Origin of the sequence: Streptomyces sp. NPDC046465 (assembly GCF_040646035.1) — a bacterium.
In the GTDB taxonomy this organism is placed as follows: domain Bacteria; phylum Actinomycetota; class Actinomycetes; order Streptomycetales; family Streptomycetaceae; genus Streptomyces.
On record NZ_JBEYZK010000006.1, the window covers coordinates 141202 to 197915 of the forward strand.

General features: G+C 70.7%; 53 protein-coding genes and 5 tRNA genes (1 of these 58 running past the window's edge). 43 read left to right on the forward strand and 15 right to left on the reverse strand.

The annotated features are described in order from the left end of the window. Window positions 1-164 precede the first annotated feature (164 nt). The 6 genes from ABZ953_RS11545 (at window position 165) to ABZ953_RS11570 (ending at window position 1520) form a co-directional block, all read left to right on the forward strand. Entirely contained in the window at window positions 165-893 is a 729-nt protein-coding gene (locus ABZ953_RS11545; RefSeq protein WP_361720552.1) for an HAD family hydrolase, read from the forward strand. Between the two features lie 87 nt (window positions 894-980). Beyond that, window positions 981-1052 (forward strand) — tRNA-Gln (locus tag ABZ953_RS11550). A gap of 56 nt (window positions 1053-1108) precedes the next feature. Continuing rightward, window positions 1109-1181: transfer RNA gene (locus ABZ953_RS11555), tRNA-Glu, on the forward strand. A gap of 62 nt (window positions 1182-1243) precedes the next feature. Continuing rightward, window positions 1244-1316: transfer RNA gene (locus tag ABZ953_RS11560), tRNA-Glu, on the forward strand. A 31-nt stretch (window positions 1317-1347) separates the two neighbouring features. Further along, window positions 1348-1419 (forward strand) — tRNA-Gln (locus ABZ953_RS11565). A gap of 28 nt (window positions 1420-1447) precedes the next feature. Continuing rightward, window positions 1448-1520: transfer RNA gene (locus ABZ953_RS11570), tRNA-Glu, on the forward strand. Window positions 1521-1562: 42 nt separating this feature from the next. Here the strand turns inward: ABZ953_RS11570 and ABZ953_RS11575 are convergent. After that, window positions 1563-2219 carry a MerR family transcriptional regulator gene (locus ABZ953_RS11575; protein ID WP_361720555.1) on the reverse strand — a complete coding sequence of 219 codons (657 nt, stop codon included), beginning with the start codon at window positions 2217-2219 and terminating at the stop codon, window positions 1563-1565. A gap of 139 nt (window positions 2220-2358) precedes the next feature. Here ABZ953_RS11575 and ABZ953_RS11580 point away from each other — a divergent pair, with 139 nt between their 5' ends. Then, window positions 2359-2847, forward strand: coding sequence for a DUF4188 domain-containing protein (locus tag ABZ953_RS11580; RefSeq protein WP_361720558.1), 489 nt, complete (start codon window positions 2359-2361; stop codon window positions 2845-2847). A gap of 136 nt (window positions 2848-2983) precedes the next feature. Here ABZ953_RS11580 and ndgR read toward each other — a convergent pair whose 3' ends face one another. Beyond that, window positions 2984-3700 (reverse strand): IclR family transcriptional regulator NdgR, encoded by a 717-nt coding sequence (gene ndgR / locus ABZ953_RS11585; protein WP_338700923.1) that lies wholly within the window; start codon window positions 3698-3700, stop codon window positions 2984-2986. A gap of 180 nt (window positions 3701-3880) precedes the next feature. On the opposite strand from ndgR, the gene leuC reads away from it, so the two are divergent. The 4 genes from leuC (at window position 3881) to ABZ953_RS11605 (ending at window position 7251) form a co-directional block, all read left to right on the forward strand. Further along, a complete protein-coding gene (leuC, locus tag ABZ953_RS11590; RefSeq protein ID WP_361720561.1) occupies window positions 3881-5305 on the forward strand; it encodes a 3-isopropylmalate dehydratase large subunit in 1425 nt (474 codons plus the stop codon). Window positions 5306-5310: 5 nt separating this feature from the next. After that, on the forward strand, window positions 5311-5904 hold the full coding sequence (gene leuD, locus ABZ953_RS11595) for a 3-isopropylmalate dehydratase small subunit (RefSeq protein WP_361720564.1): 594 nt from the start codon (window positions 5311-5313) through the stop codon (window positions 5902-5904). Window positions 5905-6151: 247 nt separating this feature from the next. Continuing rightward, complete coding sequence (locus ABZ953_RS11600; RefSeq protein ID WP_361720567.1) at window positions 6152-6388, forward strand: hypothetical protein; 237 nt, start codon at window positions 6152-6154, stop codon at window positions 6386-6388. A gap of 161 nt (window positions 6389-6549) precedes the next feature. After that, window positions 6550-7251, forward strand: coding sequence for an HU family DNA-binding protein (locus ABZ953_RS11605; RefSeq protein WP_361720570.1), 702 nt, complete (start codon window positions 6550-6552; stop codon window positions 7249-7251). A 94-nt stretch (window positions 7252-7345) separates the two neighbouring features. On the opposite strand, the gene ABZ953_RS11610 is transcribed toward ABZ953_RS11605, so the two are convergent. Both ABZ953_RS11610 and cofC read right to left on the reverse strand, forming a co-directional pair. After that, window positions 7346-7549, reverse strand: a complete 204-nt coding sequence (locus tag ABZ953_RS11610) for a hypothetical protein (RefSeq protein ID WP_361720573.1) — start codon at window positions 7547-7549, stop codon at window positions 7346-7348. Window positions 7550-7563: 14 nt separating this feature from the next. Further along, window positions 7564-8199, reverse strand: a complete 636-nt coding sequence (gene cofC, locus ABZ953_RS11615; protein ID WP_361720576.1) for a 2-phospho-L-lactate guanylyltransferase — start codon at window positions 8197-8199, stop codon at window positions 7564-7566. A gap of 198 nt (window positions 8200-8397) precedes the next feature. Here cofC and ABZ953_RS11620 point away from each other — a divergent pair, with 198 nt between their 5' ends. Genes ABZ953_RS11620 through ABZ953_RS11630 form a run of 3 tightly spaced genes read left to right on the forward strand, consistent with a single transcriptional unit; the run spans window position 8398 to window position 11433 of the window. Further along, a complete protein-coding gene (locus ABZ953_RS11620) occupies window positions 8398-9180 on the forward strand; it encodes a lysophospholipid acyltransferase family protein (RefSeq protein ID WP_361720579.1) in 783 nt (260 codons plus the stop codon). Beyond that, window positions 9177-10205: an NAD(P)H-dependent glycerol-3-phosphate dehydrogenase gene (locus tag ABZ953_RS11625; protein WP_361720582.1), complete on the forward strand. Its 1029-nt coding sequence runs from the start codon at window positions 9177-9179 to the stop codon at window positions 10203-10205. The genes ABZ953_RS11620 and ABZ953_RS11625 overlap by 4 nt, the downstream gene beginning before the upstream one ends. A 46-nt stretch (window positions 10206-10251) precedes the next feature. Further along, on the forward strand, window positions 10252-11433 hold the full coding sequence (locus ABZ953_RS11630; protein WP_361720585.1) for a D-alanine--D-alanine ligase family protein: 1182 nt from the start codon (window positions 10252-10254) through the stop codon (window positions 11431-11433). Between the two features lie 46 nt (window positions 11434-11479). Here the strand turns inward: ABZ953_RS11630 and ABZ953_RS11635 are convergent, their stop codons facing one another. Both ABZ953_RS11635 and ABZ953_RS11640 read right to left on the reverse strand, forming a co-directional pair. Beyond that, window positions 11480-11977, reverse strand: coding sequence for a DUF3515 domain-containing protein (locus ABZ953_RS11635; RefSeq protein WP_361720588.1), 498 nt, complete (start codon window positions 11975-11977; stop codon window positions 11480-11482). A gap of 20 nt (window positions 11978-11997) precedes the next feature. Further along, entirely contained in the window at window positions 11998-12231 is a 234-nt protein-coding gene (locus ABZ953_RS11640; protein WP_361720591.1) for an Lrp/AsnC ligand binding domain-containing protein, read from the reverse strand. Window positions 12232-12440: 209 nt separating this feature from the next. Here ABZ953_RS11640 and ABZ953_RS11645 point away from each other — a divergent pair, with 209 nt between their 5' ends. Together ABZ953_RS11645 and thiD are read left to right on the forward strand one after the other, a co-directional pair. After that, entirely contained in the window at window positions 12441-13409 is a 969-nt protein-coding gene (locus ABZ953_RS11645; RefSeq protein ID WP_361720594.1) for a thiamine-phosphate kinase, read from the forward strand. Continuing rightward, window positions 13406-14200, forward strand: a complete 795-nt coding sequence (gene thiD, locus ABZ953_RS11650; RefSeq protein WP_361720597.1) for a bifunctional hydroxymethylpyrimidine kinase/phosphomethylpyrimidine kinase — start codon at window positions 13406-13408, stop codon at window positions 14198-14200. Before ABZ953_RS11645 ends, thiD begins: the two co-directional genes overlap by 4 nt. Here thiD and ABZ953_RS11655 read toward each other — a convergent pair. From ABZ953_RS11655 to rpmB, 3 genes are all read right to left on the reverse strand, one after another. Next, complete coding sequence (locus ABZ953_RS11655) at window positions 14173-15420, reverse strand: FAD-dependent monooxygenase (protein WP_361720600.1); 1248 nt, start codon at window positions 15418-15420, stop codon at window positions 14173-14175. The two genes, thiD and ABZ953_RS11655, sit on opposite strands and share 28 nt — an antisense overlap. 35 nt (window positions 15421-15455) lie before the next feature. Then, window positions 15456-18512: a BTAD domain-containing putative transcriptional regulator gene (locus ABZ953_RS11660; protein WP_361720603.1), complete on the reverse strand. Its 3057-nt coding sequence runs from the start codon at window positions 18510-18512 to the stop codon at window positions 15456-15458. Window positions 18513-18654: 142 nt separating this feature from the next. Continuing rightward, entirely contained in the window at window positions 18655-18840 is a 186-nt protein-coding gene (gene rpmB / locus ABZ953_RS11665) for a 50S ribosomal protein L28 (protein ID WP_150186427.1), read from the reverse strand. A 239-nt stretch (window positions 18841-19079) separates the two neighbouring features. Here rpmB and ABZ953_RS11670 point away from each other — a divergent pair, with 239 nt between their 5' ends. From ABZ953_RS11670 to mutM, 9 genes are all read left to right on the forward strand, one after another. Continuing rightward, window positions 19080-20753: a DAK2 domain-containing protein gene (locus ABZ953_RS11670; RefSeq protein ID WP_361720607.1), complete on the forward strand. Its 1674-nt coding sequence runs from the start codon at window positions 19080-19082 to the stop codon at window positions 20751-20753. Window positions 20754-20847: 94 nt separating this feature from the next. Continuing rightward, complete coding sequence (gene recG / locus ABZ953_RS11675) at window positions 20848-23076, forward strand: ATP-dependent DNA helicase RecG (RefSeq protein ID WP_361720610.1); 2229 nt, start codon at window positions 20848-20850, stop codon at window positions 23074-23076. Window positions 23077-23146: 70 nt separating this feature from the next. Continuing rightward, window positions 23147-23740 carry a 16S rRNA (guanine(966)-N(2))-methyltransferase RsmD gene (gene rsmD, locus ABZ953_RS11680; protein ID WP_361720613.1) on the forward strand — a complete coding sequence of 198 codons (594 nt, stop codon included), beginning with the start codon at window positions 23147-23149 and terminating at the stop codon, window positions 23738-23740. 26 nt (window positions 23741-23766) lie between these two features. Continuing rightward, entirely contained in the window at window positions 23767-24246 is a 480-nt protein-coding gene (coaD, locus tag ABZ953_RS11685; RefSeq protein WP_361721010.1) for a pantetheine-phosphate adenylyltransferase, read from the forward strand. A gap of 111 nt (window positions 24247-24357) precedes the next feature. Next, window positions 24358-25422, forward strand: coding sequence for a cell division initiation protein (locus ABZ953_RS11690; RefSeq protein WP_361720616.1), 1065 nt, complete (start codon window positions 24358-24360; stop codon window positions 25420-25422). 183 nt (window positions 25423-25605) lie between these two features. Then, window positions 25606-26256, forward strand: coding sequence for a YceD family protein (locus ABZ953_RS11695; RefSeq protein ID WP_361721013.1), 651 nt, complete (start codon window positions 25606-25608; stop codon window positions 26254-26256). 2 nt (window positions 26257-26258) lie between these two features. Then, window positions 26259-26432, forward strand: a complete 174-nt coding sequence (gene rpmF / locus ABZ953_RS11700; protein ID WP_026165248.1) for a 50S ribosomal protein L32 — start codon at window positions 26259-26261, stop codon at window positions 26430-26432. A gap of 7 nt (window positions 26433-26439) precedes the next feature. After that, a complete protein-coding gene (rnc, locus tag ABZ953_RS11705; protein WP_361720620.1) occupies window positions 26440-27258 on the forward strand; it encodes a ribonuclease III in 819 nt (272 codons plus the stop codon). 113 nt (window positions 27259-27371) lie between these two features. After that, a complete protein-coding gene (gene mutM / locus ABZ953_RS11710) occupies window positions 27372-28232 on the forward strand; it encodes a bifunctional DNA-formamidopyrimidine glycosylase/DNA-(apurinic or apyrimidinic site) lyase (RefSeq protein ID WP_361720623.1) in 861 nt (286 codons plus the stop codon). On the opposite strand, the gene ABZ953_RS11715 is transcribed toward mutM, so the two are convergent. Together ABZ953_RS11715 and ABZ953_RS11720 are read right to left on the reverse strand one after the other, a co-directional pair. Next, entirely contained in the window at window positions 28205-28585 is a 381-nt protein-coding gene (locus ABZ953_RS11715; RefSeq protein ID WP_361720626.1) for a helix-turn-helix domain-containing protein, read from the reverse strand. The genes mutM and ABZ953_RS11715 overlap by 28 nt on opposite strands. 95 nt (window positions 28586-28680) lie before the next feature. After that, window positions 28681-29565, reverse strand: coding sequence for a CAP domain-containing protein (locus ABZ953_RS11720; RefSeq protein WP_361720629.1), 885 nt, complete (start codon window positions 29563-29565; stop codon window positions 28681-28683). Between the two features lie 129 nt (window positions 29566-29694). Here ABZ953_RS11720 and ABZ953_RS11725 point away from each other — a divergent pair, with 129 nt between their 5' ends. The 4 genes from ABZ953_RS11725 (at window position 29695) to ABZ953_RS11740 (ending at window position 36028) form a co-directional block, all read left to right on the forward strand. After that, the gene (locus tag ABZ953_RS11725; protein WP_361720632.1) at window positions 29695-29976 is read left to right on the forward strand and encodes an acylphosphatase; all 282 of its coding nucleotides are present in this window, start codon (window positions 29695-29697) and stop codon (window positions 29974-29976) included. Window positions 29977-30379: 403 nt separating this feature from the next. Further along, complete coding sequence (locus tag ABZ953_RS11730) at window positions 30380-30583, forward strand: hypothetical protein (protein WP_055551056.1); 204 nt, start codon at window positions 30380-30382, stop codon at window positions 30581-30583. Window positions 30584-30823: 240 nt separating this feature from the next. Next, window positions 30824-34396, forward strand: coding sequence for a chromosome segregation protein SMC (gene smc / locus ABZ953_RS11735; protein WP_361720636.1), 3573 nt, complete (start codon window positions 30824-30826; stop codon window positions 34394-34396). Between the two features lie 207 nt (window positions 34397-34603). Next, window positions 34604-36028, forward strand: coding sequence for a sugar porter family MFS transporter (locus tag ABZ953_RS11740; protein ID WP_361720639.1), 1425 nt, complete (start codon window positions 34604-34606; stop codon window positions 36026-36028). Between the two features lie 52 nt (window positions 36029-36080). Here the strand turns inward: ABZ953_RS11740 and ABZ953_RS11745 are convergent, their stop codons facing one another. Beyond that, entirely contained in the window at window positions 36081-37064 is a 984-nt protein-coding gene (locus ABZ953_RS11745; protein ID WP_361720642.1) for an LLM class flavin-dependent oxidoreductase, read from the reverse strand. 142 nt (window positions 37065-37206) lie between these two features. Then, complete coding sequence (locus ABZ953_RS11750) at window positions 37207-38667, reverse strand: cytosine permease (protein ID WP_361720645.1); 1461 nt, start codon at window positions 38665-38667, stop codon at window positions 37207-37209. Window positions 38668-38866: 199 nt separating this feature from the next. Between ABZ953_RS11750 and ftsY the strand changes: the two genes are divergently transcribed. Continuing rightward, on the forward strand, window positions 38867-40090 hold the full coding sequence (ftsY, locus tag ABZ953_RS11755; RefSeq protein ID WP_361720648.1) for a signal recognition particle-docking protein FtsY: 1224 nt from the start codon (window positions 38867-38869) through the stop codon (window positions 40088-40090). Window positions 40091-40207: 117 nt separating this feature from the next. Here the strand turns inward: ftsY and ABZ953_RS11760 are convergent, their stop codons facing one another. Further along, window positions 40208-40870, reverse strand: coding sequence for a bifunctional DNA primase/polymerase (locus tag ABZ953_RS11760; RefSeq protein ID WP_361720651.1), 663 nt, complete (start codon window positions 40868-40870; stop codon window positions 40208-40210). A gap of 421 nt (window positions 40871-41291) precedes the next feature. Here ABZ953_RS11760 and ABZ953_RS11765 point away from each other — a divergent pair, with 421 nt between their 5' ends. From ABZ953_RS11765 to ftsH, 6 genes are all read left to right on the forward strand, one after another. Next, window positions 41292-42767: a hypothetical protein gene (locus ABZ953_RS11765; RefSeq protein ID WP_361720654.1), complete on the forward strand. Its 1476-nt coding sequence runs from the start codon at window positions 41292-41294 to the stop codon at window positions 42765-42767. Between the two features lie 278 nt (window positions 42768-43045). Then, the gene (locus ABZ953_RS11770; protein WP_361720657.1) at window positions 43046-44428 is read left to right on the forward strand and encodes an ammonium transporter; all 1383 of its coding nucleotides are present in this window, start codon (window positions 43046-43048) and stop codon (window positions 44426-44428) included. Next, a complete protein-coding gene (locus ABZ953_RS11775) occupies window positions 44425-44763 on the forward strand; it encodes a P-II family nitrogen regulator (protein ID WP_361720660.1) in 339 nt (112 codons plus the stop codon). Before ABZ953_RS11770 ends, ABZ953_RS11775 begins: the two co-directional genes overlap by 4 nt. Before the next feature lie 99 nt (window positions 44764-44862). Then, a complete protein-coding gene (locus ABZ953_RS11780; RefSeq protein WP_361720662.1) occupies window positions 44863-47358 on the forward strand; it encodes a [protein-PII] uridylyltransferase in 2496 nt (831 codons plus the stop codon). 136 nt (window positions 47359-47494) lie between these two features. Then, window positions 47495-49048, forward strand: coding sequence for a signal recognition particle protein (gene ffh / locus ABZ953_RS11785; protein ID WP_361720665.1), 1554 nt, complete (start codon window positions 47495-47497; stop codon window positions 49046-49048). A 139-nt stretch (window positions 49049-49187) separates the two neighbouring features. After that, window positions 49188-51122, forward strand: a complete 1935-nt coding sequence (ftsH, locus tag ABZ953_RS11790; RefSeq protein ID WP_361720668.1) for an ATP-dependent zinc metalloprotease FtsH — start codon at window positions 49188-49190, stop codon at window positions 51120-51122. 96 nt (window positions 51123-51218) lie between these two features. Here the strand turns inward: ftsH and ABZ953_RS11795 are convergent, their stop codons facing one another. Continuing rightward, a complete protein-coding gene (locus ABZ953_RS11795; RefSeq protein ID WP_361720671.1) occupies window positions 51219-52079 on the reverse strand; it encodes an SAM-dependent methyltransferase in 861 nt (286 codons plus the stop codon). A 453-nt stretch (window positions 52080-52532) separates the two neighbouring features. Here ABZ953_RS11795 and ABZ953_RS11800 point away from each other — a divergent pair, with 453 nt between their 5' ends. The 7 genes from ABZ953_RS11800 to lepB all read left to right on the forward strand — a co-directional run. Next, a complete protein-coding gene (locus ABZ953_RS11800; RefSeq protein WP_361720674.1) occupies window positions 52533-53129 on the forward strand; it encodes a hypothetical protein in 597 nt (198 codons plus the stop codon). A gap of 190 nt (window positions 53130-53319) precedes the next feature. Further along, a complete protein-coding gene (gene rpsP / locus ABZ953_RS11805) occupies window positions 53320-53757 on the forward strand; it encodes a 30S ribosomal protein S16 (RefSeq protein WP_361720677.1) in 438 nt (145 codons plus the stop codon). 2 nt (window positions 53758-53759) lie between these two features. Next, entirely contained in the window at window positions 53760-53999 is a 240-nt protein-coding gene (locus ABZ953_RS11810; protein ID WP_014176063.1) for an RNA-binding protein, read from the forward strand. A 93-nt stretch (window positions 54000-54092) separates the two neighbouring features. Then, complete coding sequence (gene rimM / locus ABZ953_RS11815; protein ID WP_361720680.1) at window positions 54093-54680, forward strand: ribosome maturation factor RimM; 588 nt, start codon at window positions 54093-54095, stop codon at window positions 54678-54680. Then, on the forward strand, window positions 54680-55501 hold the full coding sequence (gene trmD, locus ABZ953_RS11820; RefSeq protein ID WP_361720683.1) for a tRNA (guanosine(37)-N1)-methyltransferase TrmD: 822 nt from the start codon (window positions 54680-54682) through the stop codon (window positions 55499-55501). Before rimM ends, trmD begins: the two co-directional genes overlap by 1 nt. Before the next feature lie 170 nt (window positions 55502-55671). Continuing rightward, a complete protein-coding gene (rplS, locus tag ABZ953_RS11825) occupies window positions 55672-56022 on the forward strand; it encodes a 50S ribosomal protein L19 (RefSeq protein WP_361720686.1) in 351 nt (116 codons plus the stop codon). A gap of 45 nt (window positions 56023-56067) precedes the next feature. Next, window positions 56068-56714: the 5' portion of a signal peptidase I gene (lepB, locus tag ABZ953_RS11830; protein ID WP_361720689.1), read on the forward strand. Its footprint extends 76 nt past the window's final position; 647 of the gene's 723 nt are visible here — the first part of the coding sequence; it begins with the start codon at window positions 56068-56070; its stop codon lies off the right edge, out of view.

The window sequence follows — 56714 nt, forward strand, 5'->3', positions numbered from 1 at the left end:
TCCTCGGGGGATGACCCCCGAACCCCCAGCCGGGAGGCGCGCCGGGCGTTACGGTCGAAGACATGCCGATCAAAGCCGTGGTCTGGGACATCGACACTGTGTTCCTCGGGGGATGACCCCCGAACCCCCAGCCGGGAGGCGCGCCGGGCGTTACGGTCGAAGACATGCCGATCAAAGCCGTGGTCTGGGACATCGACGACACGATCTTCGATTACGCGCGGGCCGACAGCACCGGCATGCGGGCCCACCTGAGCGCCGAGGGGCTCCTGGAGCGGTACGAGTCGGCCGAGCGCGCCCTGGTCCTGTGGCGGCGGCTCACGGAGCGCCACTGGGCCCGCTTCGGCGCCGGTGAGGTCGACTTCGAGCAGCAGCGCCGCGACCGCGTACGGGACTTCCTCGAAAGCCCGGCCTTGTCCGACCCGGACGCCGACGCCTGGTTCACGCGTTACGTCGGTCACTACGAGTCGGCCTGGTCCCTCTTCCCGGACACCGTCCCGACCCTGGACGCCCTCGCCGGTGAGTACCGGCAGGCGGTGCTCTCCAACTCCGCCCTGGTCGTCCAGGACCGCAAGCTGACCGTCCTCGGCATCCGCAGCCGCTTCGAGGTGGTCCTGTGCGCCGCCGACCTCGGCTTCTCCAAGCCCGCCGCGGAGGCCTTCCGCGCGGTCTGCACGACGTTGGGGCTCGAACCCGCCGAGATCGCCTACGTCGGCGACCAGCCGGAGATCGACGCGAGGGGCGCCAGGGACGCCGGTCTGCTCGGCATCTGGCTCGACCGCAACGGTGCGGCGGGGGAGGGCCCGTCGGGCGTGCACCGCATCAAGGAGCTCTCCGAGCTCCCCGCGCTGCTGCGTGCGGATACCCGTTTTGGAGCGCCGTCCACCTTCGGGTAATGTTCTTCCTGCGCCGCCCGAGAGGGCCGAAAGGTCCGGCCGGGAAGCGCACATCAAATAAAACCCCCGCAAGGGGTTGAGTTTTGATGGCCTATGGTGTAATTGGCAGCACGACGGTTTCTGGTTCCGTTAGTCTAGGTTCGAGTCCTGGTAGGCCAGCTCGCAGAGCTCATCTGCAAACCGCGGGTGTCGTGCAATGACACAGCATCCGCAAGGCCCCCGTTGTGTAGCGGCCTAGCACGCCGCCCTCTCAAGGCGGTAGCGCCGGTTCGAATCCGGTCGGGGGTACAGATCCTTCCCGCGGGGACAGATCGGGTCGCACCCACTGTCACTGATGCAGGATCGCTAGGGCCCCCGTTGTGTAGCGGCCTAGCACGCCGCCCTCTCAAGGCGGTAGCGCCGGTTCGAATCCGGTCGGGGGTACTGTAGGTACTAGACCTGGTCTAGACCACATTGGGCTATGGTGTAATTGGCAGCACGACGGTTTCTGGTTCCGTTAGTTTAGGTTCGAGTCCTGGTAGCCCAGCCGGATCATGTGGCGACACAAGATCCACGCCCCCGTTGTGTAGCGGCCTAGCACGCCGCCCTCTCAAGGCGGTAGCGCCGGTTCGAATCCGGTCGGGGGTACAGATACGGCAAGGGGCCTTCCCGTCAGGGAGGGCCCCTTCGTCATTCCCCGGCGCGCTGTTCGCCGAAGCGGTGGTGGGACTCCTCGGCCTGTGCGATGCGGCGCAGGCTCAGCAACACCGGCTCGTACAGCACCGTGAGCGCGACGGCCGCCTCCAACTGCCGGTCGGGCGACTCGTACCGCTCTATCAAGTCCAGGTCGCTCTCGGCCAGTTGGCCCCCCGCGTGCGCATAGGGCGCCAAGTCCTCGACGGCGCACGGATATCCGAGCCGGGCCAGCGTGGCGACCGCGGTCACCAGCATCCGGTAGGCCGGGAACTCCTCCTTGTGGCTCTGCGCGTACTGCCAGCCGAGCCGCGCGAGGAGTACGTCCACCGTGCGGCGCGCCTGCGCGTCCGACGCGTCGTCCTCGGCCGATTCCGGACCGTGCGGCAGGGCCCCGACGGCCGTGCCCAGACGGGAGTTGTGGTCCAGCGAGTCGTCCTCCAGGGCGGTGAGCACGTCGCGCGCCGACGCGATCGGGACCCGGCCCACCTGGACCAGGGCCCGCACGAGCCGGAGCCGCTCCAGGTGGGCGTCGTCGTACTCGGACTGCGTCGCCGTCACCCGTCGGCCGGGCGGCAGCAGACCCTCGCGCAAGTAGTACTTGATCGTGGCCGTGGGGACCCCGCTGCGTCGGCTCAGCTCCGCCAGTCTCATCGGTTCGTGCCTCCTCTGGCGCTGCTCTTGCGCTGCTCTTGCGGTCCTCATTGGAGAGTGGCACTATCCAATCATGGATAGTGAAGCTATCCAAAGGTTGATCAAGGGTCGAGCAAGGGTCGAGCAAGGGGGAACCGTCATGAGCGACAAGCCGATCGATGGGCGCATGACCGCTGAAAGGGAAGGGGAGGTGGTCGTCTTCCACATCGGGATGCGCATCAACAACTTCCGCGCCGTGCGCAGCTGGTGGCCCCTCTTCCGGGCGATGCCGCGCATGCTCAGGGAGCTCTCCCAGGACGCGGAGGTCGGGATGCTGGGCTACCAGCTGCTCTTCGGGGCGCCGCGCATGCTCTACGTGGTGCAGTACTGGGAGTCGCAGGAGAAGCTCCTCGCCTACTCCACGGCCCAGGGCAAGGAGCACCGGCCCGCGTGGGCGGCCTTCAACCGTCGCCTCAGGGAGGGCAAGGGGAAGGTCGGCTTCTGGCACGAGACGTTCGTCGTGCCGGCCGGCGCCCATGAGGCCGTGTACATCAACATGCCCCGGTTCGGGCTTGGCGCGGCGACCGGCGTGATTCCGGTCGGGCGCCGCGGGGACCGGGCCGCCGAACGACTGAGGACGGCGGCCTGACTGTCTTGCCCGCACGGCCCGGGGTGACAGAGAAACCCGGGGTGACAGAAGAAAGCGCCGGAAGGAGCCGCCGCGGCGTTGAGGCGGTTCCTTCCGGCGCTTGTGTGCGTGACGGGCGCTGCGGGCGCCCGGAGCGTCAGCCGGTGCGGCGCAGGGCCTCGGAGAGGCGTCCCGCCGCGTCGATGACCGCCTGGGCGTGCATGCGGCCGGGGTGGCGGGTCAGGCGCTCGATCGGTCCGGAGACCGAGACGGCGGCGACCACGCGGTTCGAGGGGCCGCGCACGGGCGCGGAGACGGACGCGACGCCCGGCTCGCGCTCGCCGATCGACTGGGCCCAGCCCCGGCGGCGTACGCCCGAGAGGGCCGTGGCCGTGAAGCGGGCGCCCTGGAGACCGCGGTGCAGGCGCTCGGGCTCCTCCCAGGCCATCAGGATCTGGGCCGATGAGCCCGCCTTCATCGTGAGCGTCGAGCCGACCGGGACGGTGTCCCTCAGGCCCGAGAGGCGCTCCGCCGCGGCCACGCAGATGCGCATGTCGCCCTGGCGGCGGTAGAGCTGCGCGCTCTCGCCCGTGACGTCGCGCAGGTGGGTGAGGACCGGGCCCGCCGTGGCGAGGAGCCGGTCCTCGCCGGCCGCCGCCGAGAGTTCCGAGAGGCGGGGGCCGAGAATGAAGCGGCCCTGCATGTCCCGTGCCACCATCCGGTGGTGTTCCAGTGCCACGGCCAGTCGGTGAGCCGTGGGTCGTGCGAGCCCGGTGGCCGCGACCAAGCCCGCGAGGGTGGCCGGACCGGACTCCAGGGCGCTCAAGACAAGGGCCGCCTTGTCGAGAACGCCGACGCCGCTAGAGTTGTCCATGCGTCGATACTCGCGTCTCACTCTGTGAAACGCAAGTTCAATATTCTGCGAGACGCGCCACTCTGTACGAGCGATCCGCGGACCAACGGATCGGCGGTCTACGTGCGGCACGAGGGGTACGCGCGTCGGCGAACGGATTCTCTAGTTGGGCCGGCGAAGCGGCCGGTCGGAGGGAAAGCGATGGGTAGGACACTCGCGGAGAAGGTCTGGGACGACCACGTCGTCCGGCGCGCCGAGGGCGAGCCCGACCTCCTCTTCATCGATCTGCACCTGCTGCACGAGGTGACCAGCCCGCAGGCCTTCGACGGACTCCGTCAGGCCGGCCGGCAGGTGCGGCGGCTCGACCTCACCATCGCGACCGAGGATCACAACACCCCGACCCTCGACATCGACAAGCCCATCGCCGACCCGGTCTCCCGTGCCCAGCTGGAGACGCTGCGCAAGAACTGCGCGGAGTTCGGCGTGCGCCTGCACCCCCTGGGCGACGTCGAGCAGGGCGTCGTCCACGTGGTGGGACCGCAGCTGGGCCTGACCCAGCCCGGCACCACGGTGGTCTGCGGCGACTCGCACACCTCCACCCACGGCGCCTTCGGCGCGCTGGCGTTCGGCATCGGCACCTCCCAGGTCGAGCACGTGCTCGCCACCCAGACGCTGCCGATGGCGCCCCCGAAGACCATGGCCATCACCGTCGACGGCGAACTGCCCGACGACGTCACGGCCAAGGACCTGATCCTCGCGATCATCGCGCAGATCGGCACCGGCGGCGGTCAGGGCTATGTCCTGGAGTACCGCGGATCGGCCATCGAGAAGCTCTCGATGGAGGCCCGCATGACCATCTGCAACATGTCCATCGAGGCGGGCGCCCGCGCCGGGATGATCGCCCCCGACGCGACCACCTTCGACTACATCGAGGGCCGCACCCACGCCCCGCAGGGCGAGGACTGGGACGCCGCGGTGGCGTACTGGAAGACCCTGAAGACCGATGACGACGCGGTCTTCGACGCCGAGGTCTACATCGACGCCGCCTCGCTGGCCCCGTTCGTGACCTGGGGCACCAACCCGGGCCAGGGAGCGCCGCTTTCGGCGAACGTCCCCGATCCGGCTTCGTACGAAGACGCTTCGGAGCGGTACGCCGCCGAAAAGGCCCTGGAATACATGGGGTTGAGCGCAGGGCAGGCGCTGCGCGACATCAAGGTGGACACCGTCTTCGTAGGATCCTGCACCAACGGCCGCATCGAGGACCTGCGTGCGGCCGCCTCCATCGTCGGGGGCCGCAAAGTCGCCGACGGCGTACGGATGCTGGTCGTCCCCGGTTCCGTCCGGGTCGCCCTCCAGGCGGTGGAGGAGGGCCTGGACAAGGTCTTCACCGCCGCGGGAGCCGAATGGCGGCACGCCGGGTGCTCGATGTGCCTGGGCATGAACCCCGACCAACTCGCTCCCGGTGAGCGCTCGGCCTCCACGTCGAACCGCAACTTCGAGGGCAGGCAGGGCAAGGGCGGGCGCACCCACCTGGTCTCCCCGCAGGTCGCCGCCGCCACCGCGGTCACCGGCCACCTGGCCTCGCCCGCCGATCTGTCCGACGCCCCCGTGACCGCCGGAGTCTGAGAACGATGGAAGCATTCACCACGCACACCGGCCGGGCCGTACCGCTGCGCCGCAGCAACGTCGACACCGACCAGATCATCCCCGCCCACTGGCTGAAGAAGGTCACCAGGGACGGTTTCGAGGACGGGCTCTTCGAGGCCTGGCGCAAGGACCCGGAGTTCGTGCTCAACCGGCCCGAGCGCCAGGGCGCCTCCGTTCTGGTGGCCGGACCCGACTTCGGCACCGGCTCCTCCCGCGAGCACGCGGTCTGGGCGCTGCAGAACTTCGGCTTCAAGACGGTCATCTCCTCCCGCTTCGCCGACATCTTCCGTGGCAACTCGCTGAAGAACGGCCTGCTCACCGTGGTGCTCGACCAGCAGGTCGTGGACGCGCTCTGGGAGCTCGCGGAGCGCGACCCGCAGGCTGAGATCACCGTTGACCTGCAGGATCGCCAAGTTCGGGCGGAGGGCATCACCGCCGACTTCGAACTCGACGAGAACGCCCGCTGGCGGCTCCTGAACGGCCTGGACGACATCAGCATCACCCTGAAGAACGAGCCGGCCATCGCCGCGTACGAGACGGAGCGCCCCTCGTACAAGCCGCGGACCGTGCGGGTCTGACACCTCGCAACACCTCGCCACACCCTGATGTACCCCCAATCGTGGACGGTTGGGGGTACATCTGTGTGCGCCTCTGCCGGGGCCCCGATGACCTGAACGGGTGGTCTCAACTCCCTTGGCCGAGAAGGAAGAAGAGGCTGGAAATCCCCTTGTACTCGGCGAGACGGGGTACCCTCATGAGGGCGTCCGACGGCGGCAGTTACCCCCTGCGGAGGCGACAACTCGCCCCAGATGGCACAATCGGTGCATGGGACGTGACAGCCAACTCGAGCTCTACGGGCTCGTCGCGGACCAACTGAAGGAAGCGCACTCAAGAGTGCGCGCACTGCAAGTCCCGGAGGGCGTACGGATGGCGCTGACCCGGAAGCTGCTGGTCATTACGGCCGCGGCCAAACACGATCTCGCCGATGCGGCAAGGCGTCTGGAGCGATTGATGGCGTCCCTCGATGAAGCCGACGAGGGCCGATTCCCCCAAGACACCTGAGCGGCAGCCTCAACGGGCCTTCGAGGAACTCCGAGATGAGCCACTTCGTTGCGGCACAAGGGTGATTAGCCCGTTTCGTGTTTGATTTGCGGTATATATCTGCCTAACGTGCGAAAAAGCCGGAGTATTTCGCTCCCGGCAATGTCTCCGAAGGGGAAGACGTGAACAAGGCGCAGCTCGTAGAAGCGATTGCCGACAAGGTGGGCGGCCGCCAGCAGGCCGCCGACGCCGTTGACGCGGTCCTGGACGCCGTCGTCCGTGCCGTGGTCAGCGGGGACCGGGTTTCGGTCACCGGCTTCGGCTCGTTCGAGAAGGTCGACCGTCCGGCCCGCTACGCCCGCAACCCGCAGACCGGGGAGCGCGTGCGGGTCAAGAAGACCTCGGTTCCGCGTTTCCGTGCGGGACAGGGCTTCAAGGACCTGGTGAGCGGCTCGAAGAAGCTCCCGAAGAACGATGTCGCGGTCAAGAAGGCCCCCAAGGGCAGCCTGACCGGCGGCGCTTCCGCGACCGTCAAGAAGGCCGCGGCCAAGAAGGCCACCGCCAAGAAGACGGCGACGAAGGCCACGGCGAAGAAGGTCACCGCCAAGAAGACCACCGCCAAGAAGACCACGGCGACGGCGAAGAAGGCGGCCGCCAAGAAGGCCACCCCCGCCAAGAAGGCGACGGCCACGAAGGCCACGGCCAAGAAGGCGACGGCGACGGCGACGGCGAAGAAGGCCACCGCCAAGAAGGCCGCGCCCGCCAAGAAGGCCACCGCCAAGAAGACCGCGCCGGCGAAGAAGGCCACCGCCAAGAAGGCGCCGGCCAAGAAGTCCACGGCGCGCAAGACGACCGCCAAGAAGGCCACGGCCCGCAAGAAGTAAGGGCACGAGGGCACTCACGCGCCGGGCCGGACTCCCACGGGGGAGCCCGGCCCGCGTCGTGTGTTCCGGTTCTTCTTCCGGCCGACGCCCGGTCTCAGAACGTCTGCAGGGTCACCAGCGTGATGCGGCGCGCCTCGCCCGAGCCTTCGACCTCGATCCGCACCCGCTGCCCCGGCCGCAGCAACCGCAGCCCGCCCGCGTCGAACGCGGGCGCCTCGAAGGGCACCGGGGTGCCGTCGTCGAGCAGCACACTGCCGCTGCGGGTCTCGGAGTCGTACGTGTACGCGGTGGCCTGCATGGGGAGCAGCGTACTCAGTCGGCGATGAGCAGCCGGGCCGCGGCCGCCGCGGTGCGCGGACCCACGCCGAGCGCGAGCGCGGTCCGCAGGTCCTCGCCGGTGTCCACGTCCTGGCGTACGGAATCGACGCCGTCGAGTGGGAGTTCCACGGCGCCGGACGCCGAGTGGCGGGCCCGCGAAGCCGTACCGAACGCGGGACGCAATTCCGTTCCCGCCGCCGCGCACAGCAGTGTTGTCCCGCTTCCGGCGGCATCCGGCATGAATGCACGGGGAAATGGCGCGGCGCTGTCGAGTGCGCGGGCCAATTCCAGGGGGCGCAGCGCCGGCAGATCGGCGTTCAGGGCCGCTATGGCCGCTTCGGGCCGCGCGGCGCGCACGAGGGCCGTGCCGTGCGTCAGAGCGGCGTTCAGGCCACCTCCCGGGGGATCGGCGACGATGCGGGCGCCCAGCGCCGCGAGTTCCCGCCGCGCGAGGCGGTCGTCCGTGACGACCGCCACATCCCGAACCGCCGGGCAGGCGAGGGCGGCCGCCACGGTGTCCTGCGCGAACGCCAGGGCCAGGCCGGGGCGCAGTGCCTCCCCGGAGGTGGCGGACAGCCTGCTCTTGGCGTGCGCCAGGGGTTTCAGGGGGATGACCAGGGTCCACTGCACGGGCGCTCCGTCCTTCGCGTCGGGCCCATTGTGACCTGCTGAGGGGGCGGGGTGCGGGGGAGTCGCGAGGGGGTGGTGCGCGGTGCGGTCACGCAGGAGCGGTGGTGCGAGACGGGTGGGCGTACGGTGTTCTCGACAGACAGGCAGCCTGGGGCGACACTTGTGCGGCCGACCAGGCTCATGGAGGAAGGTGTCCGCGTGTCCCGCCGCAGAATCGGCTTCTGGTACCGCCTGGCGGCGGTGATTGCAAAACCGCCGCTGGTGGTTCTGTTCAAGCGGGACTGGCGTGGAATGGAACACATTCCGGCCGACGGTGGATTCATCACCGCGGTGAATCACAACTCCCATATCGACCCGTTCTCGTACGCGCACTTCCAGTACAACACCGGACGAGTGCCGCGATTCCTGGCAAAGGACGGGCTTTTCAAGGGCGGCTTTGTCGCCAGGATCATGAGGGGCACGGGGCAGATCCCGGTCTACCGCGAGACCACCAACGCGCTCGACGCCTTCCGCGCCGCGGTCGACGCCATCGAGCGCGGCGAGTGCGTCGCCTTCTACCCCGAGGGCACCCTCACCAGGGACCCCGACATGTGGCCGATGACGGCCAAGTCCGGGGCCGCGCGGGTCGCCCTGAAGACCAAGTGCCCGGTGGTCCCCGTCGCACAGTGGGGCGCCAACCTCGCGCTCGCGCCGTACAGCAAGAAGCCCACCTTCTTCCCGCGCAAGACCCTCCAGGTGAAGGCCGGACCCCCCGTCGACCTGTCGCGCTTCCACGACAAGGAGCCGACGCCCGAGGTGCTGCGCGAGGTGACCGAGACCATCATGGCCGCGATCACCGAACTCCTGGAGGAGGTCCGGGGCGAGAAGGCCCCCGAGACGCCGTACGACCCGCGCAGGGCCCGGCTGGAACAACGACGCAAGGCAGCGGGCCGCAGCGCCGCGCAGGGCACCGCAGAGAGCACCTCGGAGGACAGCAAGTGACGAACCCCGTGAACCCGGCGGGACCGGTGAAGGCCGCCGTCTTCGGAACGGGCTCCTGGGGTACGGCATTCGGCATGGTGCTCGCCGACGCGGGGTGCGACGTCACCCTGTGGGGCCGCCGCGCCGAACTCGTCGACGCCGTCAACTCCACCCGGACCAACCCGGACTACCTCCCCGGCGTCGGGCTCCCCGAGAACCTCCGGGCGACCACCGACCCGGCACAGGCCGCCGCGGACGCCGACTTCACCGTCCTCGCCGTGCCCTCGCAGACGCTGCGCGGAAACCTCGCCGAGTGGGCGCCGCTGCTGGCCCCCGAGACCGTCATCGTCTCCCTCATGAAGGGCGTCGAACTGGGCTCCGCCATGCGGATGAGCGAGGTCGTCGAGGACGTCACGAAGGTCCCCGCCGACCGGATCGCCGTCGTCACGGGCCCCAACCTGGCCCGTGAGATCGCCGCGCGGCAGCCCGCCGCCGCCGTGGTCGCCTGCCGGGACGAGGCCGTCGCGCAGCGCCTGCAGACGGCCTGCCACACCCCGTACTTCCGCCCGTACACCAACACCGACGTGCTCGGCTGCGAGCTCGGCGGCGCCGTCAAGAACGTCATCGGTCTCGCCGTCGGCATCGCGGACGGCATGGGCCTCGGCGACAACGCCAAGGGCTCGCTCATCACGCGCGGCCTCGCGGAGACCACCCGGCTCGGGCTCGCCATGGGCGCCGACCCGCTGACGTTCTCCGGACTCGCGGGCCTGGGCGACCTGGTGGCCACCTGCTCGTCGCCGCTGTCGCGCAACCACACCTTCGGCACCAACCTCGGCAAGGGCATGACCCTGGAGGAGACCATCGCGGTCACCAAGCAGACCGCCGAGGGCGTCAAGTCCTGCGAATCTGTGCTGGATCTGGCCCGCAGGCACGGCGTCGACATGCCGATCACGGAGACGGTCGTGGGCATCGTGCACCAGGGCACGCCCCCCGTGGTCGCCCTCAAGGACCTCATGTCGCGCAGCGCCAAGCCCGAGCGCCGCTGACGCCACGCCTGACTACTTACGGGCCAGCGGGTACCCTCAACGCGATATGAGCAGCGAGAACCTCCCCCAGAGCCCTGAGCCGCGCCCCGAGCCGAGCTCTGAGCAGCCGCTCCGCAAGCCGCGTGTGGCCGTCGTGTTCGGCGGCCGCAGCTCGGAGCACGGCATCTCCGTGGTGACGGCCGGCGCCATCCTCGGCGCCCTCGACCGCACCAAGTACGACGTCCTGCCGATCGGCATCACCACGGACGGCCGTTGGGCGCTGACCGCCGACGAGCCCGAGCGGATGGCCATCGCCGACCGCAAGATGCCGAACGTCACCGAACTCGCCGACTCCGTGGAGGGCGGCGTCGTGCTCCCGGTCGACCCGGGCAACCGCGAGGTCGTCTACAGCGAGCCCGGCTCCGTGCCCAAGGCGCTCGGCGAGGTCGACGTCGTCTTCCCGATGCTTCACGGCCCCTACGGAGAGGACGGCACCCTCCAGGGGCTGCTCGAACTCTCCGGAGTGCCCTACGTCGGCTCGGGCGTCCTCGCCTCGGCCGTCGGCCAGGACAAGGACTACATGAAGCGGGTGTTCGCCTCCTTCGGGCTGAACGTCGGCCCGTACCTGGTGATCCGCCCCCGCGAGTGGCAGCAGGACGAGACGGGTGCCCGGCAGCGCATCGCGGACTTCGCGGGCGAGCACGGCTGGCCGCTGTTCATCAAGCCCGCGCGCGCGGGCTCCTCCATCGGCATCACGAAGGTCGAGTCCTTCGACGGCCTCGACGAGGCGATCGCCGAGGCGCAGCGCCACGACCCCAAGATCCTGATCGAGGCGCTGCTGCGCGGCCGTGAGATCGAGTGCGGCGTCCTGGAGTTCGAGGACGGCCCGCGCGCGAGCGTCCCGGCCGAGATCCCGCCCGTGCAGACGCACGACTACTACGACTTCGAGGCGAAGTACATCGACTCGACGCCCGGGATCGTGCCGGCGCCGCTGACGCCCGAGCAGACCGCCGAGATCCAGCGGCTCGCCGTCGAGGCGTTCGAGGCGGCGTCCTGCGAGGGCCTGGTGCGCGCGGACTTCTTCCTCACCGAGGACGGCCGGTTCGTGATCAACGAGATCAATACGATGCCGGGCTTCACGCCCATCTCGATGTACCCGCAGATGTGGGAGAAGAGCGGCATCGGCTACGCGGAGTTGTTGGACCGGCTCATCCAGTCGGCCCTCAACCGCTCCACGGGCCTGCGCTGACGGTCCCGTACGGGGTTGGTCCCGTACGGGTCAGTCCCGTACGGGGTCAGGCAATGCCCTTGGGGATCGTCTTCTTGACGGGGGCGGCGAAGTCCGTGAGCGGACCCAGACCGTCCCCCGTCCGCTCCTTGGGCAGGGTCACCTCGACATAGGCGAGCCGCGCCCCGGTGGTGAAGGTGTACGAGCCGTCGTCGCGCTTCTGCAGGAGCCAGGCGACGCCGTTCACCCGCACGCCGTTGTCCTTGGCGTACGAGGGATCGATCATCTCGGGGGGCCGCGGCACGCCGCAGCGCAGTATGATCGCCGGGTCACCCCACCCGGCGGTCATTTCGGACTTCGGTCCGGGGTCGGTGCGCCCCAGTCCTTCGATCTTCTCCGGAAGCTGTTCGTGCAGGTCCCGGCAGAGTCCGGCGGCCTTCGCGGCCGGAGAAGGAACCACCACTGACGCCTCGTCGTCCGTAGCTGAACAGGCTGCTGCCGTGATCAGCAGCGCGACGGCGGATGTTCCTGCGAGGCAGCGGCGCCGGAGACGGGGGATGTTCACCGGGCCAGGGTAGACGGGGGCTACAAGTGCACGACCGGGCAGGTCAGGGTTCGGGTGATGCCGTCCACTTGCTGGACCTTGGCGACCACCATGCGGCCGAGTTCGTCCACCGTGTCCGCCTGGGCGCGCACGATGACATCGTAGGGTCCGGTCACGTCCTCGGCCTGGATCACTCCTGCGATCTTGCCGATGAGCTCGGCGACGGTCGACGCCTTGCCGACCTCTGTCTGGATCAGGATGTACGCCTGTACCACGGAACCTCCAGGGCGGCCACGAGGATCATGTGGGGGGAAGGGACGCCACGGTACCGCGTCGCCGCTCGCCACGGGGAGACCCGGGTGGCCTGTGGCGCGCACAGCGTGGTGGACGGACAACAGAAGTTGACGGTCACCTCGACCGTACCGACGACAGGCACGGCTCGCGACCGGGGGCCGTTCGGCTTGAAAGGGCATGGTGAGACTCGGTGAAGGGATCCGTGGGCGAGTTGGGGGAGTTCGGGCTCATCAGAGAGCTCACTTCGCGGCTCACCTCCACGCCGGCCGTACGGCTCGGCCCCGGTGACGACGCGGCGGTCGTGTCCGCCCCGGACCGCAGGGTCGTGGCGAGCACCGACATCCTCCTGGAGGGGCGGCACTTCCGCCGCGACTGGTCCACCGCGTACGACGTGGGCCGCAAGGCCGCCGCACAGAACCTCGCCGACATCGCGGCCATGGGAGCCGTGCCGACCGCGCTGCTGCTCGGCCTGGTCGTGCCCGCCGAGCTCCCCGCGAGCTGGCCCACCGAGCTGATGGACGGCCTCAGGGACGAGTGCCAGGTCGCGGGCGCCGCCGTCGTGGGCGGCGACGTCGTGCGCGGCGACACCATCACCGTCGCGATCACCGCCCTCGGCGACCTGCGCAACCACGAGCCCGTCACGCGCGCGGGCGCCCAGCCCGGCGACGTCGTCGCCGTGACGGGCTGGCTCGGCTGGTCCGCCGCCGGGCACGCGGTGCTCTCCCGCGGCTTCCGCTCGCCGCGCGCCTTCGTGGAGGCCCACCGCAGGCCCGAGCCGCCGTACCACGCGGGCCCCGCGGCCGCGGGCCTCGGCGCGACCTCCATGACGGACGTCAGCGACGGCCTGATCGCCGACCTCGGGCACATCGCCGAGTCCAGCAAGGTGCGCATCGACATCCGCTCCGGAGACGTCGACGTGCCCTCGCAGATGAACGACATCGGGCAGGCCGTCGGCGTCGACCCGCTGCAGTGGGTGCTCAACGGCGGCGAGGACCACGCCATCGTGGCGACCTTCCCGCAGGACGTGAAGCTGCCCGCCCGCTGGAAGGTCATCGGCGAGGTCCTCAACCCCTCGGCGCTGCCCCAGGTGACCGTCGACGGCGCGCCGTGGACCAGCAAGGGCTGGGACCACTTCGGGGACAACGGAGAAGCCGAGTGACCGCGCCGCCACGCGTTCTCACCGTTGCCGGGTCCGACTCCGGTGGCGGCGCCGGGATCCAGGCCGACCTGAAGACGATGCTCGCCCACGGGACGCACGGCATGAGCGTCATCACGGCCGTCACCGCGCAGAACTCCCTGGGCGTGCAGGGCTTCTGGGAGCTCCCCGTCGAGGCGGTGCGGGCGCAGTACCGCAGCGTCGTCGACGACATCGGCGTACAGGCCGTGAAGACCGGCATGCTCGCGTCCGCGGAACTGGTCGAGGCGGTCGCCGCATTGCTCGCCGGTACGGACGCCCCCGCGGTCGTCGACCCGGTCGGCGTCTCCAAGCACGGCGACTCGCTGCTCGCGGCGTCCGCGCTGGAATCCGTACGCACCGCGCTGCTGCCCGTCGCCACGGTCGCGACGCCCAACCTCGACGAGGTGGCCCAACTCACCGGCGTCGAGGTCGATTCGGAGGACGGCCTGCGGCGCGCCGCTGAGGCCGTTCTCGCGTACGGGCCGAAGTGGGTGCTCATCAAGGGCGGCCACCTCAGCGGCGACGCCGTGGACCTGCTCACCGACGGCTCCGAAGAGCACGTCCTGCGCGCGCCGCGCCACGACAACCGCCACACGCACGGCACGGGCTGCACCCTCGCCAGCGCGATCGCGGCGGAGCTCGCGAAGGGGCGCAGTGTCCCGGAGGCCGTGACGGCCGCCAAGGAGTACGTGACCGGGGCGATCGCCGCCGGGTTCGCGCTCGGCGGCGGAATCGGCCCGGTGGATCACGGCTGGCGGTTCGGGCGGGCGTAGTCCTTGAGCACGATGTTGCCGGGGGCCCTTTCCGTCAGCTTCTTGAAGGGGACTGCCAGCAGGCGTGAGCCGAGCGCGCGGTACGCGCGGTCGCGGCTGCGGATCTTCCGGGCGGTCGGCGGGGCGAGGAAGGGGCCTGCGTGGTCCGAGGACTTCTGGCAGCCCTTGGCGTAGTCGCGGATCGCCGCCTCGTACGCGGCGAAGCCGGTCCGGTGGTCGCCCCGGGCGGCGGCGAGTTCACCGGCCAGGACGTACGCGGAGACCAGGGCCGTACCGGTCCCGATGCCGCCCATCGTGGCGCCGTACCCGGCGTCGCCGAGCAGCACCACGCGGCCCCGGGAGAGCCGGTCGAGGTGGATCTGGGCGATGGCGTCGAAGTAGAGGTCCTCGGCGCTCTCCAGGCCTTCCAGGGCTCCGGCGGCGTGCTTCCAGGCCATGCCCGCGAACCGGTCCGCGAGGAGCTTCTTCTGCCGCGCGGTGTCGTGCCGTTCGTGGTCGAGCGGTTCGGATCCGAAGACCAGGGCCACGCCCGCTCTGGTGGGGTCGCCGTCGTAGTTGTTGATCACCATGGTGCGGCCGGGCTCGCTGTAGAGGCGCGCGGTGCGGTCGAGTCCGAGGCGGTTGGGGACGGAGAAGCCCGCTACGTAGTAGCCCAGGAAGCGCAGGTACCGCGACTCGTCGCCGAAGACCAGACGGCGGGTGCGCGAGTGCAGCCCGTCGGCGCCGACGACGAGGTCGAAGCGGCGGGGAGCACCGCGGTCGAAGGTCACGTCGACGCCTTCGGAGTCCTCGCTCAGCGTGGCGAGGGAGTCTCCGAAGACGTACTCCACATCGTTCCTGGTGCGCTCGTGAAGGATCTTGGAGAGTTCGCCGCGGAAGATCTCCACGTCGCCGCTCATGAAGAACGCGGGCAGATCGACCCGCTCCTTGTCGTCGGCCGCCACGATGGTCTGACGGCCCATGTGCGTCTGGCGGCGGTGGACCTCGTCCCAGATGCCCGTGCGCCGCAGCACGGTGCGGTGCACGTCGCCCCGGAAGTCGACGGCGAAGCCGCCCTCGCGCAGGGCGGGCGCCTTCTCCAGGACGGTGACGCGGGCTCCGTAACGGGTCAGCCACAGGGCGAGGGCGGGTCCCGCGACGCCCGCGCCGGAGATCAGGACGTTCAGGTGGGCGAGGCTGTGGGTGATGTGGGGAGGATTGGCGTGGGGAGGATGCGTCATGCCGGGAAGCTTCGGGGCGGCCGCTGACCGTCCGCCTACCGCTTGCTGACCGCCGCTGACCGCAGGCTCCGCCCCTCGTCGAAGGCCCTGTCGTACGCCTTCGGAGAGAGCCGCGCGCGGGCCGCCTCCTCGACGCGTACGACATCGGGGTCGCAGGCGATCAAGAGCCCGCGCAGACCGTGGGCGGCGCCCAGGAGCCGGGCGGCCTCCTCGGGCCCCGCGGCCACGGACGCCAACGCCTCGGCCACCTCGGCCAGTTCACCGGTGCCCGAAAAACTGCCACTGCCGCTCGAAGCCTGCGCGTCGTCGCCGCGGGCCAGCGACCGGGCCTCCTCGAACCGTTCGGCGGCCTCCCGCGCGCGGGACTCGGCCAGCGCGGTACGGCCGAGGCCGATCAGGATCCGCACGCTCTCCCCGCGGCTGAACCAGTTGGCGGCACACGTCTCGAGCGCCGCCTCGTAGTGCGCACGCGCGCGTGCCGTGTCGCCGGACAGCCGGGCCACGTCCCCGAGCCCTCGCCGCGCTGTCGCCACCTTGTCGGGGGCGCCGATCGCGCGGGCCAGGTCGGCGGAGTGCGTGTAATGGGCGGCTGCCTCCCCGAGATCGCCCTGGTGCAGCAGGACAGTGGCGCGCCGGTGCAGCAGATCGGCCCGCTCCTCGGGCGCGGCCAACTCCCTTGCGTGCTCCAGGCCTTCGTCGAGCAGCTCAAGGGCACGCTCCCGCTCGCCCCGCCAGTCGGCGAACATCCCGAGCGGATCCAGGCAGTTGGCCATGCCCCAGCGGTCGCCGGTCGTCCCGAAGCCCGCAAGGCCCCGGGCGAAGGCCGCCTCGGCCGCTGCGGCGCGGCCCGCGAACAGCTCCTTGAAGCCCTGCCCCAGGTCGAGGAGAGCCACCCCCCAGGCGCCCCCGTCGACCTGGGCCCGCACCCGGTCCCGCATGGCGTGCTCGGGACCGCCCGCGACCGACCAGAGCACCACCAGGAACGGCAGCCGCAGCGGGCGCTCCAGAGCCGTCAGCAACCCGTCCGCGCGCGCGAGGCGGGCCGGCTCGCCCGGGTCGTCACCGTCCCCCGCGACCGAGTTGATCAGGCAGAGGACGTACTCCTCGCAGAGGCCGGCCGGCGGCCGTGTGCCCACCGCGTCCAGCAGCGCCACGGCGAGCTCGGTCCGCCCTCCGTAGCGGCCGCGCAGCCGCCAGAACCAGGAGAGCGCGGCCATCAGCCGCAGCCCGTCGTGCGGTGCGGTGCGGGTCAGGTGGCGCAGCGCGGTGTCCAGGTCCCTCTGCTCGGCGTCGAGCACGGCCAGCCAGGAGAGCTGCTCACCGCCGCGCAGCCGCGGCTCGGCCCGCTCGGCGAGGCGCAGGAAGTACCCGGCATGCGCGGCCCGCAGCCGCTCCTGTTCACCCGCGTCGGCCAGTTCCCTGGCACAGAACGCGCGGATGGTCTGCAGCATGCCGTAGCGCCCGTCGGCCACGTCGAGGAACGACTTCTCCGCGAGGGAGGCAAGGAGGTCCTCCGGATACGGCACCCCGCAGACCGCCTCCACGGCGTCGGACGTGGCCCCTCCGGAGAACACGGTCAGCCGACGGGCCAGCTCCCGCTCCTCGTCGTCGAGCAGCTCCCAGCTCCACTCCACGACCGCGTGCAGCGTGCGGTGCCGGGGCGCCTTCGTGCGGTCGCCGCGCGACAGGAGCCGGAAGCGGTCGCCGAGGCGGGCGGCGAGCTCGTCCAGGGTGAGGGTGCGCAGCCGGGCGGCGGCCAGCTCGATGGCCAGCGGCAGTCCGTCGAGGGCCGCGCATATCTCGCCGGTCAGCCGCCGCTCGTGGGCGTCGCGGGGGCCCGCCAGATCGGGCCGCACCGCCGCCGCCCGGTCCGCGAAGAGCCGGGCCGCGGGGCCGGGGGCCAGCGGCGGCACCGGCCACAGGACCTCGCCCGTGATCCCGAGGCCCTCCCGGCTCGTGGCGAGCACCCGCACGCCGGGGCAGGCCCCGAGCAGCAGCCCGGTGACCTGTGCCGCGTCGTCGATCAGGTGCTCGCAGTTGTCCAGGACGAGCAGCAGCTCACGCCCGCGCAGCGCGGACAGCAGTCGCTCCGTGGTGTCGCCGCCCTGGGTACGGAAGCTGTCCCGCACCCCGAGCGCGGTGAGGATGGCGTACGTCACCCGGGCACCGTCGTCGAGCGGCGCCAGCTCCACGTAGCAGACGTCGGGCAGCGCGCGGGCGGCCTCGACCGCCAGCCGCGTCTTGCCCGCCCCGCCGGGACCGGTGAGCGTGACGAGACGGGACCCGGCCAGCAGGGCGCCGATCCGCGCGAGCTCGTCGGCCCGCCCGACGAACCGCGTCAGCTGCGCGGGCACGCCCCGCTGCCGGGCAGGACCCCGGCCCCGCAGCAACTCCAGATGGAGCGCCGAAAGGTCGGCGGAGGGATCGGTGCCCAGTTCCTCCGCCAGGGTGCGCCGCGCGTCCTCGTAGACGGTGAGCGCCTCGGCGGACCGGCCCGCCGCGTGCAGCGCCCGCATCAGCTGCCCGCGGAGCCGCTCGCTCAGCGGGTGCCCGGCGATCAGTTCGCGCAGCTCGGGGACGAGCTCCGGGCCGCCGCCAAGCGCGAGATCTGCCTCGACGCGGTCCTGCACGGCGGCCAGGCGCAGCTCGTCGAGGCGGGCGACGAGGGGCCGCGCCTCGGGGAGATCGGTGAGGGCGGCCCCGCGCCACAGACCGAGCGCCTCCTTCAGGAGGCCCGCGGCCCGAGCGTGGTCTCCGGAGTCGAGGGCTGAGCGTCCCTCGCGGGCAAGCCGCTGGAAGCGGTGGAGGTCGACGTCGTCGGGGGAGACCGCGAGGCGGTAGCCGGCGGGGGCGGCCTCGATGTCCAGGCCCAGGCGCCGCCGCAGCCGGGAGATCTGGGACTGCAGCGCGTTCGCGGCGCCCGCGGGCGGCTCGTCACCGTAGAGCCCGCTGGTCAGCCCGGCCACGGAGACGGTGCGGCCCGCGTCGAGGAGCAGCAGGGTGAGCAGCGCGCGGGGGCGCGGTCCACCGGGGTCCAGGGGGGTGCCGTCGGGGGAGCGGGCGGTCAGGGGGCCGAGGATGCCGAAGCGCATCCGCCAGATTCTGGCAGCCCCCTACGCGCGCATGGGCGGACGGCTCTTTCGTATGCGCTCACGCGCGTGAGCGCATACGAAAGAGCCGGTCCCCAGAAGGGGACCGGCTCTTTCAGCAACCAGCTAGGTGGCCGCGCTGACGTCAGCGCGAGACCTTGCCGGCCTTGATGCACGAGGTGCAAGCGTTGAGGCGCTTCGGCGTCCCGCTCACCATGGCACGCACACGCTGGATGTTCGGGTTCCAGCGACGGGGCGTACGGCGGTGCGAGTGCGAGATGTTGTTGCCGAAGCCCGGCCCCTTGCCGCAGACGTCGCAGTTGGCAGCCACGGGTCACTCCAAAGACTTCAGATGCACTTACGGTTAATCCCGGCATGCCGGGATCAGTGCAATGATCGGAATGGCGTTGCCAGGAGGAATGTCCCGATGTGTATCGGGCAACCGGAGCAGCATACAACGACTGCTTCGATAGAACGAAACTACCACGGACGGCCCGGCCCCCGCCCCGGGCCCGGTGTTCACGCCGGGTCTACGCTGCGTCCATTCCGGAAGGTCAAGGAGGCGAACAGGTGCCGCAGAACCTCGACGCGGTCGCGGTGCGCGCCTGGTGCCGACTGGCCCTGGACGCCCTCGGCAGGGCCCGCGAGGAGATCGACGCCATCAACGTCTATCCCGTCGCCGACGGTGACACCGGGACGAACCTCTATCTGACCGTGGAATCCGCCTCCCAGGCGGTCGACGCGGCGTTCACGGGCCACGATCCCGCCCTCCCCTCCCTCGCCGAGACGGTGCGCGCGATGGCGCACGGAGCACTGCTGGGTGCCCGGGGTAACTCGGGCACGATCCTGTCGCAGCTGCTGCGGGGGATGGCGCAGGTCATCGGGGGCGAGGCGGACGGGCCCGGCGACCGGCCGACCGGTGACGGGCCGGCCGGTGACGGAGATCACGTCGACGGCCGGATCCTGGAGCGCGCGCTGCGGCAGGCCGCCGAATCCGCCTACCAGGCGGTCGCCCACCCCGTGGAGGGCACCGTCCTGACGGTGGCCACGGCGGCGGCCGACGCGGTGAGCGGCGCCGAAGGGGACTGCGGGGCGGTGGCCAGAGTGGCGTACGACGGGGCCTGCGCGGCCCTGGAGGCGACACCCGGGCAGCTCGCGGTGCTCGGCCGGGCCGGGGTGGTGGACGCCGGCGGCCGGGGACTCGTGGCGGTTCTCGGGGCGCTGGTGGGCGCCCTGTCCGGCGAGAGCGTCGCCCTCAAGGGCGGGAGCGGCTCCCACGCGCGCGTGGAGGACGTCGAGTGCGAGGAGCCACCCGGCGGCGGAGGCGGCCCCGCCTTCGAGGTGATCTACCTCCTGGAGGCCGACGACGCCGCCGTCGCCCGGCTGCGGTCCCGGCTCGACCGGCTCGGCGACTCGCTCGTCGTGGTCGGAGGCGACGGCCTCTGGAACGTCCACGTCCATGTCGACGACGCGGGCGCGGCCGTCGAGGCGGGCGTGGAGGCGGGCCGCCCCCACCGCATCCGGATCACCCACTTCGGAGTGGGCGACGCGCACACCACCCCGCAGCCGCCCCGGGAACGCGCGCAGCGGGCCATCGTCGCCGTCGTGCCCGGAGAGGGCCTCGCCGGGCTGTATGCCGAGTCCGGGGCGACCACGGTGCCCGCGCGCGCGGGAGAGCCGCCCGCGAGCGGCGAGCTCGTCGACGCGATCCGGCGGGCCCACGCCCGCGAGGTGGTCCTGCTGCCGAACGACGCCGAGCTGCGGCACACCGCGGCCGCCGCCGCGGAACAGGCCCGCACCGAAGGCGTGCGGGTCGCCCTGATCCCCACCCGCTCCGCGGTCCAGGGCATCGCGGCGCTCGCCGTGCACGCGCCGGACCGGCGCTTCGACGAGGACGTCGTCGCCATGACCTCGGCGGCCGGCGCGACCCGGTACGGCGAACTGGCCGTCGCCGAGCGGCAGTCCTGGACCATGGCGGGCATCTGCCAGGCCGGGGACGTGCTCGGCCTGATCGACGGCGATGTCGCCGTGATCGGCTCCGAAGTGGCCCGCACCGCGGCCGCCGTCCTCGACCGGATGCTGTCGGCGGGCGGCGAGATGGTCACGCTGGTGCTCGGGGAATCCGTGCCCGACACCGTCGGGGAGCACCTGGAGAAGCACGTGCGCGAGGCGTACTTGGCGGTCGACACCGTCGTCTACCGAGGTGGCCGCCAGTCGGCGCTCCTGCTGATCGGCGTCGAATAGGGCCGCGGGAGCACGGCGGATCCGGCCGGGCGGGCACGGACAGCGGGCACGGATCAGGGGGACGTACGGCGGATTGTCAGTGGCGTGGTGTGCAATGGATCTCGTGCCCGCGCTCGAAGAACCCCTGAAGAAAGTGGTCGGCCCCGCCACCGCGAAGGTGATGGCCGAGAACCTCGACCTGCACACGGTCGGCGATCTCCTGCACCACTACCCCCGGCGGTACGCCGAGCGCGGCGAGCTCACCCGCCTCGCCGACCTCCCGCTGGACGAGCACGTCACGGTCGTCGCCCAGGTCGCGACCGCGCGCATCCTGAAGTTCAACGGCGGCAGAGGCCAGCGCCTCGAAGTCACCATCACGGACGGCAGCGGCCAGATCCAGCTCGTCTTCTTCGGCCGCGGCATCCACAAGCCGCACAAGGACCTCCTGCCCGGCACCCGCGCGATGTTCGCGGGCAAGGTGTCGGTCTTCAACCGCAAGATGCAGCTGGCCCACCCCGCGTACGAACTGCTGCGCGCCGAGGCCGACGAGGTCGGCGAGGCCGTCGGCTCCTGGGCCGGTGCCCTCCTGCCGATCTATCCGGCCACCGCCAAGCTGGAGTCCTGGAAGATCGCCAAGTCGGTCGACATGGTCCTGCCCAGTGCCCAGGAGGCCGAGGACCCGCTGCCGCCCGCCCTCCGCGACGGCCGCGGTCTCGTCCCGCTCCCCGAAGCGCTCCTGAAGATCCACCGGCCGCACTCGAAGGCGGACATCGCCGCCGCCCGCGACCGCCTCAAATGGGACGAGGCCTTCGTCCTCCAAGTCGCCCTGGCCCGGCGGCGGTACGCGGACGCGCAACTGCCCGCCGTGGCCCGCCGCCCCAAGGACGGCGGCCTCCTCGACGCCTTCGACGCCAAGCTGCCCTTCACCCTCACCGAGGGCCAGGAGAAGGTCTCCAAGGAGATCTTCGACGACCTCGCGACGGAACACCCGATGCACCGGCTCCTGCAGGGCGAGGTCGGATCCGGGAAGACGATGGTCGCGCTGCGCGCCATGCTCGCCGTCGTGGACGCGGGCGGGCAGGCCGCGATGCTCGCGCCCACCGAAGTCCTCGCCCAGCAGCACCACCGCTCCATCGTGGAGATGATGGGCGAGCTGGCCGAGGGCGGCATGCTGGGCGGCGCCGAGCACGCCACCAAGGTCACGCTGCTCACCGGCTCCATGGGGGCCGCCGCCCGCCGGCACGCCCTGCTCGACCTGGTCACCGGGGACGCCGGGATCGTCATCGGCACGCACGCGCTGATCGAGGACAAGGTGCAGTTCCACGACCTGGGCCTGGTGGTCGTCGACGAGCAGCACCGCTTCGGGGTCGAGCAGCGCGACGCCCTGCGCGGCAAGGGCAAGCAGCCCCCGCACCTCCTGGTCATGACGGCCACCCCCATTCCGCGCACGGTCGCGATGACGGTCTTCGGCGACCTGGAGACCTCGGTCCTGGACCAGCTCCCCGCCGGGCGCTCCCCGATCGCCAGCCACGTCGTCCCCGCGCAGGACAAGCCGCACTTCCTGGCCCGCGCGTGGGAGCGCGTGCGCGAAGAGGTGGAGAAGGGCCACCAGGCGTACGTGGTCTGCCCGCGCATCGGCGACGAGGAGGACGAGCCCAAGAAGTCCGGCAAGTCCGGCACCAAGAAGTCGGCCGAGGAGAAGGCGGAGGAGGTGGCCACCGCCGAGAAGCGGCCCCCGCTCGCCGTCCTGGAGGTCGCCGAGCAGCTCGCGCACGGACCGCTCCAGGGGCTGAAGGTCGAGGTCCTGCACGGCAGGATGCAGCCCGACGACAAGGACGCGGTGATGCGCCGCTTCGCCGCGGGCGAAACGCAGGTCCTGGTGGCGACGACGGTCATCGAGGTCGGGGTGAACGTGCCGAACGCCACCGCCATGGTGATCATGGACGCGGACCGCTTCGGCGTCTCCCAGCTGCACCAGCTCCGCGGCCGCGTCGGCCGCGGCTCGGCCCCCGGCCTCTGCCTCCTGGTCACCGACATGCCCGAGGCGAGCCCCGCCCGCGCCCGCCTCGGCGCCGTCGCCTCCACGCTCGACGGCTTCGAGCTCTCCCGCATCGACCTGGAGCAGCGCCGCGAGGGCGACGTGCTCGGCCAGGCCCAGTCCGGCGTCCGCTCCTCCTTGCGCATGCTCGCGGTCATCGAGGACGAGGAGATCATCGCCGCCGCCCGCGAGGAGGCGGTCACCGTCGTCGCCGACGACCCGGACCTGGAGCGGCTGCCCGCGCTGCGCACCGCCCTGGACGCCCTGCTCGACGCGGAGCGCGAGCGGTACCTCGACAAGGGTTGATCGGCGCGTACGCCATATCGTGGAGACAGCCCACCAACGTGGCGCATACCGGCCAGCCAGAAGGAACCAGATGACCCGCGTGATCGCCGGCACCGCCGGCGGACGCCGCCTGTCCGTCCCGCCGGGCAACGGCACCCGCCCCACGTCCGACCGCGCGCGCGAGGGCCTCTTCTCCACCTGGCAGGCCCTCCACGGCACGCTCGACGGGACCCGCGTCCTCGATCTCTACGCGGGCTCCGGCGCCGTCGGCCTGGAAGCGCTCTCCCGCGGCGCCGCGCACACCCTGCTCGTCGAGGCGGACGCCAGAGCGGCGCGCACCATCCGGGAGAACGTGACATCGGTCGGTCTGCCCGGCGCGGAGGTGCGAGCGGGCAAAGCCGCCCAGATCGTCCGGGGCGGAGCCCCCACCACCCCGTACGACCTGGTCTTCCTCGATCCGCCGTACGCCGTCGGCGACGACGATCTTCGGGAGATCCTGCTCACACTCCGCTCGGAAGGCTGGCTCACACCCGACGCGCTCGTCACCGTTGAACGCAGTACAAGAGGCGGAGAATTCAGCTGGCCGGAGGGCTTCGAGTCCCTCAGGTCCCGTCGCTACGGCGAAGGGACCTTTTGGTACGGTCGCGCCGCCTCTACGTGCGACGACTCAAGCGTCGCGCCATGACCGGACCGGAGAGCGAGGGACTCACGTTGCGCCGCGCCGTATGTCCGGGGTCTTTCGACCCCATCACCAATGGACACCTCGACATCATCGCCCGCGCCTCCAAGCTGTACGACGTGGTGCACGTCGCGGTGATGATCAATCAGTCGAAGAAGGGCCTGTTCGAGATCGACGAGCGGATCGAGCTGATCCGCCAGGTCACGGCCGACTTCGGCAACGTCGAGGTGGAGGCCTTCCACGGCCTCCTCGTCGACTTCTGCAAGCAGCGCGACATCCCGGCCATCGTCAAGGGTCTGCGCGCGGTCAGCGACTTCGACTACGAGCTGCAGATGGCCCAGATGAACAACGGCCTCTCGGGCGTCGAGACCCTCTTCGTCCCGACCAACCCCACCTACAGCTTCCTCTCCTCCTCGCTGGTCAAGGAGGTCGCGGCCTGGGGCGGCGACGTCGCCCACCTGCTGCCCCCCGCGGTCCACGCGGCTCTCGTCGAACGGCTTGGCGACAAGTGACCGCTCGGCGGGCCCACTGACAGCCCGTCAGCCGGTGTCGGACGGACGGCCACTGGCCTTACAGTCATCCCGTCCGTCTCCCAACCAGCTGTAGAGAGTGGCGAGCACACGGTGGACGTGCAGAAGAAGATTGACGAGATCGCCCGGGCGGTCGGCAACGCCCGGTCCATGCCCATGTCGGCCTCGTGCGTGGTCAACCGCGCCGATCTGCTCTCGATGCTCGAAGAGGTGCGCCAGGCCCTGCCGGGCTCCCTGGCCCAGGCCCAGGAGCTCATCGGCGGCCGCGAGCAGCTGGTCGAGCAGGCCCGCCAGGAGGCCGAGCGGATCATCGAGACCGCGCACGCCGAGCGCGGCTCCCTGATCTCCGACACCGAGGTCGCCCGCAACTCCCAGGGCGAGGCCGACCGCATTCTCACTGAGGCCCGCCAAACCGCGGAGGACGTCCGCGCCGAGGCCGACGACTACGTGGACAGCAAGCTCGCCAACTTCGAGGTCGTCCTCACCAAGACCCTCGGCTCGGTCGGCCGCGGCCGCGAGAAGCTCCTCGGCACCGGACCCGGCCTCGACGAGCACGGCTACGAGGACGAGGACGCCCCCGAGCGCAGCCACGACCCCGAGACGCTGCGCCGCGACGCCGACGCGTACGTGGACGCCAAGCTCGGCGCCTTCGAGGCGGTCCTCGCCAAGACGCTGGAGGCCGTCGGCCGCGGCCGTCAGACGCTGCACGGCCGCGCCCCCGCCGACGAGCTCGGCGCGCTGGGCGAGGGCGCCGCGGCCCAGGGCCACACCACCGACGCGGAGTACCTGGCGGACCTCGCGGGGCCCGCGCCCGCGGAGCCCCTGCCGCAGCAGCCCGCCCAGGCCCCGCAGGTCCCCGCGCAGCAGCCCTACGTGCCGCCGCAGCAGCAACCCGACCCCTACGGGTACCAGCACCCTCCCCAGGAGCAGTACGGGGACCAGTACGGGTACCAGCAGCCCTACGGCCAGCAGGATCCGTACGCGTACCAGCAGCACGACCAGTACGGCTACCCGCAGCAGGGCTACGACCAGGGCCAGCCGCAGCAGGCGCAGCACCAGGCCCAGCCCCAGCAGCCGGCGGTGCTCGACGAGACCAGCCTCTTCGACACGACCATGATCAGCGCCGAGCAGCTCCGCCAGTACGAACAGGGACGCTAGGCGCACGTCGGGGGAGCCCGGGGCAGCCGTGAGGCCGGATTGGGCCGAAAGCGGATGGTCAAGTATCCTGGCTCTTCGGTCGCGCATGCGTCCGCGACGCAGGCTGCCCACGCAAGCCGTGTTCGTGGCACCGGTGCGGCGGCCCCTCCCTTGGACTTCCCGGATTCGAAAGCAGGAAAAGCCCTGACTACGCGCCTCGACCACCGAAACCCTCTCGTGTTCGACACACACGAGCTGGGGCGGCGTCCTGGTGCCATGCAGCGGCTGACCCGTGAGATCGAAGCGCCCGGTTCACCGGCCGCCTTCGGTATCGAAGGGGTCATCGGAGTGCCGCAGGGCGCTCCGGTCGAGCTTGAGGTCCGACTCGAGTCGGTCATGGAAGGGGTGCTTGTCACAGGCACCGCCCGTGCAACGGCCGAGGGGGAGTGCGTAAGGTGTCTGGAGCCGCTCGGGCTTGAGCTCGACGCGGACTTCCAGGAGATGTTCTCGTACCCTGACGCCGACGACCGGGGCCGCAGCGCGGAACCGGCCGACGACGCCGAGGAAGACGAGGGCAGGCTCTATCTCGAGGACGGCATGTTCGACCTCGAGCCTGTGCTGCGTGATGCGGTGGTGCTCGCACTGCCGATGCAGCCGGTGTGCCAGGACGACTGTCCGGGCCTGTGCTCCCAGTGCGGGGTACGGCTCGCGGACGACCCGGACCACCACCATGACGCCGTCGACATCCGTTGGGCGGCTTTGCAGGGACTCGCTGGCACCATCCAGGACGGCGAGAAGGACGAGATGAGCGGCGCCGAAGCACAAGCGGGCGTCGACGAGAAGCAGGAGAAGTAGCCGTGGCTGTTCCGAAGCGGAAGATGTCGCGCAGCAACACGCGCCACCGCCGGTCGCAGTGGAAGGCTGCGGTCCCCACCCTGGTTTCGTGTGAGCGTTGCCAGGAGCCCAAGCAGCAGCACATCGCGTGCCCGAGCTGCGGCACCTACAACAAGCGCCAGGTCCTCGAGGTCTGAGCGGCTGGTGAGAGGCACCGTGTCTAGCCCCAAGAAGGCGGAAGACGCCAAGAAATTGGCGGAGACAACGGCCTCGTCCCACACGCTTCTGGAAGGGCGGCTCGGGTACAAACTCGAGTCCGCCCTTCTGGTGCGTGCACTGACCCACCGTTCGTACGCGTACGAGAACGGCGGTCTGCCGACGAATGAGCGGCTCGAGTTCCTCGGGGACTCGGTGCTCGGTCTCGTCGTCACGGACACGCTCTATCGCACCCACCCCGACCTGCCCGAAGGCCAGCTGGCCAAGTTGCGGGCCGCGGTGGTCAATTCGCGTGCGCTGGCGGAGGTCAGTCGCGGCCTCGAACTCGGCTCCTTCATCCGGCTCGGCCGGGGCGAAGAGGGTACGGGTGGCCGGGACAAGGCATCCATCCTCGCCGACACCCTTGAAGCGGTGATCGGCGCGGTCTATCTGGACCAGGGTCTGGACGCGGCGGGCGAGCTGGTGCACCGGCTCTTCGACCCGCTGATCGAAAAGTCCTCGAACCTGGGAGCGGGCCTGGACTGGAAGACCAGTCTGCAGGAGCTCACCGCGATGGAGAGCCTCGGCGTGCCCGAGTATCTCGTCACGGAGAGCGGCCCCGACCACGAGAAGACCTTTACTGCTGCCGCCCGCGTCGGAGGCGTCTCGTACGGCACCGGCACCGGCCGCAGCAAGAAGGAAGCGGAGCAGCAGGCCGCTGAGTCCGCGTGGCGCGCGATCCGCGCCGCCGCGGACGAGCGGATCAAGGCGGCCGAGGCCGCCGCTGCCGCACAGTCCGGGGGGACCGCCGACACCCCCTCGGTCTGACAGCCGCCCATCCTTCGGTGCCGGCCGCCCTCTTCATGAGGGTGGCCGGCGCTGTGCTTTCCCGAACCCGGCGCCGTGTTTTCCCCGTACCCACCACACCCCCCGGAGCGGACATGCCCGAGCTGCCCGAAGTCGAAGTCGTCCGGCGTGGTCTGGAGCGGTGGGTCAGCGGGCGTCTCATCGGCGAGGTGCGGGTGCTGCACCCGCGTGCGGTGCGGCGGCACATGGCGGGCGGTGCGGACTTCGCGGACCGGCTGACCGGGCACCGGATGGGGCTCGCCCAGCGGCGCGGCAAATATCTGTGGCTGCCGCTCGCCGACTCCGCGCAGTCCGTCCTGGCCCATCTGGGCATGAGCGGCCAGCTTCTGGTGCAGCCCCAAGAGGCCCCGGAAGAGAAGCACTTGAGGGTCCGGATGCGCTTCGCGGACGAGCAGGGCACCGAGCTCCGCTTCGTCGACCAGCGCACCTTCGGCGGGCTCTCGCTGCACGACAACACCGCCGACGGGCTCCCCGACGTCATCGCGCACATCGCGCGTGACCCGCTGGACGCCGCGTTCGACGACGACGCCTTCCATCAGGCGCTGCGCGGCCGCCGTACGACGATCAAGCGGGCGCTGCTCGACCAGTCCCTGATCAGCGGCGTCGGCAACATCTACGCGGACGAGGCGCTGTGGCGGTCGAGGCTGCACTACGAGCGGCCCACCGGCTCCTTCACGCGCCCGCGCACGGCCGAACTCCTGGGCCACGTACGGGACGTGATGAACGCGGCGCTCGCCGTCGGCGGCACCAGCTTCGACAGTCTCTACGTCAATGTGAACGGCGAGTCGGGCTATTTCGAGCGGTCGTTGGACGCCTACGGCCGGGAGGACGAGCCGTGCCGCCGCTGCGGCACCGCGATCCGCCGGCGTCCGTGGATGAACCGGTCCAGCTACTTCTGCCCCCGCTGTCAGCGGGCGCCGCGCTCTTCGTCGTAACGCTCCTGCGCCCGCAGCACCTCGTCCTGCCTGCCCTCCACGCAGTGGATCAGGGCCAGCAGCCGCTCGGTGATCTCCTGACCCAGCGGGGTGAGCCGGTAGTCCACGCGCGGTGGGTTGGTCGGCTGGGCGGCGCGGTGCACCAGACCGTCGCGCTCCAGGGCGTGCAGGGTCTGGGAGAGCATCTTCTCGCTGACGCCGTCGACGCGGCGGCGCAGTTCATTGAAGCGGAACGTCCCCTCGTGCAGAGCTCCGAGGGTGAGCGCGCCCCAGCGTCCGGTGACGTGCTCCAGCGTGCCCCGGGAGGGGCACTGCCGGGAGAACACGTCGTACGCAAGGTCGGTGGGTTCCATGCGTACACCCTACTCCCGCACAGCGCTAACCATTGGTTAGCGCCCACCCCCGTGCCCTCGCGGAGTGCGGGAACGCGGGCGGTGCCGGGCGGCTGTCAGAAGCCGAAGTCCTGCGTCCACCACGGGCCGCCCGGCGCGAAGTGCGCGCCGACGCCCAGGGTCTTGTAGTCGCAGTTGAGGATGTTGGCGCGGTGGCCGGGGCTGTCCATCCAGGCGGCCATCACGGACCGGGGGTCGGCTTGTCCGCGCGCGATGTTCTCGCCGCCCAGGTCCGCGATGCCCGCCTTGTCGGCGCGGTCCCACGGCGTCGCGCCGTCCGGGTCGGTGTGGGCGAAGAAGTCGCGCTCGGCCATGTCGGCGCTGAAATCGCCCGCCAGCTCGGCGAGCCGGTCGTCGGCCTGCACCGGTCGGCAGCCCACCTTGGCCCGCTCCTGGTTGACCAGGGTGATGACCTCGGCCTCGGCCTTGACCTCGTCGGTCGAGGGCCGCGAGCTCGCCGGGGGAGCCTCGGGCTTCTTCTCGGGCGTACGGGACGGGCTCGGCGGCGTCGGCTTCTTCTTCTCGGTGTGCGGCTTCGGCGCCTTGGGCGTCGGCTTCCCGGCCGGTGTCTTCGAAGGCTTCGGGTCGGCCTTGGAGGGCGCGGGCTTCGGCGCCTGGGAGCGGCCGGTGCCACGGCTCGGCGACGGCTCGGCGCGCTCGGCCCTGTCGCCCGAGCCGCCCTGGGCGTCCACCTCGGTCGGCGCGGCCGCGGAGCGTACCTTGCCGGGGGCGTCCCCGCTGCCCAGCTGATAGTTGTCGGAACCCGGGAGCACGCCCGCGGCGACCGCTACGGCGCCCATCGCGACGGCCGCCGATACGCCGAGCAAGCCGGTGCGGACCGGTGTGGAAGCACGGCCCTTACGGCGGTGCGTCACCGTCCCCGGGTGGTTCTCAGGGGTGGCGGCGGCCTGTCCAGCGCCGGAGCGTCGGTGGCGTCCCATCTCCTGGCCTTTCGTCCTTATGATCAACGTGACTCACCCATATGAGTGAGGCTCATCGAGTCGCGACTGTACGCGATGGCGCATGGGCACGAAGTGCCTCCTGAGCAATTGGCCGGTTAGCGTGCACCCATGAATGAAGACGTGCGACTCACCGCCTGGGTGCGAGGACGCGTACAGGCCGTGGGATTCCGCTGGTTCACGCGGGCCAAGGCGCTGGAGATCGGTTCCTTGAGTGGTTTTGCTCTCAATTTGGAGGACGGCCGCGTACAGGTCGTCGCCGAGGGGCCCCGGGCCGGCTGCCAGAAACTGCTCGACTGGCTCCGCGAGGGCGACACACCCGGGCGGGTCGACGGCGTGACAGAGATCTGGGACACACCGCGTGGCATATACGAGACCTTCGCCATCCGGTGACCGTGACCGGGTGAGACGTCTCAGGACGGGGGCGGCGGGGTGCGGGACGAGTGTCCCGGGCAACTGCCTGAGGCAGAAAAAGCCTGGTGGTTGCCAAGAACGGCTTGCCGTGGCAGGCTCCGCAAGTAAGGATGATCTCCACGCCCCCAGGGCCCCGCAGGAGAAGCAGCGCCGCCCGTTCCAGGGCCGCGTGCCCCCGGGTCGCCCGCCAATACGGGGTGTGATCGTGTTGACCGTCAAACTTTTTGGTGAGACTCTGGAAGCCCCGCGCACCTTAGCTGTTTGGCATGTGAGAACGGCCAGCAAGACCCCAGCAGAACAATGAGTGCCAAGCACCGCGGGTGCGATTCCCTCACGACCCACACCGCTTCGGTCGGTCACTCAGTGTGGAGGACCATCCATCATGGCAAAGGCGCTTCTCGGTTACGTCGGCGGCAGCGACCCGCGACTCCTCGCCGAGATGCGACGGCTCCAGCAGCGCGTCCAGGACCTGGAATCCGAGCTCGGTCGGATCCAGGCCGAGAACGACGCGCTCGCGGCTGCCGCTTCTCACGAATCGCTCCTCGAGAGCATCGACGTACCCCAGGCGGAGCCTGCGCTCACCTGACCACTAAACGATCACCAATTCACAGGGCCTTTCTGAACATGTGTCCCTGATAAGCAACCGGTCAGGCTGTTCGTGTCAGCCGCTTGTTTCCAGATCTGCAAGATCTGCAAGGGACGCTTCGGCGTCCCTTCTTTCTTTCCTGCTCCTGCATACGTTCACTCATGCGCCACTTTCTTTACCGTCTGGTGTGCCCTGCACGTTCTTCGGTGAAACGGCCACCGAAAGGTAGAGTCCGACGGCGTGCATCTCAAGGCCCTTACCCTGCGCGGTTTCAAGTCGTTCGCGTCCGCCACGACGCTGAAGTTCGAGCCGGGCATCACCTGCGTCGTCGGACCCAACGGCTCCGGCAAGTCCAATGTCGTGGACGCGCTGAGCTGGGTCATGGGCGAGCAGGGGGCCAAGTCCCTGCGCGGCGGCAAGATGGAGGACGTCATCTTCGCCGGCACCACCGGGCGGCCCCCGCTCGGCCGTGCCGAGGTGTCCCTCACCATCGACAACTCCGACGGCGCCCTGCCCATCGAGTACGCCGAAGTCACCATCACGCGGATCATGTTCCGCAACGGCGGCAGCGAGTACCAGATCAACGGCGACACCTGCCGCCTCCTCGACATCCAGGAACTGCTCTCCGACTCCGGCATCGGACGGGAGATGCACGTCATCGTCGGGCAGGGCCAGCTCGACGGAGTGCTGCACGCCGACCCGATGGGGCGGCGCGCATTCATCGAGGAGGCCTCGGGCGTCCTCAAGCACCGCAAGCGCAAGGAGAAGGCGCTGCGCAAGCTCGACGCGATGCAGGCCAACCTCGCGCGCGTGCAGGACCTCACCGACGAACTGCGGCGCCAGCTCAAGCCGCTGGGCCGGCAGGCCGCCGTCGCACGCAGGGCCGCCGTCATCCAGGCCGATCTGCGCGACGCCCGCCTGCGGCTGCTCGCCGACGATCTCGTACGGCTGCGCGAGGCGCTGAACGCGGAGGTCGCCGACGAGGCCGCGCTCAAGGAGCGCAAGGAGAGCGCGGAGGCCGCCCTGAAGGCCGCCCTACAGCGCGAGTCGGAGCTGGAGGGAGAGGTGCGGCGCCTCACGCCGCGTCTGCAGCGGGCCCAGCAGACCTGGTACGAGCTGTCCCAGCTGGCCGAGCGGGTGCGCGGCACCGTCTCGCTGGCCGACGCGCGGGTCAAGAGCGCCACCGCCGCACCCCCCGAGGAGCGGCGCGGCCGCGACCCGGAGGACATGGAGCGCGAGGCCGCCCGGATCCGCGAGCAGGAGGCCGAGCTCGAAGCCGCGCTCGAGGCCGCCGAACACGCCCTGGAGGACACGGTCGCCCACCGGGCCGACCTCGAACAGCAGCTGGCCGTCGAGGAGCGCAGGCTCAAGGACGTGGCGCGGGCCATCGCCGACCGGCGCGAAGGGCTCGCCCGGCTGAGCGGACAGGTCAACGCGGCCCGTTCGCGTGCCGCGTCCGCCCGCGCCGAGATCGACCGGCTCGCCGACGCCAGGGACGGGGCCGCCGAGCGCGCGGTCACCGCCCAGGAGGAGTACGAGGAGCTCAAGGCGGAGGTCGACGGGCTCGACGCGGACGACGCGGAGCTCGGCGAGCGGCACGACGCGGCGAAGCGGGAACTCGCCGAGGCCGAGGCCGCACTCACCGCGGCACGGGAGGCGGCGACCGGCGCCGAGCGCAAGCGGGCCGCGGTCGCCGCCCGGCACGACGCGCTCGCCCTCGGCCTGCGGCGCAAGGACGGCACCGGCGCGCTGCTCGCCGCCGGGGAGCAGCTCACCGGGCTGCTCGGCCCGGCCGCCGCACTGCTCACCGTGGCCCCCGGGTTCGAGGTCCCGGTCGCGGCCGCGCTCGGTGCCTGCGCCGACGCCATCGCCGTGAGCGGTCCGAGCACGGCCGCCGAGGCCATCCGGCTGCTGCGCAAGCAGGACGCCGGGCGTGCGGCGCTGCTGCTCGGCGGCGCCCCGGACGGGGTGCGCGAGGAGCGCCCCGAGGGGCCGCCGCTCGTCGCCGATCTCGTACGGGGACCCGAGGAGCTGATGCCCGCCGTGCGGCGGCTGCTGCACGGCATCGTCGCGGTGGGAACGCTGGAGGACGCCGAGGACCTGGTCTACGCGCACCCTGGGCTGACCGCCGTCACCTCCGAAGGGGATCTGCTCGGGGCGCACTTCGCGCAGGGCGGGTCCGCGGGGGCGCCGAGCCTGCTCGAAGTGCAGGCGTCCGTCGACGAAGCCGCCGCCGATCTTGAGCAGCTCGCATCGCGGTGCGAGCAGTTGGCCGTCGGTCAGGAGCGGGCCGGGGAGCGGCGCAAGGAGTGTGCCGCGCTCGTCGAGGAGTTGGGGGAGCGGCGCAGGGCCGCCGACCGCGAGAAGTCGTCCGTGGCACAGCAGTTGGGGCGGCTCGCCGGGCAGGCGCGGGGCGCCGCGGGTGAGGCCGAGCGGTCCGCCGCCGCCGCGGCCAGGGCGCAGGACGCGCTGGACAGGGCCGTCGAGGAGGCCGAGGAACTCGCCGAGCGGCTCGCCGTCGCCGAGGAGGCGTCTGGCTCGGGGGGCTCGGGGGAAAGGGACGAGGAGCCGGACACCGCGGTGCGCGACCGGCTCGCCGCCGACGGGGCGAACGCCCGGCAGACCGAGATGGAGGCCCGGCTCCAGGCCCGTACGCACGAGGAGCGGGTCAAGGCGCTCGCGGGCCGCGCGGACTCCCTGGACCGGGGCGCGCGCGCCGAACGCGAGGCACGCGCGCGTGCCGAGCAGCGCAGGGCCCGGCTGCGCGTCGAGGCGGCGGTGGCCGAGGCCGTCGCGTCCGGCGGGCGCCAGCTGCTCGCCCACGTCGAGGTCTCCCTCGTACGGGCGCAGGAGGAGCGGACCGCGGCAGAGCGGGCCAAGGAGGCGCGGGAGCGGGATCTGGTGGCCGAGCGCGGCCGGGGCAGGGACCTCAAGGCGGAACTCGACGCATTGACTGATTCAGTTCACCGCGGCGAGGTACTAGGTGCCGAGAAGCGGCTGCGGATCGAGCAGCTGGAGGTCAAGGCACTGGAGGAGCTCGGTGTGGAACCGGCGGGACTCGTGGCCGACTACGGTCCGGATCAGCTCGTACCGGCCTCGCCCGCCGCCGAGGGCGAGGAGCTGCCCGACGACCCGCGGCATCCGCGCAATCTGCCGGTGCCCTTCGTCCGCGGCGAGCAGGAGAAGCGGCTCAGGTCAGCCGAACGGGCGTATCAGCAGCTCGGAAAAGTGAACCCGCTGGCCCTTGAGGAGTTCGCGGCGCTGGAGGAACGGCACAAGTTCCTGAGCGAGCAGCTCGAAGACCTGAAGAAGACGCGGACCGACCTCCTCCAGGTGGTGAAGGAGGTCGACGAGCGCGTCGAGCAGGTCTTCACCGAGGCGTACTACGACACGGCCCGCGAGTTCGAGGGCGTCTTCTCCCGGCTCTTCCCCGGTGGCGAGGGGCGGCTGATCCTGACCGACCCCGACAACATGCTGACCACCGGCGTGGACGTCGAGGCCCGGCCGCCCGGCAAGAAGGTCAAGCGGCTCTCGCTGCTGTCCGGCGGCGAGCGGTCGCTGACAGCCGTGGCGTTGCTCGTCTCGATCTTCAAGGCGCGGCCCAGTCCGTTCTACGTGATGGACGAGGTCGAGGCGGCGCTCGACGACACCAACCTGCAGCGGCTCATCCGCATCATGCAGGAGCTGCAGGAGGCCTCGCAGCTCATCGTGATCACGCACCAGAAGCGCACGATGGAGGTCGCCGACGCGCTGTACGGCGTCTCGATGCAGGGTGACGGCGTCTCCAAGGTGATCAGCCAGCGGCTCCGCTAGGCGCTCTTCAACACTTCAAGACTTGAACATGGGCGAGCTCAGAGTGCCCATAAATTCACAGCAGCCCCCCTATTGACTTCGAAACTTGAAGGCATAGTCTCTGCAACGTTGCTTTTACCTTCAGGTGGTGGGCGGCGTGAAGTTGTGCGCCACTTGAAGAGCTCGCCCCCACCCCCGGCAACGCTGCCGGTGGCCCGAGGAGTACACGTGACCAGCACATCGCAGGCGCCTCAGTCCGGAGCCAGAGAGGCCCACCCGGACCATCTCGGACATGTCATCTTCATTACGGCGGCCGCCGCGATGGGTGGCTTCCTCTTCGGCTACGACAGTTCGGTGATCAACGGCGCGACCGTCGCCATCCAGCACCGTTTCGACGTCGACGCCAACATGCTCGGCTGGATCATCGCCACCGCGCTGCTCGGCTGCGCCGTCGGTGCCGCCATCGCGGGCCGCATCGCGGACCGCATCGGCCGCATCCGCTGCATGCAGATCGCCGCCGTGCTCTTCGCGGCCAGCGCGATCGGCTCGTCCCTGCCGTTCGCGGCCTGGGACCTGACCATGTGGCGCCTCATCGGTGGCATCGGCATCGGCATGGCCTCGGTGATCGGCCCGGCGTACATCGCCGAGGTCGCCCCGCCCGCCTACCGGGGCCGGCTCGCCTCGTTCCAGCAGGCCGCGATCGTCATCGGCATCGCCGTCTCCCAGCTGGTCAACTGGGGCATCCTGAACATGGCCGACGGCGACCAGCGCGGCAAGATCGGGGGCCTCGAGGCCTGGCAGTGGATGCTCGGCGTCATGGTCATCCCCGCCCTGCTCTACGGGCTGCTTTCCTTCATCATCCCGGAGTCGCCGCGCTTCTTGATCTCGGCAGGACGGCAGGCCGAGGCGAAGAAGGTCCTCGGTGAGGTCGAGGGGGAGCACATCGACCTGGACGCGCGCGTGCAGGAGATCGAGACGGGCCTGCACCGGGAGCACAAACCTTCCTTCAAGGACCTCCTCGGCAAGGTCGGCTTCCTGCCGATCGTCTGGATCGGCATCGGGCTCTCGGTCTTCCAGCAGCTCGTCGGCATCAACGTGATCTTCTACTACTCGAACCAGCTGTGGCAGTCGATCGGCAAGGACCCGTCCAGCTCGTTCCTGTACTCGTTCGAGACGTCGATCGTGAACATCATCGGCACGGTCATCGCGATGATCTTCGTCGACCGCATCGGCCGCAAGCCCCTCGCCATCATCGGCTCCGCGGGAATGGCGCTCGCGCTGTTCACCATGGCGTGGGCGTTCTCGTACAAGACCGGCTCCGGCGACAACGTCGCGCTGCCCAACGCGCAGGGCCTGACCGCGATCATCGCCGCCAACGCCTTCGTGCTCTTCTTCGCCCTCTCCTGGGGCGTGGTGGTCTGGGTGCTGCTCGGCGAGATCTTCCCGAACCGCATCCGCGCCGCGGCGCTCGGGGTGGCCGCCGCCGCCCAGTGGCTCGCCAACTTCGCGATCACCAAGACCTTCCCGAGCATGTCCGAGTGGTCCCTGACCGGCTCGTACATCATCTACGGCGCCTTCGCCGCCGTCTCGATCCCCTTCGTCATGAAGTTCGTCAAGGAGACGAAGGGCAAGGCCCTGGAGGAGATGGGCTAAACCCCGCTGCCCCCTCCTCTTCAGGAAGCTGCCCCGGCTTACGGACTCGTGCTCACTTGTCCTTGAGCCGGGGCAGTACGTTTTCGCAGAAGTGGTGCAGGCTGCGCCAGCCCTCGTCGACGGGCATGCCGCCGGAGAGCGGATGCAGGACGAGGCTGCCCGCGCCGTTTTTCGCGTACGTCACGCACTCGTCGGGCGTCAGGATGCGGTAGACACCCTCTTCGCGCAGCTCCGCCACCGTCGTGGCCGACGACTTCACCGCCGAGCGGATGTCCTTGGACTGCCAGGAGGCGTACGTGCGCGCCTCGTGCAGGAAGTGCTCGCCGTGCTCGGCCCAGGTGCGCTCGGGGTCGTCGGCTATGTGCAGAAGCGGGGTCTCGGCCGCGGGCATCATCGTCCAGCCCTCGGTGCCGTGCTCCGCGCGCTGCGCGTCGTAGTACGCCTCGAGGTCGGGCAGGTGGGCGCTCGGGAAGAACGGCAGGCCGAGCCGGGCCGCACGCCGGGCCGCCGCCTTCGATGAGCCGCCGACCAGGAGCAGCGGGTGCGGCTGGGTGAAGGGGCGCGGTGTGATGCGCGCCGTCCGGCCGCGATAGGTGAAGGGCTCGCCCGTCCAGGCCTTGAGCAGCGTCTCCAGGAGCTCGTCCTGGAGCCTGCCGCGGTGGCTCCAGTCGACGCCCGCCTGCTCGTACTCCTCGGGCCGGTAGCCGATCCCCGCCACCGTGACAAGACGGCCCGCGCTCAGCAGATCGAGTACGGCGATGTCCTCGGCGAGCCGCAGCGGGTCGTGCAGCGGGCCGATCACCGCGGACACCGTCACCGCGATGCGTCGGGTCGCGCCGAAGACGGCCCCCGCGAAGGTGAAGGGCGAGGAGATCCAGTTGTTCTCCGCGCCGTGGTGTTCCTCGGTCTGGACGGTGGAGATGCCGCGGTCGTCCGCGTAGGCGGCCATCTCCAGGGCGGTCCGGTAGCGCTCGCTCAGGGATGCGGGCGTCGCCGCGGGATCGACGAGGTTGAAACGTACGACTGTGGCGGGCATGGGAACGTCCCCCTTCACCGTGCGTGGGCGGCGAAGGGGGACGTTAGTTGACGCAGTGTCAGATGGGTAGCCTCGTACGGAAGTCGGATCGTTCCGCGGCGAAGATGGCGGGGATCAGACGGCGGGGGTCAGATGGCGGGGATCAGGCGGAGACCAGCTCGGTGTCGCCCTCGCCCTTGCCGCCCGAGGCCGCCGCGGGCCGCTCGACCAGCGGGGTCTTCGGCAGGATCGCGTACAGCACCGCGGCGACGACGATCGTGGTCAGCCAGCCCAGGCCGTGACGGCCGATCCAGGAGGTGGCGAGCGGGCCGCCGAACCAGTCGACCTTGGTGAAGAGCAGGCCCACGAGCAGGGCGACCGCCCACGCCGTCATGGCCTGCCAGGCGAAGCCCGCCTTGTACCAGTAGGCGCTGGTGCGCTTGGTGTCCATCAGGGCCTCGCCGTCGTACGTCTTGCGGCGCAGCATGTCGATGCCGAAGACGCCGATCCAGGCGGAGAACGCGACCGCGAGCAGCGTGAGGAAGGAGATGAAAGAGCCCATGAAGCTCGTCGCCACGTTCATCAGGATGTAGCCGAAGATCAGGCTGATGACGGCGTTCACGCTCACGGCCCAGGTGCGCGGGACCTTGATGCCGAGCGTCATGGCGGTGAAGCCCGCGGAGTACATCGACATGGAGTTGATCAGCAGCATGCCGATGAGCGCCATGAGGAGGTACGGCACCGCGATCCACATCGGCAGCAGCTCGCCGAGGAAGGAGACCGGGTCCTGCGCCGAGGAGAGCTTCGGGTCGGAGACCGCCATGACCGCGCCCATCAGGACCATCGGGACGACGACGATGCCGGCGCCGCCGATGGCGTGGCCGATGAGCGGCTTGTTGGAGGCCGCGCGCGGCAGGTACCGGGTGAAGTCGGGGCCGGTGGGCACCCAGCTGATGCCGCCGGCGGCGATCGTGCCGACGCCCGCGACCATCATCGCGGTGGAGCCCGCGGGCTTGTCGAAGACGGCGGACCAGTCGGTCTCGGCGAGGAGGTAGACAAGCACCAGGACGCTGAAGGCGCCGAAGGCGTACGTCGACCAGGTGCTGCAGATGTGCAGGATCTTGCGGCCGAGGCCGCTGATCAGGAACGTGCAGGTGACGAAGGCGACCAGCGTGACGATCGTCAGCCAGGTGCTCGACTCCACGCCGAAGCAGATGTCCAGGACCGTGATGATCGCGTACGCGCCGGTGACCGCGTTGATCGTCTCCCAGCCCCAGCGGGCCACCCAGATGAGGGCGCCGGGGAAGAGGTTGCCCCGCTGGCCGAAGACCGCGCGGGAGAGCGTCATGCCGGGCGAGCCGCCGCGCTTGCCGGCGATCGAGATCAGCCCGACCATGCCGTAGCTCAGCAGGGGCGAGACGAGCGCGACGATCAGGACCTGCCAGAAGTTCAGGCCGTTGGAGACGATCAGGCCCGCGCCCATGGTCAGCAGCAGGACGCTGATGTTGGCCGCTACCCACGTGGGGAAGAGTTCACGGGTCCTGCCCGTGCGCTCGGCGTCCGGGACGGGCTCAAGGCCGCGCGTCTCTAGGGCGCCTTCGGATTCGGCGGTGGTGCTGCTCATGGGGGTGGGTCCGTGCCTCTCGCTCGGATCGCAACGTCGCGATCCGCCGGTGGGGGTGATTCGCGATGGACTCTACGCGCGTTGATGCGGGGACCTCCATCGTACTTTAGTCCGAGTAGTGCCCTCCCAGGGCATATGTTCTTTGGAGGAAACTCCAATCTGGGCCTCACTTGGTGGCATGGCCGATACTGGACGGGTTATGGAAATCGTCATCCTTGCTGTAGTCATCGCCGTGGTCGTGATCGGCGCGCTCGGCGGGCTCGTGATCGGCAGCCGCAAGAAGAAGCAGCTGCCCCCGCAGGCCCCGTCCAGCACGCCCACCATCACCGCCCCTCCCGCCGAACCGAAGGTCGGCGACGAGGCCGAGACGCCGCGCGACGAACCGCGCCGCACGATCGAGGAGGTGGAACTCCCCCTCGTCGAGCCGTCGGCCACGGCCCCGGTCGTCGTCGAGGAGCCGGTCGCCGAAGAACCGGCCGCGCCGGAGATCGAGACCCCCGAGCCCGCCGCGGGACGCATGGTCCGGCTGCGCGCCCGGCTCTCCCGCTCGCAGAACGCGCTCGGCAAGGGGCTGCTCACGCTGCTGTCCCGCGAGCACCTCGACGAGGACACCTGGGAGGAGATCGAGGACACGCTGCTCACCGCGGACGTCGGTGTCGCGCCCACCCAGGAGCTCGTGGAGCGGCTGCGTGAGCGCGTCCGCGTGCTCGGCACCCGTACCCCTGACGAGCTGCGCAACCTGCTCCGCGAGGAGCTCCTCACGCTCGTCGGCGCGGATCTCGACCGCACCGTGAAGACCGAGTCCGGCCTGGAGACGCCGGGCATCGTGATGGTCGTCGGGGTCAACGGCACCGGCAAGACCACCACGACCGGCAAGCTCGCGCGCGTGCTCGTCGCCGACGGCCGCTCGGTCGTCCTCGGCGCCGCCGACACCTTCCGCGCCGCCGCCGCCGACCAGCTGCAGACCTGGGGCGAGCGCGTCGGTGCCCGTACGGTCCGCGGCCCCGAGGGCGGCGACCCCGCGTCGATCGCCTTCGACGCGGTCAAGGAGGGCATCGCGGAAGGCGCGGACGTCGTCCTCATCGACACCGCGGGCCGGCTGCACACCAAGACGGGCCTCATGGACGAGCTCGGCAAGGTCAAGCGCGTCGTCGAGAAGCACGCCCCGCTCGACGAGGTACTGCTCGTCCTGGACGCCACGACCGGCCAGAACGGCCTGGTGCAGGCGCGGGTCTTCGCCGAGGTCGTCGACATCACGGGCATCGTTCTCACCAAGCTGGACGGCACCGCCAAGGGCGGCATCGTCGTCGCCGTCCAGCGCGAACTGGGCGTGCCGGTCAAGCTGGTGGGCCTCGGCGAGGGCGCGGACGACCTGGCTCCCTTCGAGCCCGATGCGTTCGTGGACGCGCTCATCGGGGACTGAGGGTCGGCACTGTCCGTCCTCCGTACGTGACGCACGTGACGTACGCAAAGAAGGGCCTCTCGCACGGTGCAGGTGCGAGGGGCCCTTCCGTATGTGGTTGTTGAGGGCGCGCCGGGCCTATGCCGGGGACCGGTGCGCGACGTACGCCAGCGTGCCGAGCAGGAGCCGCGCCTGGGGCGGGTGCGTCGCCGTGTCGAGCGCGGGGGAGCGGAGCCAGCGGACCGGGCCGAGGCCGCCGCGGTCCGACGGGGGCGCGGTGATGTGGGTGCCGTGGCCCAGGCCGTGCAGGTCAAGGGCGGCGTCGTCCCAGCCCGTGCGGTAGAGCAGCTGGGGGAGTTCGGTCGCGGCGCCGGGGGCGACGAAGAACTGTGCCCGGCCGTCGGGCGTGACTGCCACCGGGCCCAGGGGGAGGCCCATCCGCTCGAGCCGGAACAGTGCGCGCCGCCCGGCCGCCTCAGCCACCTCGAGCACGTCGAACGCGCGCCCGACCGGCAGCAGCACGGCGGCGCCGGGGAACTCGGCCCAGGCGTCGGCCGCTTCGTCGAGCGTGGCCCCGGCCGGGACCTCGGGGGCGAAGCCCAGCGGATGGGCGCCGGGGGCGGCGCAGTCGGCGGCTCCGCACGAGCAGGCGCCGTCCAGGGCCCGCGCGCCGGGCACCGCGGCCCAGCCCCACAGGCCGGTGTACTCCGCGACCGCGGTGCACTCCGATGTGCGGCCGCGCCGCCGTGATCCGGTCCGGGGCCTGTCGGTTCCCCGGGTGCCGCCGATCGTGAAACCCATGCCCCCTCCAACGGGTCGAGCGTGCCGCGGTTACGTGGCGGAATCGGATCGTGACCCTCTGTTCTGCGACGGCGCCCGGTGGATTCACGGGTGGTGCGCCCGGCGTCGTGCGCCCCGGTGCACTCCGCTCCACCCACTTTCGTTCGTCCTATGTCAAGTGAATCGCTTGTGGCGGCCCGGGAGTTCATTCGAAGGGGTGGCGAATGGTGGCGTTTCCGCAATCGCCCTCGCCGGAGGGGTGATCGTAGGATTACTTTCAGTGCATGGCCCTGGGAGTTCGAGCACCCGTGGGTATGCCGGAGGCAAGTCGGTTTCCTGTTCGATGGGTGACATTCTCCGGACGGACAGCCGTAAGACGCGGCATTCTGTTAGGGCTTGGCGTGCACAACGACCAAGTGGCTTGAGGGATGGGGGCGTTCCAGTGGGCGGCAACGGCGGAGGCGGAGTGAACGCTGAGAAGCGCCCCAACGAGATGCTCACGTCCTGGTTCGTGCGCAGCGGCTGGTCGAAGGGCGAGCTGGCCCGGCAAGTGAACCGCAGAGCACGCCAGTTGGGCGCCCATCACATTTCGACGGACACCTCGCGAGTGCGCCGCTGGCTGGACGGCGAGAATCCCCGCGAGCCGATTCCCCGCATCCTTTCCGAACTGTTCTCCGAGCGGTTCGGCTGCGTCGTCGCCGTCGAGGACCTGGGCCTGCGCGCCGCGCACCGCACCCCCGCCTCCTCCGGGGTCGACCTGCCCTGGACCGGGCCGCAGACGGTCGCGCTCATGAGCGAGTTCTCGCGCAGCGACCTGATGCTCGCCCGCCGGGGTTTCCTCGGCACCTCGCTCGCGCTCTCCGCGGGCCCCGCCCTCATCGAGCCCATGCAGCGCTGGCTGGTGCCCTCGCCGTCCGCCTCGGCGCCCCGGGACCCCGAGGCCGCCGTCCCGCGCCGCCCGTCCCGCCTCTCCAAGCCGGAGCTGGACCTCCTCGAGTCCACGACGGTGATGTTCCGGCAGTGGGACGCCCAGTGCGGGGGCGGGCTCCGGCGCAAGGCCGTCGTCGGGCAGCTGCACGAAGTGACGGACCTGCTCCAGGAGCCCCAGCCCGAAGCCACCTCCAAGCGCCTCTTCAAGGTCGCGGGCGAACTGGCCGAACTGGCGGGCTGGATGAGCTATGACGTGGGACTGCAGCCCACCGCCCAGAAGTACTTCGTCCTCGCCCTGCACGCCGCGAAGGAAGCGGGCGAGAAGCCCCTCGGGTCGTACATCCTCTCCAGCATGAGCCGCCAGATGATCCACCTCGGCCGGCCCGACGACGCACTCGAACTCGTCCACCTCGCGCAGTACGGCAGCCGGGACTGCGCCAGCCCGCGCACCCAGGCCATGCTGTATGCGATGGAGGCCCGGGCGTACGCGAGCATGGGCCAGCCCGGCAAGTGCAAGCGCGCCGTGCGGATGGCCGAGGACACCTTCGCCGACGCCGAGGACTTCGGCGGCCCCGAGCCGGACTGGATCCGCTTCTTCTCCGAGGCCGAGCTCAACGGCGAGAACGCCCACTCGTACCGCGACCTGGCCTATGTGGCAGGCCGAAGCCCCACGTACGCCTCGCTCGCCGAGCCCGTCATGGAGCGCGCGGTGGAACTCTTCGAGAAGGACGCCGAGCACCAGCGTTCGTATGCCCTGAACCTCATCGGCAAGGCCACCGTCCACCTGCTCCAGCGCGAGCCCGAGCAGGGCACGGCCCTCGCCGGACAAGCCCTCGACATCGCCAAGAAGGTCCGCTCGGAGCGGGTCAACACCCGCCTGCGCAAGACCGTCGACACCGCCGTACGGGACTTCGGTGATGTCGCCGAAGTCCTTCAGATCACCGAACGGCTCGCCATCGAGATGCCGGAGACCGCGGAGGCGGTCTGAAGCCCGGCACGACCGGCCCCGGCCGCGGCAGGACCATCCCCGAACAGCCCGACTCGGCTCCCCCATGCCAGGTCAGCCGGATGGCCGCCGCGGCCGGTTCTCATGCCCCGCGCAGGGGAGGGAACCGCACGGGAACCGCACCCCCACGACCCGGCAGTTCATGACCGCGTAACACGCACGACCTCTTCGTCACTGCGGCGAAACACCGAGGGGCGCCCGCCGAAACCGCGCTGCGCCAATGTCTGCCGCACGCCGCACACGACGACGAGGAGACGCCGATGCCCCCAGGCATCACGATCGCCGCAGACGCTCCCGAGCTGTCTGCCGCCAATACCGGGTTCATGCTCATCTGTTCCGCCCTGGTGATGCTCATGACGCCGGGGCTCGCCTTCTTCTACGGAGGCATGGTCCGCGTCAAGAGCACCCTGAACATGCTGATGATGAGCTTCATCAGCCTGGGGATCGTCACCATCCTCTGGGTGCTGTACGGCTTCTCCGTCGCGTTCGGCACCGACCACGGCAGCCTCGTCGGCTGGGACAGTGACTACGTAGGCCTCAGTGGTATCGGCATCAACCAACTCTGGGACGGCTACACCATCCCGGTCTACGTCTTCGCCGTCTTCCAGCTGATGTTCGCGGTCATCACCCCGGCACTGATCAGCGGCGCCCTCGCGGACCGCGTGAAGTTCACCGGCTGGGCACTGTTCATCACGCTCTGGGCCACCGTCGTGTACTTCCCCGTCGCGCACTGGGTGTGGGGCACCGGCGGCTGGGCCTTCGAACTCGGCGTCATCGACTTCGCGGGCGGCACCGCCGTGCACATCAACGCAGGCGCCGCGGCGCTCGGCGTGATCCTCGTCATCGGCAAACGCGTCGGCTTCAAGAAGGACCCGATGCGCCCGCACTCGCTGCCCCTGGTGATGCTCGGCGCGGCCCTCCTGTGGTTCGGCTGGTTCGGCTTCAACGCCGGATCGTGGCTCGGCAACGACGACGGCGTCGGCGCGCTCATGTTCGTCAACACCCAGGTCGCCACCGCCGCCGCCATGCTCGCGTGGCTCAGCTACGAGAAGCTCCGCCACGGCGCCTTCACCACGCTCGGCGCGGCCTCCGGCGCCGTCGCGGGACTCGTCGCCATCACCCCGTCCGGCGGCTCCTGCTCGCCGCTCGGCGCCCTCGCCATCGGCGCCATCGCCGGGCTGCTGTGCGCCATGGCCGTCGGGCTCAAGTTCAGGTTCGGCTACGACGACTCCCTCGACGTCGTCGGCGTCCACCTGGTCGGCGGCATCGCGGGATCGGTCCTCGTCGGCTTCTTCGCCACCGGCGGCGGCCAGTCCAAGGCCCAGGGCCTCTTCTACGGCGGGGGCCTCGACCAGCTGTGGAAGCAGCTCGCGGGTGTCGGCGCCGTCCTCGCGTACTCCCTGATCGCCTCCGCGGCCCTCGCCCTGCTCGTCGACAAATCGATCGGGATGCGGGTCGACGAGGACGACGAGGTCGCGGGCATCGACCAGGTGGAACACGCCGAGACCGCGTACGACTTCAGCGGGGCGGGCGGCGGCACGGCCGCGCGCACCGGGCTTCCCACCTCGCTCGCGGGCGGCGCCGAGGCCCTTGTCCAGAAGAAGAACAAGGACCAGAAAAAGAACAAGAAGGTGGACGCATGAAGCTCATCACCGCGGTCGTCAAGCCGCACCGGCTCGACGAGATCAAGGAAGCGCTGCAGGCCTTCGGCGTCCAGGGCCTGACCGTCACCGAGGCCAGTGGCTACGGACGGCAGCGCGGACACACCGAGGTCTACCGGGGTGCCGAGTACACGGTGGACCTCGTGCCGAAGATTCGCATCGAGGTCCTCGCCGAGGACGACGACGCCGAACAACTCCTCGATGTCGTGGTGAAGGCCGCCCGTACGGGCAAGATCGGGGACGGCAAGGTCTGGAGCGTCCCGGTCGACACGGCCGTCCGGGTGCGCACCGGGGAGCGGGGGCCCGACGCGCTGTGAGGCATGGGGTGTCGGTGCGAGGCGTGGGGCGCGGGGTGTGAGGTGCGGGGCGTGAGGCGTGATGCAGGGAACTGAGCGGGACTGAACAGGAGCTGCTGGGTGACGAGTGTGGACGTAGAGACCGAAGCGACAACCGAAGACTCCGGACCCAGCGGCTACGCGGCGGCCCGGCTGCGGCTCCTCCACGAGGAGTCGCGGTCCGGGCCGCCGCGCCGTTCCGCCCTCGCCGACCTGACGGACGACTGGCTTGCCGGGCTCTTCCGGGCCGGTTCCTCCCCGGCCGACAGCGTGCCCCGCGGCGCCGCGCTCGTCGCCGTGGGCGGCTACGGGCGCGGTGAGCTGTCGCCCCGCAGCGACCTGGACCTGCTGCTCCTGCACGACGGGAACGCCGAAGGGCGGGAGGTGGCCGCGCTCGCCGATCGCCTCTGGTACCCCGTCTGGGACCTCGGACTCGCCCTCGACCACTCCGTGCGGACCCCCGCGGAGGCCCGCAGAACGGCCCACGAGGACCTCAAGGTGCACCTGGGACTCCTCGACGCCCGCCATGTCGCGGGAGACCCGGGGCTGACCGCCGCGCTGCGCACGAGCGTGCTCGCCGACTGGCGCAACCAGGCGGTGAAGCGGCTGCCCGAACTGCGCGAGCTGTGCGATGAACGAGCCGAACGGCAGGGCGAGTTGAGCTATCTGCTCGAACCCGACCTGAAGGAGGCGAGGGGCGGCCTGCGCGACGCGACCGCACTGCGGGCCGTCGCCGCGTCGTGGCTCGCGGACGCGCCCCGCGAGGGGCTCGCCGACGCCCGCAGGCACCTCCTCGACGTACGCGACGCGCTGCATCTGTCGACCGGCCGCGCCACCGACCGGCTCGCACTCCAGGAGCAGGACCAGGTCGCCGCCGAACTGGGCCTCCTGGACGCCGACACCCTGCTGCGGCAGGTGTACGAGGCGGCCCGCGTCGTCTCGTACGCAGGCGACGTCACCTGGCGCGAGGTCGGGCGCGTGCTGCGGGCGCGGGCCGGGCGGCCCAGGCTGCGCACGCTGCTCGGCGGCGGCCGGGGGGCCGTCGCGGAGCGGTCGCCGCTGGCCGAAGGGGTCGTCGAACAGGACGGCGAGGCGGTGCTCGCCCGCGCCGCCCGGCCCGAACGGGACCCCGTTCTGCCGCTGCGGGCCGCCGCGGCCGCGGCACAGGCGGGCCTCCCGCTGTCCCTGCACGCCGTGCGCCGGCTGGCCGCGACGGCGCGCCCCCTGCCCACGCCGTGGCCGGCCGAGGCGCGCGAGCAGCTCGTGACGCTGCTCGGCGCGGGGCGGCCGACGGTCGAGGTGTGGGAGGCGCTGGAGGCCGAGGGGCTCATCACGCGGATGCTGCCGGACTGGGAACGGGTGCGGTGCAGGCCGCAGCGCAACGCCGTGCACACCTGGACGGTCGACCGGCACCTGGTGGAGACGGCGGTGCGGGCCGCCGAACTCACCCGGCGGGTGGGGCGGCCCGACCTGCTCCTCGTAGCCGCGCTGCTGCACGACATCGGCAAGGGGTGGCCGGGGGACCACTCCGCGGCCGGGGAGATCATCGCCAGGGACGTCGCCGCGCGGATCGGCTTCGACGGGGGTGACGTGGCGGTCGTCGCCTGCCTGGTCCGCCACCACCTGCTCCTCGTGGACACCGCCACCCGGCGTGACCTCGACGATCCGGCGACGGTACGGGGGGTCGCCGAGGCGGTGGGCTCCGTACGGACGCTGGAGCTGCTGCACGCGCTGACCGAGGCGGACGCGCTGGCCACCGGGCCCGCGGCCTGGTCGGCGTGGCGAGGGGCGCTGGTCGCCGACCTGGTGAGGCGGGTCGCCGCGCTGCTGTCCGGGGACGAACCGGAACGGGCCGAGGACGCGGCGCCGACGGCCGAGCAGGAACGGCTCGCGATGGAGGCGTTCCGTACGGGCGGGCCGGTCCTCGCGCTCCGGGCGCGGGCGGAGGGCGAGGCGGGGGCCGCCCAACCCAATGAGGCGGCCGAGGCGGCCGAGGCGGCCGAGCCGCTCGGGGTCGAGCTGGTCGTCGCCGTGCCGGATCAGCCGGGGGCGCTGTCCGCGGTGGCCGGGGTCCTCGCGCTGCACCGGCTCGCGGTGCGGACCGCGGAGCTGCGGGAGGTGACGCTGCCGTCGGGCGTCGAGTCGTCATCGGTGCTGCTGCTCAGCTGGCGGGTCGCGGCGGAGTACGGCTCAATGCCGCAGGCGGCGCGGTTGCGGGCCGATCTGGTCCGGGCGCTTGACGGCTCCCTGGACATCGAGGCACGGCTCGCGGAACGGGAGGCGGCGTACCCGCGCCGCCGCGGGACCGTCGCACCGGCGGCCCGGGTCACGGTGGCTCCCGCGGGTTCGCGGCTCGCGACGGTGATCGAGGTGCGGGCCCAGGACGCCCCGGGACTGCTGCGCCGGATCGGGCGAGCCCTTGAGGCGGTGGGGGTGGTGGTGCGCAGTGCGCATGTGTCGACGCTGGGGGCGAACGCGGTGGACGCGTTCTATGTGACGGGAGTGGACGGGGTTCCTCTGGAGGGGGAGCGGGCCGCGGAGGTCGCCCGGGTGGTGGAGGGGGTGTTGCGGGGGTAGGCGCGGGGGCGGCTACGGTCCGCTTTCACCCTTCTCGCGAAGGAAGCCCCGCCCGGAGCCCCGGGCACCCGCGGTCGACCGATACTCTGGAAGGCGACCTGTCCCCCTTCCCCCGACCCGAGGATTCGCGACCGCCGTGTTCGATACTCTCTCCGACCGCCTCGCAGCGACATTCAAGAACCTCCGGGGCAAGGGCCGCCTGTCCGAGGCGGACATCGACGCCACGGCGCGCGAGATCCGCATCGCCCTGCTCGAAGCGGACGTGGCCCTGCCCGTCGTCCGTGCCTTCATCAAGCAGGTCAAGGAGCGTGCGGCCGGTGCCGAGGTCTCCCAGGCCCTCAACCCCGCCCAGCAGGTCGTCAAGATCGTCAACGAGGAGCTCGTCGGCATCCTCGGTGGCGAGACGAGGCGTCTGCGGTTCGCCAAGACGGGCCCGACCGTCATCATGCTGGCGGGTCTGCAGGGTGCCGGTAAGACGACCCTCGCGGGCAAGCTCGGTCTCTGGCTGAAGGGGCAGGGCCACTCGCCGCTGCTCGTCGCCTGTGACCTCCAGCGCCCCAACGCCGTCAACCAGCTGAGCGTGGTCGCGGAGCGCGCCGGCGTCGGCGTCTACGCCCCTCAGCCGGGCAACGGCGTCGGTGACCCGGTGCAGGTCGCCAAGGACTCGATCGAGTTCGCCAAGACGAAGCAGTTCGACGTCGTCATCGTCGACACCGCGGGCCGTCTCGGCATCGACCAGGAGCTGATGCGGCAGGCCGCGGACATCCGCGACGCAGTCAGCCCGGACGAGGTCCTCTTCGTCGTCGACGCCATGATCGGTCAGGACGCCGTCAACACGGCGGAGTCCTTCCGGGACGGCGTCGGCTTCGATGGCGTCGTCCTGTCGAAGCTCGACGGTGACGCCCGTGGTGGCGCCGCCCTGTCGATCGCCCAGGTCACCGGCCGCCAGATCATGTTCGCCTCGAACGGCGAGAAGCTGGACGAGTTCGACGCGTTCCACCCGGACCGCATGGCGTCCCGCATCCTCGGCATGGGCGACATGCTCACGCTGATCGAGAAGGCCGAGCAGACCTTCTCGCAGCAAGAGGCCGAGAAGATGGCCTCGAAGCTGGCTTCCAAGAAGGGCCAGGACTTCACCCTGGACGACTTCCTGGCCCAGATGGAGCAGGTCAGGAAGATGGGCAGCATCAGCAAGCTGCTCGGGATGATGCCCGGGATGGGGCAGATCAAGGACCAGATCAACAATCTGGACGAGCGGGACGTGGACCGTACCGCCGCCATCATCAAGTCCATGACGCCCGCCGAGCGTCAGGAGCCGACGATCCTCAACGGCTCGCGACGGGCCCGTATCGCCAAGGGTTCCGGTGTCGACGTCAGCGCCGTGAAGAACCTCGTCGAGCGGTTCTTCGAGGCGCGGAAGATGATGTCCCGCATGGCCCAGGGCGGCGGCATGCCGGGTATGCCCGGGATGCCCGGCATGGGTGGCGGCCCCGGCAAGCAGAAGAAGAAGCAGAAGCAGGCCAAGGGCAAGCGCAAGTCGGGCAACCCGATGAAGCGCAAGCAGGAGGAGCAGGAGGCCGCCGCGCGCCGCGAGCAGGCGGGCCAGGCCGGGGGCGCCTTCGGCCTTCCGGGCGGCCAGGCGGGCCAGGACTTCGAGCTCCCGGACGAGTTCAAGAAGTTCATGGGCTGACGTTCTCGTACGCTCTCGTACGCCGCTGGGGCGCCCCTCCATGGAGGGGCGCCCTTGGCGTTTCCCAGGTGAGTGCGGAGCGGGTGCCCGGGTCTACGGAGCAGGTGCCCAGGTCCTTTTTCTGGCATAACGTCCGAATATGAGCAACCCTGTGCCGCCGCGCCAGGCGCCCGATCAGCCGTGGCGTTCCGAGGGCGCCCCGCCGCCCGCACCCACACCGCCCCCCAAGAAGAAGATGCCGGGCGGCTGGGGAGGCCTGATCCTCACGGCTCTGATCGTGTATCTCATCGCCAACCTCGTCCTGTCCTTCTTCAACGACGGCGACGAGCCCACGATCTCGTACACGGAGTTCAGCAAGCAGGTCGACGACGGCAACGTCACGAAGATCTACTCCAAGGGCGACGCGATCCAGGGGCAGCTCAAGAAGGAGCAGTCCAAGCCGGACGGCGACAAGGGGAAGTACACCAAGTTCACGACGCAGCGCCCCGCCTTCGCCGACGACAAGCTCTGGGACGACCTGACCAAGCACGGCGTCACGGTCACCGCCGAGCCCGTGGTGCAGGAGCGCAGCTTCCTCTCCAACCTCCTCATCTCGCTCGCCCCGATGCTGCTCCTCGTGGTGCTGTGGATCTTCATCGCCCGGCGCATGAGCGCGGGGATGGGCGGCGGGGGCGGCATGCTCGGGCGCAAGACGCCGCCCAAGCCGGTCGAGCTCGAGCCCGGGGCGAAGCGGACCACCTTCGAGGACGTGGCGGGGATCGACGAGGTCGAGGGCGAGCTCAACGACGTCGTCGACTTCCTCAAGAACCCCGACGTCTATCGCAGGATGGGCGCCAGAATGCCGCGCGGCGTGCTGCTCGCGGGGCCGCCGGGCACCGGCAAGACGCTGCTCGCGCGCGCCGTCGCGGGCGAGGCGGGCGTGCCCTTCTTCTCCGCCTCGGCCTCGGGGTTCATCGAGATGATCGTGGGCGTGGGTGCCTCGCGCGTACGAGAGCTCTTCGCCGAGGCCCGCAAGGTCGCCCCGTCGATCATCTTCATCGACGAGATCGACACCATCGGGCGGGCCCGGGGCGGCGGCAGCGGGATGGGCGGGCACGACGAGCGTGAGCAGACGCTGAACCAGATCCTCACCGAGATGGATGGTTTCTCCGGCGCGGAAGGCGTCATCGTGCTCGCCGCCACCAACCGCGCCGACGTCCTCGACCCCGCCCTCACCAGGCCCGGACGCTTCGACCGCGTCGTCAACGTCTCGCCGCCCGACCGCGGCGGGCGCGAGGCCATCCTCAAGATCCACACGCGGTCCATCCCGCTCGCCGACGACGTCGACCTCGCCCAGGTCGCCCGTACGACACCGGGCATGACCGGCGCCGAACTCGCCAACCTCGCCAACGAAGCCGCCCTCGTCGCCGTGAAGCGCAAGCAGAAGGCGGTCACGCAGTCCGACCTCTCCGAGGCCATGGAGAAGGTGCAGCTCGGCGCCGAGCGGCCGCTCGTGATGCCGGAGGAGGAGCGCAGGCGCACCGCGTACCACGAGAGCGGCCATGCCCTGCTCGGCATGTTGCAGCCCGGCGCCGACCCGGTCCGCAAGATCACCATCGTGCCGCGCGGGCGTGCGCTGGGCGTGACGCTCTCGACCCCGGACTCCGACAAGTACGCCTACACCGAGGAGTACCTCCGGGGCCGCATCACCGGCGCCCTGGGCGGCATGGCCGCCGAACACGTCGTCTACGGAGTCATCACGACCGGCGCCGAGAACGACCTGGAACAAGTCACCAACATCGCGCGCGGCATGGTCGGCCGCTGGGGCATGAGCGAACTGGTGGGCCGCCTCTCGGCGCTGCCGAACGACGCCCAGCAGGCGTACGGGCTCGCGGCGGCCCCCGGGACCCTCGACACGATCGACGTGGAGATGCGGCGGATCGTCGACGAGTGCTACGAGAGCGCCTGCCGTCAGCTGCGCGAGCACCGGGACCAACTGGACGCACTGGCGGCGGCGTTGCTGGAGAACGAGACGCTGGAGGAGGCGCAGGCGTACCGGGTGGCGGGCATCACGCGGATGACGAAGGACGCCTAGGGCCTCTCGTTCTGGCTCGGGACCCGCCCTCTACGGAGAGGGCATGTGACCTCTACGGAGAAGACATGTGACCTCTACGGAGAAGCATGTGACCCGCTACGGAGTGCGTGCGATCAGATAGCGGAAGACGTTCGGCATCCACACCGTCCCGTCCCCGCGCCGATGCGGATGCAACGCCTCCGTCAGCTCCTTGTCGACCTGCACCTGGTCCGTCGCGCCCACCGCCGCGTCGAACAGCCCCGTCGAGAGCAGCCCGCGGACCGCGCTCTCCATGTCCGCGTACCCGAAGGGGCACGCCACCCGGCCCGAACCGTCCGGCTTGAGCCCGGCCCGATGGGCGACCTTCTCCAGGTCGTCCCGGAGCGCGGGGCGCCAACTGCTCGTGGACCGGAGGGGCTCGGCGAGCTTCGTCGCCACCCTCAGGACGGAGGACGTCGCACACCGCTCCGGAGGGCCCCAGCCGGCGAGTACCACCGGGGCACCGCGCCGGGCGAGCGGGGCCGCCGCCTCCAGGAGGTCGGACAGCCCTTCGGAGTCGCCCGCCGTGCAGCCGATGGGTTGCATGGCGGTGACGAGGTTGTACGCGGGCAGGTCCGGGTCCGCCGCGTCCGCGGGGCCGCCTGCCACGAGGCGGGTCGTCGCACGCGCGCGTGCGTCCTGTGCGCCGTCCGTCAGGAGGCGTCCTCGCGCGAGAGCCAGGCGTTCGGGTTGCGCCGGGTCGACGCCGGTGACCGCGGCGCCGCGCGAGACCGCCATCAGCAGAGCGAGTCCGGAACCGCAGCCGAGGCCGAGGAGCCGGGTGCCTCCACCCACTTCGAGCCGTTCGTACACCGCTTCATAGAGCGGGACCAGCATCCGTTCCTGGATCTCCGCCCAGTCACGCGCGCGTGCGCACAGGTCCACACGGGGCGAAGCGCCCGCGTGGGGGAGGTGCGACTGCACGAGTGTTGGTGTCATCGAAAGCGCCCCAATCCAACGAGAGTTAAGTGCCGTGCCGGAAATCAACGGTTCGTCCGCCCCCGTGCAGTGCGCTCGCACTCCCCCCCGTATGCCAGAGAACTCCGCATCCGTCGTGGAGTCCAGGGGTTGTGTGGCAATGCTTGCGTGCCACCGTTGTGCGCCCCCTCGGGGATCGCGGGCGGGGCGGTGCCGGGCGCCGATGAGACCCCCGGTAACGTCGCTTCGGCCCGCGCTCCCGTCCGTGCGACACGAGCCCCGGCGTGCGGACATGGCCTACGCGCTGGGGCGTACGCGCCACTACGTACCGGCTTGGTGTGAGCTGTGAGGCTTCTCCGCAGATCAGCGCACCCGCCCTCGTCCGGACGCATCAACGGCAACTGACGGGTACGTGCAAATTATTTGGGATGCCCCGGAATGGAACCCCCAGGGCACTCGGCTCGTTGTCACGACGTGAGCACGACACCACCTGTTCTCGCCGCAGAGCTGGCACAGGCGTGGGCCGACATTCAGCGGCACCACCCCGAGCTGCCCGACCTTGCCGCGCCCGAATCCCTTATCGGAGAGTCGTCGTCCGCCTGCGGCGCCGAGCTCTCCTTCGAGCGACTGCTTCACGAGGCAGTCCATGGCATCGCCGCCTCGCGCGGTGTACGCGACACTTCACGTGCCGGCCGTTACCACAACCGCAGATTCCTCGCGATCGCCGAGGAGCTGGGCCTGGATCATCCCGAGGAGCCGCACCCCAGCAGCGGCTTCTCCCTGGTCACGCTCAACCCGGAGGCGAAGAAGCGCTACCGCCCGACGATCGACCGCCTGCAGCGCGCACTGAAGGCGCACACCGCAGCGACGACGGCAGACACCGCGCGCAGCTTCCGGGGGCCGGCCGCCCGGCACGGCTCCTCCGGAGGCGGCGTGCGCGTGAAGGCGGTCTGCGACTGCGGGCGCAACGTCCGCGTCGTCCCTTCCGTGCTCGCCCAGGCGCCGATCATGTGCGGCGGCTGTGGAAAGCCGTTCCGTATCCCGGAAGTGGTCGGTGTGGGCGTGGGCTGAGCTGGAGCGGGGCGTCCGGCCCGGATTCGGGCGCCCCGGCGACGTATGGCACAATGGCTAGCTGTACTCGACAGTCGCACAGGACCCCTCTCTCCTCCGGCTGACGCGTCCATCGGGCACTCGAGTACCGCAACCCCACGCGGCATCACTGTTGTGCCCACCCACGTCAAGACCAGGAGACACCACTCCCGTGGCAGTCAAGATCAAGCTGAAGCGTCTGGGCAAGATCCGTTCGCCTCACTACCGCATCGTCGTCGCCGACTCCCGTACCCGCCGTGACGGCCGGGCCATCGAGGAGATCGGTCTGTACCACCCGGTGCAGAACCCCTCGCGCATCGAGGTCAACTCGGAGCGTGCCCAGTACTGGCTGTCCGTCGGCGCCCAGCCGACCGAGCCGGTCATGGCGATCCTGAAGCTCACCGGCGACTGGCAGGCGCACAAGGGCCTGCCCGCCCCGGCGCCGCTGAAGGTTGCCGAGCCCAAGGACAAGCGCGCTGCGTTCGAGGCCTTCACCAAGGGCCTCGAGGGTGACGACGTCAAGGGTGAGGCCATCACCCAGAAGGCCAAGAAGTCTGACAAGAAGGCGGACGAGGCCGACGCCGCGTCCACCGAGTCGACCGAGGCCTGAGCATGCTCGAGGAGGCTCTCGAGCACCTCGTGAAGGGCATCGTCGACAACCCCGACGACGTGCAGGTGGCCTCGCGCAACCTGCGCCGCGGGCGCGTCCTCGAGGTCCGGGTCCACCCTGACGACCTCGGCAAGGTGATCGGCCGCAACGGCCGCACCGCACGCGCTCTGCGCACGGTCGTGGGCGCCATCGGTGGCCGCGGTGTCCGCGTCGACCTCGTCGACGTGGACCAGGTTCGCTGAACCGGGTTCGTAGAACCACAGCAGCACCGGCTCGGGCCGGGGAGGGCTTCAGGGCCTTCCCCGGCCCGTAGTCGTTGGATGAGGAGAAACGCAGTGCAGTTGGTAGTCGCCCGCATCGGCCGTGCCCACGGCATCAAGGGTGAGGTAACCGTCGAGGTCCGCACCGACGAGCCGGAGCTGCGGCTCGGCCCCGGCGCCGTCCTGGCCACCGACCCCGCCGCCACAGGGCCGCTGACCATCGAGTCCGGCCGGGTGCACAGCGGCCGTCTGCTGCTGCGTTTCGAGGGCGTACGCGACCGCACGGGAGCCGAAGCCCTGCGCAACACGATCCTGATCGCCGAGGTGGACCCCGAAGAGCTCCCCGAGGAAGAGGACGAGTTCTACGACCACCAGCTCATGGACCTCGACGTCGTCCTGACGGACGGCACCGAGGTCGGCCGCATCACGGAGATCTCGCACCTGCCCTCGCAGGACCTGTTCATCGTGGAGCGGCCCGACGGCAGCGAGGTCATGATCCCCTTCGTGGAGGAGATCGTCACCGAGATCGACCTCGAGGAGCAGCGCGCGGTCATCGACCCGCCCCCGGGCCTCATCGACGACCGCGCGGAGATCGCTTCCGCCCGGGACGCCGAGGCGGCCCCGGAGAGCGACTCCGGCGCGGTCTCGGAGGACAAGGCGTAATGCGGCTCGACGTCGTCACGATCTTCCCGGAGTACCTGGAACCCCTGAACGTCTCCCTCGTGGGCAAGGCACGCGCGCGTGGGCAGCTCGACGTCCAGGTGCACGACCTCAGGGAGTGGACGTACGACCGGCACAACACGGTCGACGACACTCCCTACGGCGGCGGCCCCGGCATGGTCATGAAGACCGAGCCCTGGGGCGCGGCCCTCGACGACGTGCTCGCCGAGGGGTACGAGGCGGGGGCCCACGGCCCCGTCCTGGTCGTCCCCACGCCCAGCGGACGCCCGTTCACCCAGGAACTCGCCGTGGAGCTCTCCGAGCGCCCCTGGCTGGTCTTCACGCCCGCGCGCTACGAGGGCATCGACCGCCGCGTCACGGACGAGTACGCGACCCGCATGCCCGTCTACGAGGTCTCCATCGGCGACTACGTCCTCGCGGGCGGGGAAGCCGCCGTCCTGGTCGTCACGGAGGCCGTGGCGCGGCTCCTGCCGGGCGTCCTGGGCAACGCGGAGTCCCACCAGGACGACTCCTTCGCCCCCGGAGCCATGGCCAACCTCCTGGAAGGCCCCGTCTACACCAAGCCTCCCCAGTGGCGCGGGCACGGCATTCCCGACGTGCTGGTCAGCGGTCATCACGGCAAGATCGCGCGCTGGCGGCGGGACGAGGCGCTGCGGCGCACCACCCGGAACAGGCCTGATCTCATTGAGCGTTGCGACCCCAAGGCCTTCGACAAGAAGGACCGCGAGATGCTCTCGATCCTGGGGTGGCGGCCGGGGCCCGACGGCCGATTTGGGCGAGACCCCCAGGCCGTGGAAGAATAGCCCTCTGCTGTACGTCCAGCGTGCGCCCCTGCCACAGGGGGATCGACCGAAGCTCTCTCTCCGCGTCAGCGGGAGACGGTCAAGACGCCCGCCCGACGCGATCAGCTACCGAATCCTCATCACCACGTTCCGCTGATGACCTGTGGCATCAGTGAAGAAAGCAGACGATCATGGCTAACCTGCTCGACTCCGTCGACAGCGCTTCGCTGCGCACCGACGTCCCCGCGTTCCGCCCGGGTGACACCGTCAACGTCCACGTCCGCGTCATCGAGGGCAACCGCTCCCGTGTGCAGCAGTTCAAGGGCGTAGTCATCCGTCGCCAGGGTGCCGGCGTGCGCGAGACCTTCACGGTCCGCAAGGTCTCCTTCTCCGTCGGCGTCGAGCGCACCTTCCCGGTGCACACCCCGATCGTCGAGAAGATCGAGCTCGTCACCCGCGGTGACGTGCGCCGCGCGAAGCTGTACTACCTCCGTGACCTGCGCGGCAAGGCCGCGAAGATCAAGGAGAAGCGCGACAACTGAGCTCGCGCGCGGGTCCACAGCAGGGCCGGATAGCATCTGGCCCCGATGGACACCGAAGCACAGCACACGGAGCGCGACCGCTCCTCCTCACCCTCCGATTCCGGAGACGTCCCGCACGTCGCCGAAGCATCCGAGGGGACGGAGGGGCGGTCGCGCTCCGTTCTTGCGTCACTGACCGACTGGCTGCCGGGCGGCAGGCTCACCCTGTCCTTCCTGCTGTGCACGGGTCTCCTGCTGGTCGTCAGCACCTTCGCGGTGCAGCCCTTCGAGATCCCGAGCGGCTCCATGGAGCCCGCGTTCCGCTCCGGGGACCGGGTGCTCGTCAACAAGTTGGCGTACCGTTTCGGTTCCGAGCCGCAGCGGGGTGACGCGGTCGTCTTCGACGGGAGCGGCTACTTCGGAGACGCCGACTACATCAAGCGGGTCGTGGGCACAGGGGGAGACCGGGTGGTCTGCTGCGACAAGCGGGGGAGGGTCAAGGTGAACGGCGAGCCCGTCGACGAGCCGTACCTGTACCCGGGTGACGTCCCCTCCCGGGTGCCCTTCGACGTCGTCGTCCCGCAGGACAGCCTGTTCCTCCTCGGGGACCACCGAAGTGACTCCCGGGACTCCCGTGACCACCTCGGGGAGCCCGGCGGCGGCATGATCCCCGTGGACGAAGTCATCGGCAGGGCCGACTGGATCGCCTGGCC

Coding starts and splice junctions, on each gene's coding strand:
- ABZ953_RS11545 (WP_361720552.1), top strand. CDS start 165: ATGCCGATCAAAGCCGTGGTCTGGGACATCGACGACACGATCTTCGAT.
- ABZ953_RS11575 (WP_361720555.1), bottom strand. CDS start 2,219: ATGAGACTGGCGGAGCTGAGCCGACGCAGCGGGGTCCCCACGGCCACG.
- ABZ953_RS11580 (WP_361720558.1), top strand. CDS start 2,359: ATGAGCGACAAGCCGATCGATGGGCGCATGACCGCTGAAAGGGAAGGG.
- ndgR (WP_338700923.1), bottom strand. CDS start 3,700: ATGGACAACTCTAGCGGCGTCGGCGTTCTCGACAAGGCGGCCCTTGTC.
- leuC (WP_361720561.1), top strand. CDS start 3,881: ATGGGTAGGACACTCGCGGAGAAGGTCTGGGACGACCACGTCGTCCGG.
- leuD (WP_361720564.1), top strand. CDS start 5,311: ATGGAAGCATTCACCACGCACACCGGCCGGGCCGTACCGCTGCGCCGC.
- ABZ953_RS11600 (WP_361720567.1), top strand. CDS start 6,152: ATGGGACGTGACAGCCAACTCGAGCTCTACGGGCTCGTCGCGGACCAA.
- ABZ953_RS11610 (WP_361720573.1), bottom strand. CDS start 7,549: ATGCAGGCCACCGCGTACACGTACGACTCCGAGACCCGCAGCGGCAGT.
- ABZ953_RS11630 (WP_361720585.1), top strand. CDS start 10,252: ATGAGCAGCGAGAACCTCCCCCAGAGCCCTGAGCCGCGCCCCGAGCCG.
- ABZ953_RS11655 (WP_361720600.1), bottom strand. CDS start 15,420: ATGACGCATCCTCCCCACGCCAATCCTCCCCACATCACCCACAGCCTC.
- ABZ953_RS11660 (WP_361720603.1), bottom strand. CDS start 18,512: ATGCGCTTCGGCATCCTCGGCCCCCTGACCGCCCGCTCCCCCGACGGC.
- recG (WP_361720610.1), top strand. CDS start 20,848: ATGGATCTCGTGCCCGCGCTCGAAGAACCCCTGAAGAAAGTGGTCGGC.
- rsmD (WP_361720613.1), top strand. CDS start 23,147: ATGACCCGCGTGATCGCCGGCACCGCCGGCGGACGCCGCCTGTCCGTC.
- mutM (WP_361720623.1), top strand. CDS start 27,372: ATGCCCGAGCTGCCCGAAGTCGAAGTCGTCCGGCGTGGTCTGGAGCGG.
- ABZ953_RS11715 (WP_361720626.1), bottom strand. CDS start 28,585: ATGGAACCCACCGACCTTGCGTACGACGTGTTCTCCCGGCAGTGCCCC.
- ABZ953_RS11720 (WP_361720629.1), bottom strand. CDS start 29,565: ATGGGACGCCACCGACGCTCCGGCGCTGGACAGGCCGCCGCCACCCCT.
- ABZ953_RS11725 (WP_361720632.1), top strand. CDS start 29,695: ATGAATGAAGACGTGCGACTCACCGCCTGGGTGCGAGGACGCGTACAG.
- ABZ953_RS11730 (WP_055551056.1), top strand. CDS start 30,380: ATGGCAAAGGCGCTTCTCGGTTACGTCGGCGGCAGCGACCCGCGACTC.
- ABZ953_RS11745 (WP_361720642.1), bottom strand. CDS start 37,064: ATGCCCGCCACAGTCGTACGTTTCAACCTCGTCGATCCCGCGGCGACG.
- ABZ953_RS11750 (WP_361720645.1), bottom strand. CDS start 38,667: ATGAGCAGCACCACCGCCGAATCCGAAGGCGCCCTAGAGACGCGCGGC.
- ftsY (WP_361720648.1), top strand. CDS start 38,867: ATGGAAATCGTCATCCTTGCTGTAGTCATCGCCGTGGTCGTGATCGGC.
- ABZ953_RS11760 (WP_361720651.1), bottom strand. CDS start 40,870: ATGGGTTTCACGATCGGCGGCACCCGGGGAACCGACAGGCCCCGGACC.
- ABZ953_RS11770 (WP_361720657.1), top strand. CDS start 43,046: ATGCCCCCAGGCATCACGATCGCCGCAGACGCTCCCGAGCTGTCTGCC.
- ABZ953_RS11775 (WP_361720660.1), top strand. CDS start 44,425: ATGAAGCTCATCACCGCGGTCGTCAAGCCGCACCGGCTCGACGAGATC.
- ftsH (WP_361720668.1), top strand. CDS start 49,188: ATGAGCAACCCTGTGCCGCCGCGCCAGGCGCCCGATCAGCCGTGGCGT.
- ABZ953_RS11795 (WP_361720671.1), bottom strand. CDS start 52,079: ATGACACCAACACTCGTGCAGTCGCACCTCCCCCACGCGGGCGCTTCG.
- ABZ953_RS11810 (WP_014176063.1), top strand. CDS start 53,760: ATGCTCGAGGAGGCTCTCGAGCACCTCGTGAAGGGCATCGTCGACAAC.
- trmD (WP_361720683.1), top strand. CDS start 54,680: ATGCGGCTCGACGTCGTCACGATCTTCCCGGAGTACCTGGAACCCCTG.
- rplS (WP_361720686.1), top strand. CDS start 55,672: ATGGCTAACCTGCTCGACTCCGTCGACAGCGCTTCGCTGCGCACCGAC.